We start from the raw sequence: 57671 nt of genomic DNA, 5'->3' as shown, positions 1-57671 counted from the left end.
CTCGTGGATTTCCTTCACTCTCACAAATACCTGTACAAGCAGAAGATAAAAATGTGGCCGCAAAGTTATGGGAAGTATCGCTACAATTAGCAGATGTTAAATTTTAGCATCAATAGTTTTTTCTTGATGATTAACAATTAGGAATAATGCTATAAAACTTCGATAAAAAAGCAATATTGCCTATATTTATAGTTTACAAATCACATAAAACTAAATAAAATGATAAAAAATATAATTTCATTAGTCCTTTTGATAGCTTCGGCTGGGTTAAATTTCAAACATGGTTTAGATTCTTTCAAAACGCCTACAATTGAACAACAAAAGATGATTGCACAACTGGGGCTGAACGAGTCCAGTATGAAATATATGGGCATTTTGGGCATTTTGATAGCAGTGCTTCAGCTCATTCCTAAAACTTTCTTTTTGGGTAATTTATTAAACGCCTTTGTTATTATTACAATCATGGCATTTGCCATAAGGGTAGAAAATTATAAGATGGTATTGATTGAAATTCCTTTTTTGATAATGCCTTTGGTAATGATTTGGCTTAAATATCCGTTCAAAAATTAAATCCATTTATTAAATGCAAAGTTTACCTCCTATACGAATAAAAACCATCACAGATGGCCATAAAATTGCTGGTCTTGAAAAACCAAATCACCCACTCATTAGCCTTGTGGACGTATCTCAATTTAAAAATCATACCGAAGTGAATTCGGTTATTTTTGATTTCTATGTAATTTCTATAAAACGTGGCTGCGATAATTTAATATATGGTCAGCAAAAATATGATTTTGATGAAGGATTAATGGCATTTATGTCACCTGGTCAAATATTACGAGGGGAAGCAGGTGGCACCCCTCCTAACCTTCGAGGATGGATGCTATTTATTCACCCAGATTTTTTGTGGAATTCCTCATTGGCTTCAAAGATAAAGAAGTATGATTTTTTCAATTATGCTGCAAATGAGGCACTTTTTCTTTCAGAAAAGGAGGAAGTAATTATAAATGGCATAATAGAAAATATACGCCAAGAATATAATTCAAACATTGATACTTTTAGTCAAGAAATAATAATTTCTTACATCGAAACTCTCCTAAATTACGCTCAAAGGTTTTACAACAGGCAGTTTATTACTCGAAAAAAAACAAATCACCAAATATTGGAGCAATTAGAAAATATACTCAATCGTTATTTTGAGGATGAAGAAATGATTTCAAAAGGTCTTCCGACTGTCCAATATGTTTCAGATCAACTCAATCTCTCAGCAAGCTATTTGAGAGGGCTTCTCACCTCACTTACAGGACTCAGTACGCAACAACACATTCATGAGAAATTAATATCAAAAGCTAAGGAAAGATTATCAACTACCGAATTATCGGTAAGTGAAATCGCTTATGAATTAGGTTTCGAGCATCCACAATCCTTTAGCAAATTATTTAAAACAAAAACTTTACTTAGCCCATTAGAATTTAGAGAGAGTTTTAATTGAAATTGGTTTTTGTTAGACAAATGAGTGAGTTGTTTTTAGTAGAATAACAAAAGACTTTCAATAACAAAAGGTTCTTCTTCTTCAGTTGTATAGGTTCTTTCAACTAACTCAACAGTAGTACTATGAAGGTTATGAATATATCTCAATTTGAAAATTACTAACAACCAAAGCTATGCTCAAACACATAGCTTTGGTTAATATCTATTTTACTTTCCTAATTTGGCTAACACTTTCTCTAATAGTTCTTTGGTAGCTCGAATACCATCGTCATTGGAAAGATAAGAATTGTCACCGCCCATATCTCGTAATAAACCACCCTCGTACTCTACGCCCACATATCCGCCTGTCCAACCAGAATTTTTGATGATTGTAAACATCTTCATGAAATCGGTATCTAAATCCATCCCATTGGAATCAAACTTATGGGTTTTAGCACTGATACCTTTAGCAAACGGCATCATTTTCTTAACGCCGTCATATTTATCATATTCTTTTAGACATTTAGTCGCAATGATACTCTTGATGTCCATTGCAGCAGGTTTGGTCCTTTCGGCACAGAAATTCCCAAAATCTGGGAGAAAACCTTTGTTTTTGGCTGGAATTTGTTTCATAATACCCACCAACCAATCAGCATCAGTAGAATAACTAAAATGATTTTCAACAATCACATTGATTCCCATTTTTCCCGCAAATTCGACTAATTTAGTATATCCATCAACGGCTGCTTTGGCTACAACTTCTTTTGTTCCTTCTTCAGGTTTACCTGTCATCATTGCCATAGCATCACCCAGATTCACTCTGATAGCACTGCATCCTAAAAATTTGGCAGCTTCCACCCATGCATAATGGCTTTCAACTGCTTTTTGCCTTTTTTTGTCGTCAAGAGCGGTAATGTTTTCGCCATCAACCATAATTAAATGATTTTTAACGCCTAAATCATTGCATCGTGTTTTGAGTTCTTGCAGGTATTTTTGGTCGGTATGTTTGTTGTTGAAAAATCCAGAAACATATTCTAAAACATTTATATTATGCACTTTTTTTGCTCTTTCAGGAAAATCCATATTGGTCATTTTACCAGTATATAGTTCGGAAGCAAAGGAAAATTCGGCTAATGAGATTTCAAAGGTGAAAGGTTTTGCGGTATTTGCCAATAATTCAGTAGGCAAAATACTTGATAAGCCAAGCCCTGCGGTGGCTAATCCCAATTGGTTAATAAACTGACGACGAGAGTTTTTCATGTTTTTATGTTTAAATATTTTGAGAATTATTCTGAAATAAAAGTTACTGTAAGCGGGACAAATAATGCCCCTTTGGCTTTTTCGTTCTTGAAAACAAAATATAGACTATGAATACCATTTACAGGTGTAATCGGGATTTTATACGGAACTGGTTTTGATTTTCCATTAAATAAATTCGGGTCGTCTTTAGGCTGTACAAACTCACTTATGCCATAAATAGGGCCATCGGGTGAATCAAGATGAACTTCAACTACTCCTCCTTGGGAATTTAGTTGTTGCACAGGTGCCACTATGGTCATCTCAAGGCGAGTAATACCTTTTAGGTCGATATTATTGAAACTCAAATTACTATTAGCTGCTATCACAATTGGTAAATCCATGGTGCCTGTTTTATACCGCATTATACCTTTGGTCATCGCATCCGCAGAACCAAGTGCCAACACTGGATTTTTCAAAGTGATGGTTTTTTCATGAGATAATGCTTGCATGCCATTGGCTCCTTTATCAGTATAAGATGCTGTAAGTTTATAGACGCCTTTGCTTAAATCAAGTCCTGAAGGTATTTTAAATGCTAACTGTCCGGTTGTAGGCAATAATTTGGGGGCTTTTTTCTCTTCACCCAGACTTAAAATATATTCGACCATTTGCTTAGCTTCCGGAAGTCCAACACTTGGATGAGCCGACATGGCCACTTCACCCCAAACTCCAGCACCACCTTTTATAATTTTCTGCGAAAGCACATCTATTGCTGTTGAACTTGTTTTGTACTTTTTAGAAACCTCAACAAATGATGGTCCAACCGACTTTTTATCTTCAAAATGGCAGGCTTTGCAGTCACTGGCCGCTATCAAGTTTTTACCTGCTGTAAACGTAGATGCAGAAAATTGATGCCCTTTAGGTTCTTGACTATTATCTTCTGAGTCTTGGTAATTGGCCATAAATTTTACATTTGAAGGCACAATTCGTTTGTCCGCCAAACTACCGTCTTCTTTGTCAGTAACATTGACTTTATAGCTAATTTTTTTGTTTGGGAAAAAGAAGGTTTTATTGCCCTCAGTAATATCTAAAGTTACTTGAGGTGGTTCATTTCCAGCAACCAATATAATTTCGCTCGAATTCTTCAAACCTTTGGCATCGGTTGCGGTGAGAACTGCTTTGTATCTACCTACATTTTTGAATACAAACTGCGGGTTTTTCTCTTTTAAAAGAGCCAAAACAGCTCCTTTACTGTTTATCAATTTCCATTCATAGGTAAGAGAATCACGGTCAAAATCAACCGTTCCTTCTGCTGAAAACTGAACTTTTAATGGCAATGCTCCTGCTAATTTATCGGCAGATGCCATAACTTTTGGTTTTCGGTTACCACCGTTGTATTCGATACGTACCAATTTCGATTCGGGATTAGCCATAAACCAACCTTGACCATATTCGAGCAAATATAAATCGCCGTTTGGGCCAAAAGCCATTTCTATGGGGTGTTCAAGTTTTAGGTTTGGAAGAAACCTCTCCATTTTTGAATATTCCCCCTTTTCGTTCATCGTAACGGCAATTATCCAATCACGCATCCACTCATAAATAAACAATTTGTTTTCATAATATTCAGGAAATACTCTTGTGGCATTGGGGAAGTCGGCTTTATGAAAAACTGGACCAGCCATGGCACTTCTACCACCCGAACCTAACAATGGGAATTGCTTAGACTCGCTTGCAGGATACCAAATGAAAGCCTTTTGAGCAGGTGGAATTTCTTGTAATCCAGTGTTATTCGGAGAATTATTGATTGGCTTTTCAGGATTAAATTTGTTTCCTGATTTTCTGGATTCAAAATCAAAATCCCAAAATGCTTTGTTGTCGCCAACAAAATACGGCCAACCAAAATTGCCTGACTTTCGGGCTTGTCCAAACTCATCTTCTGCGGCTGGCCCCAAACCAGTAGAATCTGTCCCAGCATCGGGGCCTACGTCGCCCCAATACACGAAACCCGTTTTTTTATCTACTGATATCCTGAAAGGATTTCTGTGTCCCATAGTATATATTTCTGGGCGAGTTTTTGGCGTATTTTTAGGAAAAAGGTTTCCTTCAGGGATGGTATAGGTTCCATCAGCTTCTGGATGGATTCTCAGAATTTTACCTCGTAAATCATTGGTATTACTCGACGATTTTTGGGCATCAAAGGCCGACCTACCTGCACGCTCATCAATTGGAGAATATCCATCTGAGGCACGAGGACTCGTATTGTCGCCAGTAGATAAGTACAGGTTTCCAGCAGCATCCCAATCAATCGAACCACCCGTATGACAGCAGTCAGTTCGCTGTGTGGGTATTTCAAGGATAACTTTTTTAGACGAAATGTCTAAAGTATTGTTGATAAAAGTATAACGTGCCAGTATATTTTTTGCTTCGGCACCAGCTGGCGAATAATACAAATATATCCAGTGATTTTTTGAGAAATTAGGGTCGATATTTAATCCTAAAAGTCCATCTTCAGCCTCAGATTCTACTCCTTCAGTACTTCTATAGGTGGTGCTCACTGGTATAGTTGCGATGATAGATGTCTTTTTTGTGGTATTATTAAACAATTTTACTGCCCCGTGTCGCTCAATGAATAAGACATCCTCGTTGGGTAAGACCGCCAACTCCATAGGTTCGTTTAGGTTTTGTGCTAATACCACTTTTTCAAAGCGGTTTTCTTCAGGTGTTTGCGAAAAACCGAGCAGTGGTACAAAAAGGATAAGAAGAAATAGAAAATTTCTCATAAAAATTATTATTAAACTTTCTTAATGTGTAAAAACTACGCAATAATAATATAATTTTCTTAATGTGTAATATTTACGCACAAAAAAATTAATTTTGTACCCACAACGAATTATTGGATGAGCAACATTTTAAAAAATATATTAGAGAGGTCACTTAAAGAAGTATCAATAGACTTTGTGATTTTCGGTTTTAATGGAGGCGAGTTGAAAGTATTGCTTTTAAAATGGAAAAATACCGACAAGTGGAGCTTACCAGGAGGACGGATTTTTCCTGATGAGAATCTGAACGATGCGGCCGTCCGAATATTGGTAGAACGAACGGGTTTAAAAAATCATTTTTTGCAACAATTTCATACTTTTGGAGATGTAATTCGTAATAAGAATTACAGTAAATCTGAAACCTATAAGTACCTTGAGACAGCATTTGGTGGTTCATTTAAGACAGGCGAATCATTGGGTAGGGTAATTTCGGTGGGTTATTATGCGTTGCTCGATTTTGAAAAAGTAACTGCAGTACCAGATTTAGTTACAGACGAATGTAAGTGGTATCAAATCTCTGAATTACCGCTAATGCTTTTTGACCACAATGAAATGGTAGAAAAAGCCCTTAAAACATTAAGAAAAGACATTAGATTTATGCCCATTTCTAATCTTTTACCAGAAAAGTTTACTATTTCAGAGATACAAAAATTGTACGAGACCATTCTCAATAAACAATTTGACAGACGAAACTTTCATAAATCGTTAGTCAGCCAAGATTTTCTAATTAAACTTGATGAGAAAAGGATTGGCAATGCCAATAAAGCCCCGCATCTTTTTAAATTCGATACACAAAAATACTTAGTGGCTTTGGAGAACGGGATAGACCTTTAAAAGTAGCCTTGAAGAATGTATGTAAAAAACGAGTGCTTTATAGTGAGATTCCTATAAATTAAGTGCGGCTGGGGCCACCCCAAATTTCTTTTTGAAAGCAAAAGAAAAATGAGAATAATCTTCAAAGCCCAAATCTAAATAAACAACCGATGGCTTCTTTTTTTGTTTTGAAATTAGAAAATATGCCTCTTCTAATCGTCTTTGAATCAACCAATGACTGGGGCTATCATTAAAAATTGTTTTAAAGTCTCTTTTAAAAGCAGATAGACTTCTGCCAGTTAGAAAGGCCAATCGTGCTATACTTACATTAAATTGGTAATTTTTCTGCATGAATTTTTCTAAATCTATTTTTGTTGGAATACCAAAATCAAATAATAGTTTTGTCAATTCTGGTTGACTTTTTAAGAGTATTATCAAAAGTTCCTCGTATTTTACATCTGCAAAGGCTGGGTCAAGCGTATTTTGAGCTAAGTAATAGGGTTTTAATGATTTTATAAACTGCTTAATAAGCGTATTCTTTTTAAGCTTAATAAAAGTATCGAGAGATGGGAATTCTGATGAATTTATTTTATTTTCTTCCGAATAATTTTTTAAAAAGGTCGAGTCAAAACAAAACATTATTGGTTCAAAGTTATCGTCAGCTATTTTGTATCGAGCCAAGCGATTCTTACGAGCTATGAAGTATTCGCCCGATTTGAAAGCATAACTTTTGTGACCATCAAAACAATTAATACTCCCACCAGCCACATAAACAAATATATGGTCAGGTATAAATTGCTCGTTAAGAATATTTATAAGAAGGTCTTTTGTTAAATCTATCATTTTATTGCACTTGGTGCCATTCTTTGGTTAGGCAAAATATTTAAAAACCATAGTAAATTTAAGTTTTTAAAATCTCATTTTCAAAGTAGAATAACAATCCGCACCTCAGCTCACATAGAATTTTTTTTTGAGTAATTCTATCGGCTTCAAAAATTTTATTGTACCAACCTTCTTTCATTTTCATGACTTTATTAAATTGAATTTTATAATGCTTTCTAAAGAAGCCAGAATTGCATCTTCTTGAGTACTCATGGGCTTCCACCCAAGCATATTTTTGGCCTTCTTATTACTTACTTTTCTATTCATTCTTAATAGCAAATACCCTTCTTTGGCTTTTTCATTAAATAATGAAGCTAATTTCAATACTAAGTTAGGTATTTTTCTGGTTGATACGTTCGATGCAAACATTGGCTTGGAGTTTCTAATTAACTCAGCTATTTCCTGCATCGATATTTGTCCATCAGCAGTAGCAATAAATCTTTGACCATTAGCAGAGGCGTTTTCCATGGCTTTGATGTGTAGGTCTGCTACGTCTCGTACATCCACAATATTTAGTGGAATATTGGGAATGGCCTTCATTGAGCCGTCGAGCATGTGTAATAAGATATTGAAACTTCCTGTGACATGTTCATTCAACGATGGGCCTAAAATAGCTACGGGATTAATGGTAGCAAATTCTAAACCATTGCCATCTCTTTTTATAAACTCCCAAGCTGCTTTTTCTGCCAAAGTTTTCGATTTTTCATACACAGAAAGTCCATTGATATTTGTATCTGTCCAGTCTGCTTCGGTGGTATCTCTACTTTTATCAGTTTGGCTAAAACCCACCGCCCCAAAGTTTGAAGTCATTACTACTCTTTTAACATTAGCATCTTTAGCAAACCTTAAAATACGTTGTATGCCTTCAACGGCCGGCCTTATGGCCTCGGTTTCATCTTTGGGTTTATCCAAAAATACTGGAGAAGCAACACTTAGTACATACTTGCAGTCTTGCATAGCCTCCTTCCAATTTTGGTCGCTGAGGAGTTCAGATTCTACAAATGATAAATTTTCAAACGAATTGATTCCGTTAGCTTTTAAGGTTTCAAGTACTTTTTCTTTACTTTTTAAGGAGCGTAAACTTGCTCTGACTTTAAAGTTTCTTTTCAATAATTGCAGAATAATATGCATTGCCAAGAAGCCATTTCCACCAGTTACTAATACCATTTCTTTATTTTCCATATTTGCTTTTTTAAATTAATGGTGCAAAGGTATATCGAAATAAACATTGACTTGATTGTTGAAAAGTCCAAAAATGGTTTGTTGAGAAGGTCAAAAAATGTTCAAATAGTAAAATTTTAGTGTCTAAAGGGGAAGCTTTTAATTTGTGAAGATATTTGATTGCAATAAAAGATATATAATTTTACAAAAATCACCGAGTTAGTTACTATGAAAACTTGAAGGCAGTGTAAGTATTAGAAAGGAAATCTAAGCTAGTATTTTAGGTCAAAAAAAGCCGGTTTTTTTTTGCTTTTTCATCATTGATGACCTTGTAGAGTAATATTGTTGAAAGCTTAAATTAACTTTATTAAAAACAAATATTACGAATACCTTGAAAGATTAAAATGATATTTTGAGATTACTAAGGTTCAAATAGTTACAGCTGCTATGTAATTTTAAAACTACCAATAATATAATTGTACAATAAGTGAATTATAGATAACATCCCACAAAGTTCATTTGAATAATCATAAAATAAATTAGTTTTTTTGATAATTTTGAAGAGTAGTTACTACAGTTATCAATAAACAGAAGTCTTAGTGAACTGTTTTTATTATTTTTTTTCAATAAAAATTTAATAATTTTCCAAAATTTCGATAAATAGAGATGGTAAGTCATACTATTGATAGCAAAGCAATTGATACATTACGAGATATTCCTGATTTAATCCCAGTTTTTCGTCAATATTACGAAGATTGGAACATACGTGTTTTTAATCGTGAAGAGAACGAGTGCCGAAACTACTTATCACCGAATAGGAGGGAGTTTTATAAGGTGCTATTAATCTCAAAAGGAGAAGGCGTTTTTACGATGGGATTGAATACATATAATATAGATAAGCCTACAATATTATTTATACACCCTAACGATATTATCTCATGGAAGAGAATACCATCAGAAAGTGCGGGTTACTTCTGTCTATTTAAAAAAGAATATATTAACCACCATCCACAGCTAAAAACTGCAATTGACAAATATCAGTTATTCAATGATAAAAGTAAAAGTATCATTAGTTTAAATGAAAATGAGCTGATAGTGATTGAAAACTACTTTAAAAAGATGCAAGATGAAGAAAAATTGAATTCGGAGTACTCGGAAGATTCAATGCAAATATTTCTTCAAATGATAATTTTGGAAGGAATAAAGGCAGGTAAATACCCAAAACCAGATAATGTCAGTGATGAGTATAGATATGTTCATCAGTTTTTTAACTTGCTTGAAAAAGAATCATCACAAATCAATTATACTAACCCAATACGAATTAAAACTGCCAAGGAGTTTGCTACGAGCTTAGCAGTACATCCAAATCATCTTAATGCTATTATTAAAAAACATACTGGTCAAAATGTCAGTACACATATTCGTAATAGACTATTGGATGAAACAAAAGCACTATTGGTGCAAACTGATTGGAATTTGCATGAGATAGGTTATAGTATTGGCTTCACCGAACAATCAAATTTCAATCTTTTCTTCAAAAAAAATACAGGTTTTACCCCTACCGAGTTTAGAAAACAATATCATCTTTGAAATTAATAAAACTTGCATTGTTTTCCATATAACTTAATTCTGCCTCTTCTGCCACCTTTGTATTGTTAATTTACTACAATTAAATACAAAGAAAAATGGCAAACGTAACAATCAAAATTCCTGCAAAAAACACAGAAAGTGTTTTTAAAAACATGAGAGGTGCTCACGTAGCTCTCAGAGTTCCTGACTACGAGCAAACTAAAAACTGGTACATCGAAAAGTTAGATTTTCGATTACTTCACGAATGGCCATTTGGTGATTTACAATTGGCTTATTTAGCTCCAGCCAATGACGATAATTTTTGGATAGAACTATTGGCTGGCGGTAACCCAGAGCCAAAAGCAAACTATGCCGACCTAAACGAAAGCCTTCACCCAAGCGGCTATCATCACATTTGTATGGATGTAAAAAGTGTAGATGAAACGCTGGCCGAACTAAGCAAAAGAGGAGTAACCATACTCGGTGAGCCTTTTGATTTACCTGTAATTGGCAAACGTCTTGGTTTTTTCTCTGACTTATGGGGAAATGTAATAGAGCTCGCAGAGATTATTCCCAATTAAATATTAAAGAAAATATCAGTTAAAGAAAATAGTAATCATGGAAAATTTAAAAAATAAAGTTTGGTTTGTAACAGGTGCTTCAAAAGGATTAGGACTTACGCTTGTAAAGCGACTTTTGAATGATGGCTATCAAGTGGCTGCTACATCCAGAAGTAAACAATCATTAATAGAAGCTATTAGTAATACAACTGAAAACTTTCTTCCATTGGAAGTTGAGTTAACAAATGAAAAAAGTATCAAAGATGTAGTTGTCGAAACGTTGAAGCATTTCAACACCATTGACATTTTAGTAAATAATGCTGGATATGGGCAAATTGGTACTGTCGAAGAACTGCGTGATGAAGAGGTTAGGAACAATTATGACGTAAATGTTTTTGGACTACTGAATGTAACTCGCCAAGTATTACCTCATTTAAGAGCAAAACAATCAGGACATATTTTTAACATATCTTCTATTGGTGGTTTTGTTGGAGGCTTTGCTGCTTGGGGGATTTACTGTTCTACAAAATTTGCAGTAGCGGGTTTAACAGAAGCACTTGCAGTAGAGGTAAAACCATTTGGAGTAAATGTCACGTTGGTGTATCCAGGCTATTTCAGAACTAACTTCTTGTCGAAAGATTCCGTTTTAGCACCCAGAAATCCAATAGATGAATACTTGGAAGCAAGACAATCTCAGATTGCACATCAAAACGAAATAGATGGCAATCAGCCTGGAGACCCTAATAAAGCAATAGATGTTTTAATACAAATGAGTAAAGAACAAAACCCACCTTTACACCTATTCTTAGGACAAGATGCTTATGATATTTCTAAAAATAAATTGGAAGAAGTATCCAAGGAATTGGAACATTGGAAAAGCTATACTTTGTCTACGGGATTCTAATTTTTTTCTGTGAATTGAAAAATGACCGATACGAATGTGAATATAAATTTTTGTATCGGTCATTTTATTGAAAACCCGTTTAGAATTGAACTTTTATATTAAAATTTACCGAAATGAAACTACAAAATAATTTACCTTGGTGGGGGCCACCTAAATTCTTTTCTCCTGAAATTTCTGATAGAAAAATTAGCTGGTTGGAGTTATTTTATGATTTGGTATATGTTTTGGCGATTTCAAAAATCACCCATCATTTATCAGAAGATTTTAGTTTGGAAGGCTTAAAAAACTATTTTTATCTATTTAGTATTATATTTTGGGGCTGGTTAAATGGTAGTTTATACCATGATTTGCACGGTTCAAATGGACTCAGAACGTATCTAATGACGCTTTGGCAAATGATAATTGTTGCCGCTTTAGTGGTAACTTTAAGTTCCTCTCAAAGCCAAACGGGTGTTACGATTGTCATTTTGATAATGCAAGTTTTTATAACCTATTTATGGTGGAGTGTTGGTATTTATGATAAATCACACAGACGCTTAAATCTACCATATACTATATGTTTTTTAATTTCATTTTTTGTCCTTCTCTTCTCATTGTCAGTTCCGAGTAACTTCAATTTTTATTGGCATTTAATAGCTATTTTCTTCAATTATCTGCCTCCTTTTTTATTAACCAAAGAATTGAAGAGAAGTAACAATGATTTTTCTTTTTCTAAAAGTATGACCGAACGCCTTGGACTTTTTACAATAATTATATTTGGTGAGGTTGTGATTGGGGTTGTTAATGGTATCTCGGAAGTTAATCACTTGAATTTTTTAACTTGGATAAACTTCGGGTTTGGCATCTTGATTGTGTTTACTTTGTGGTGGTTGTTTTTTTCTATGGTGGCAGATAAAGAAATAAGGCACGGATTTCTTTGGAGCAACCTCATGGCCCTTGTTTATATCCCTACTTTAATGGCATTGGGTATTATCGGGGTTTCGTTCTCCAAACTATTTCATAATGCTGACTTCTATCAATTTCATTTGTTTAGGTTATCATTAGGTATCGCAATAGGAATATTTTTGCTTGGGGTGCTATTCATAACATACTTTGTGAAATATAATGAAGAAGTACATAACAAACAGCCAATAACTTATGGAATAGCAGGTGTTTCTCTTTTTTTTATATTTTACTCATTCTTCCATCTAAATAGCCTTTTCATCTATCTTACTGTAATACTAGTTGTTTTACTAAGCTTGATTGCTTTTATTTCATTCTGTTTTTTTGAGATAAAAAATAATTCATGATTGTAATTTTGGCTACAAACAAACTCAATTTGGCAACTTTTCTCATTTTTATATTACCGTATTTTGCATCACAAAAATTAAACATACTGTAATGAGAAAAACGATATTAATTACTGGTGCATCAGCTGGATTGGGTAAGGCCACAGCAAAACTATTTCAATCCAAAGGTTGGAATGCAATAGCAACTATGAGAAACCCCGAAAAGGAAACTGAACTGATACAATTAGAAAATGTAAGTTTAGTTTCGTTGGACGTTACCAATGTTTCACAGATTAATGAAACCCTTAAGAGCATCACTGCCCACCAAAACATTGATGTGGTTTTCAATAACGCAGGTTATGGTTTAGGAGGAGCATTGGAGTATGCCACTGACGAACAAATTTTACAACAAATTGAAACCAATCTAACGGGTGTTATCAGAGTTACCAAAGCTTTTATCCCATATTTCAAACAAAAAGGAGAAGGGCTTTTTATTACAACTACTTCCATTTTTGGATTTTCATCTTGTCCTTTGTCAAGTGTGTACAATGCTACAAAATGGGCACTGGAAGGATTTAGTGAAAGTATTTCATACGACCTTGCTTTGTTTAATATTGGAATTAAAACCGTTGCACCAGGGGGTATCAAAAGCAATTTTGTAAATGCAATGCAATTTGCAGATACTAATGGGTATGAAGTTGTAAACGAAAGTATGAGAAAACTCATCAGCAATGGACAACTCTTTCAATTCAATGAAGTAGAAGAAATAGCAGAAGTGATTTACGAGGCAGCCACAGATGGTAAAGACCAATTGCGATATTTGGCAGGTAAAGATTCGGTAGAGACTTTTCAGCAACGAAGCAAAATAGGAGCAGAAAATTTCAGAATTGAACTAAAACAGAAGCTTAATCTTCCTATTGTTATTTAGAAATTTGAAAGTAATACTTAACAAACAACAATGAAACAAATTGATAGTGTTGTAAAATTTGATTCACTTTCTGAATTAAATAAAGTATTAGGCTTGCCAAAACCTTTGCATCCCTTAGTAAGTCTGGTTAATTACGCCGATATGAAGACACCATTTGACGAGCAACCGAAGGCTCTTCTAATGAATTTTTATAAAATATCGTATAAAGTAAATTTCCAAGGAAAAATAGGCTATGGCCAAAACTATTATGATTTCAATGAGGGTAAAATGGCTTTTATTGCACCTAATCAGCTGTTGGCAAGAGGGGAAAACGACGAAGACCTATCAGGTTATACATTGCTATTTCATCCAGACCTAATCTTAAATTATCCATTAGTTTTAAAAATTAAGAACTTTTCTTTTTTCTCGTACGCCGCAAATGAAGCTCTGTACTTGTCTGATAAAGAAAAACAGATTATTTTTCAGATTTTTGATAATATATATGAGGAATTGAATGGCTCAATAGATGATAGTACCCAAGATGTACTGGTATCTCAAATTGAATTGTTGCTAAATTATAGCAATCGTTTTTATAAACGCCAATTTATTACAAGAAGGATTGTGAACAACGATTTATTATCAAAAATGGAGAGGATTCTAAATGATTATTTTGAGCAAAAGGAAACTATTAACAGCGGGCTACCAACAGTAGAGTTTATATCAGAAAAATTAAATGTATCTCCTCGGTATTTAAGTGATATGTTGCGTTCATTAACTGGTCAGAATACACAACAACACATTCATAACAAATTGATTGAAGTGGCAAAAGAATATTTGGTAATTTCAGAGTTGTCTGTTTCTGAAATTGCTTTTCAATTAGGATTCGAGCATTCTCAATCTTTCAGTAAGTTATTTAAGAAACGGACAAATATGACCCCTTTGGCATATAAACAATCATTTAATTAAACAACATGCTTTATAGTAGTTTAATTTTTATTTTGCCATTTGAAAGTGCTAAATTAGAAATAGGAATTATTAAAAATATAATTTTTTAATAATTCCTTATAATGTATGAGTTTGCAATTGTCCAGAAAGTCGTAGCTTTCTGAACCAGACAGTTCTGAAAACTCGTCTATATATATATTGTATAAATATAGTCCAAAAAGTAGGTCCAGTTGAATAAGGAGTTCATGTGGTTTCATAGCAGTTGTATTGTGAAACCTAAATTTCGGAAATTTGCTTGATTTTATTCCTATATATTACCTACCACATTATAGAAAGTACGAGTCCAAACAAACGTCCATCTGATTAGACCAATCATTCCAAATAACTTTATGGTTTCTTAGTTGCTTTTTTACTTTTTCGTACATTTCTTTTACTTAGGGGACTACAAGTTGATAATGCTCAAATAAATCTTTGGGTCTGCCACCTGTTCTGCCTCAAGGTTTTGAGTCACTCAACTCTGTGATAGTTTTTCTGATGATATTTCTTGATAATATAAGTATTGAAAATAACTGGCAAAAAATATTGTATAATAGTGTTTAAAAAATAGTTTTTACTGCGTTTACAAAGAGTGTAAACAATGTTTACAAAAAGTGTTTACAGCGTTTACAAAAACTGTAAACAATGTTTACAAAGAGTGTAAACATTGTTTACACCTGATTATCAATAGTTTACATAATTTTGATCTACAAAGTGTTTACAGCGTTTACAAAAACTGAAACATCGGAAGAGATAATTTTTTGTTAGGAATTATAATATCTTTCGGAGACAAACTCTTCAAATTTATTTCATGATAGTAGTTTTGTTTCAGTAATTAGACAGCATTTCTCCTCCCAACAAAATTGAAAACCTACAAAAATAGTGTGACTTCTATGCTAAATTGATTGTTTAGTCCATTGTTGGGTAAAGCCCAACAATTAGAATTGGTTTGTCATGCGGTCTGAAACCTGATTTTTTTGAATATATTCTTATAAAATGGTTATTATCAACTATTTATATTTTTAGAGATAAGTTTTTAAAATTGATTTTATATGTTTCATAGTGGATTTAATTTTTTTAAATCAGGAAAATTAGCCTTTTTTATTTGAAATGAATCATTTTTTCAAAAATGGTAGGCATAATTACACAGTTGCGATCTTAAAAAAGTGCAATTTTTGATCAGTGGTAGCAATTGAAAAAAAGGCATATTGGTTTTATAACGAATGTTATATTAATGACTTTTTCTAAGATTCAAAACATGATGACTGTAACACCATTTCTTACTGCTTTTATCATTTTTTTTACATGAAAAACACATTATTTTTAACTTAATACAGCTAAATACAAAGCTAATACAACTTAATACAACCGTAAATACAGCTAATATAACTCTAATACATACTAATACAACCTAATATACTTGTAAAACAGCCAAATACAAAGCTAATACAACTTAATACAACCCTAATACAGCTTAATACAACAAAATATTGGGAGATGATACACCCTTTTTATGTCTAAACAATAAGCTATTGCCTAAAACCAAATGTGAGGGATTTTGTGTACGGCTAAATTTAATCATTGCCTCACATCCATTCCAAAAAGTATCTAAAAAAAATCACATATTTTAAACTTTAACTCCCCTCTTTCTATGAGAAAGATACTGATTGTTTTGTGTTTTACTTTTGGCTTTTAAAAATTTCCGCACAAGTCAAGAAACCTAAACCCGACACACTTAAAACCACACAAGCAGTTTTATCGGTTTTATCTGAATCCGACGAACGAGCCAAGAAATTCATACCTCAGTATGCCCCACTTTCACCCAATGCTTTGAGTTCTCAAAAGTTTGGAGATTATCAAATGAATTTAGACACAGATATGCCAAATATTCCCATCACTCTTTTTATCAGTATCTACTACACAGAATTATCATACAGTCAGTTTTAAAATGACCGAAATTGCTTCTTGGATTGGGTGGAGTATGTTTCTGGATTTTGGTTCTTTGATTAATCGTATCGTTCAAGGGTTAAAAGATGATAATAGAATATTTCTACGATACGTTTTTTTGAAATTGTATTGCATGGATTATAATTGACCCAAATTTTCTACTTTCATAAGTATCTTTTTTTTCTCATATATTTTTTTATTTAATCACCGTTGCGGTGGAACGAAAAACTTTCATATATTTGAAAGTTAGCGGCAAGTTTAACAGACCTCTCATCTCTGAGTAATGACCAAAAGAAATAGCAGAATATTAACCCCGATAATTCCATTTATAGCCATTCCTGCTACAATAACTGGAGTTTATACAATGATTTATTTTAATGCTCCAAAACAACTTTGGATAATTAATTTGACTTCTGTTTTGATTTTTTCATTGCTTGCCTTCCTTTTTTTCAAGGATAGACTTCGGATAAAAAATATCAACTCAAAACTAATTTTATTTTTAGCAATTATCTTACTATTTGGTACTTTTTTCAATAAAGGGATTGATGATGTTCATCGCTGGTTAAATTTCGGTTCAATAAAGTTAAATGTAGGTTTAATAATTTCACCCGTAGTTTTATTATTAATTTCAAGAGAAACGAATGTATATTATTGCTGTGCTGCCTTTACTCTGGTAACAATATTGTTTTTGCTTCAACCAGACGCCTCATTAGTAACAGCATTTTCAATCTCTGCCACCATATTGATGATTGACAAATTGAAAAACAAGGTAATAATTATCATTTTCATCTTGCTAGTATTACTTTCAGTTGCTTTTTCTTGGTATTTTTTGGATAACCTAAAACCTGCAAATTATGTTGAAGATATTATGAGTTTGACTGAAAGAATCTCACCTTATTTATTTATTATTTCATTGTTTTCATTATTCATTTTGGTTTTGCCTTTTTTTTTAGGTCAATTCAAAAAAGATAAATTAATAATTTCATTGGGGTGTTATTTTATCTTGCTAATTACCTCTTCATTCATTGGAAATTTTCCTGTAATGATTATAGGATATGGTTTTTCGCCTATTATTGGGTATTTTATTGGGCTAATTTTGCTTATTGAAAAAAATAAGGTACCAGTGATTCAATTATAGACAGACTCATGGTAGCTTTCGTATTAGTGTTTTAGGATCAAAAAGGATACTCCAGTCTCACAAAACGACGTTTGTTTGATAATTTAAAAGTACGACAAGAATAATTCAGCATAATCTTTGAAAGATACTAAACAATACAAAAACTACGACCGCATTGGCGAACAGCAAAACCTTGGTTTTATGAAAGATTCTCCCTAAATGTTTAATTGTAACCAATTTAGTAGATGCTACAGATATTGGCATCATGAAAATTGTAGATACAAGATAACAGACTTTTGGGTATCACCCGACAAAATGACTATAATGCAGCAGTTGGATATTGTACCAGTGGGCTAATTTTAAAATTTTCTATTTATCAATAGGCGGGTTCAATACAATGTTCCTGCCTTTCTTCATTTTTAATAATGTAAAAGCAATGAACTTTTAAACAAAACAAACTTGACCCTTAAAACAAAATCCATTTCCTAATTCTGCTCTAATTTTGTCTCATTAAATAATTTAAAAAACAAATTAAAAATGGAACAGAATTTTAAACCAGCAGCACAATTGCTCTCTGATTACCTCACAAGTGTAAGCGAAGGCAACCCTTCTAAAACGGCTTCATTCTTTGCAAAAGATGGCTATATAGATGCTCCTTATGTAGTAACACTTGGTATGCCATCAAAGATTACGGGTAAAGAATCAATAGAATCCACAATGAGTGGCCTTCTTCAGAATGCCCCAAATTTTCACTTCACTACTATCAAAGTTATATTAGAAACACCCACAGAAGTAGTAGCAGAATATGAAAGCGAAGCTACATTGGCCAATGGTCGTGAATATAAGCAGTTGTATATAGGTCATTTGATTGCAAAAGATGGTGAAATACTTTGCCATCGTGAATTTTTGAACACAATCCCATTTGTTCAAGCTTTTTTTCCAAATGGTCTTTCTGATTTAATAACTACTAAATAATCCAGCCATGAAAGTAACAAAACAAATGCACAATAAAGAGCTACAAGGTAGCTATGACATAATGAAATTTTCTTCAAGATTACTCATGAATGATTTTGGCATTAGAATGCTTAATGCCAATACTAAAAGGTCAAAAGGTAAAAATATTGAAGGGCTTCAATGCGAAGAAAAATATATCCCAAGTCGAAATGGTGGCCCCGATATTAGGATAAGAATTTTTAAGCCATTGAATACAAATGGTACATTGCCAGGTATGTTATACATTCATGGCGGTGGTTATATGTTAGGTAGCCCTGAAGAGTTTATGCCAGTAATCAAAAAATTGATTGACACAAAGCCATGCGTGGTTGTGGCCCCAGATTATCGTAAAGCTGTAGATGCACCTTATCCAGCAGCATTCAATGATTGCTATGATACTTTACTTTGGCTGAATGAAAATGTAAACCAACTTCATATTTTACCTAAAAAACTAATAGTGACAGGTCATAGCTCAGGAGGTGGACTCACAGCAGCCATAACTTTAAAAGCAACTGATACCAACGATGTAAAAATTGCATTTCAAATGCCAATTTACCCCATGCTTGATGATAGACAAAATACAGTATCGGCAATCGACAACAATTCAGCAGGGTGGAATGCAAAATCTAATAAGTTAGGTTGGTCAAAATATGTTGGGCATCTAAGAGAAATCCCACATTATGCTGCTCCAGCCAGAGCAAAAAATTATTCAAAATTGCCGCCAACTATCTCATTTGTTGGTGACCTAGAACCATTCCGAGACGAGACTATTGAATATGTAAAAAACATTGAGAAAAATGGTATTCCTGTTTTATTCAAACTTTATCCAGGTTGCTACCATGCTTTTGAGATTTTGTTTCCAAAACTTGAAATCAGCAAAGATGCTTGGCAGTTTCTTTTATCATCTTATGCATCCTTCATGGATAAATATGTATATGAAAAGTAGGAAACGTAAACTGAACTTTTGAACAAAATAAACTTGACCTTTTAAACAAAGTTGCAATTTCATATACATTGTACTTTTGTATCACAATAAAAATATAATAAAATGACAAATTATCAAGGGGCATTACAACAGCCCACAAATTCAGATTTCAATGCACAATCCACATCTACAGACGTAATACATGGCATTGACCTTACAGGTAAAATCGCAATAGTTACAGGTGGTAATTCGGGTATAGGTTTAGAAACAGCGAAAACTTTAGCTAATGCAGGGGCTACTGTAATTGTACCAGCGAGGGACATCGCAAAAGCTAAAAAAAATTTACATGGATTACCTAATGTAGAGATAGAAGAAATGGACTTAATGAACCATTCATCAATCGATAATTTTGCAATCAAATTTTTAGCTTCAGGCAGACCTTTACACTTACTTATCAACAATGCAGGCATAATGTGGGTGCCACTTCGCCGAGACAATCGTGGTATCGAATCGCAATTGGCAGTAAACTATTTGGCACAATTTCATTTAACATCACTTTTGTGGGCAGCACTCAAAAAAGCCAACGGAGCAAGAATCATCAACCTTACTTCACAAGGCCATCATTTTGCTCCGTTTGATTTTGCCGACCCAAATTTTACTTATAAAGCATATGAAACTTTGCTTGGTTATGGCCAATCAAAAACTGCTATAATATTGTTTTCAATGTTATTGGCTGAAAAGGCAAAACCTCATAAAGTAAATGTGTACTCAGTACACCCAGGTTCAGTTAACGGTACAGAATTAGGCAGAGAAGCTTCATTAGAACTTTTCCAGCAAATGGGCTTTTTAGATGCACAAGGTAATCTATTACCTGAAGTAGCCGCATCATTAAAATCTATACCCCGAGGTGCTGCTACAACGGTTTGGTGTGCAACGAGTACTTTTCTCAATGAAATAAGCGGTGTGTATTGCGAAGATTGCAATATTGCGAACCTTGCCACAGAAGAGACAAAGTTTCAAAGCGGTGTAATGCCTTATGCGTTAAACATTCAAGATGCTGAGCAGTTGTGGGTTTTGAGTGAAAAAATGACAAATATACCATTTGAGGTAAAATAACACTTGAACTTTTAAACAAAATAAAACTTCGGTATTACAATTAACTTTGGATATAAAAATAACTAAAATATGGAACAGTTTCAAAAATTTATCACTACCGAAATAAAACTTTCAAACCTTAATGAAAAGTATTTCAAAACGGAGGTTACACTTCAAGAGCATGTATTGGTGTTTTTTATTTCGGGTGAGACTAAATTGATACAGGCTGACCATAGTTTTATTTTTGGTGCAGGCGATGTGGTGCTTTTACCTCGTAATCAATTGACCACAGTAATGAATTACCCAAAAGATGGATTGCCTCACAAAGCAGTGGCAGTTCATTTATCTACCGATCGGCTTATTGATTTTTATAAAAATATAAAAGTAGCTTCAATAACCAAACAAGATAAAGTCTTGCATTACAAAAATCATCTATTACTCGATAGTTATATAGCTTCTCTGTTGCCCTATTTCGAAATTAAAGACACTATACCCGAAAGTATAGCTTCACTAAAAATTAACGAAGCTATCAGTATTCTTAGGACGATAGACACAAGTATTGATGCTGTTTTATCCAATTTTGACGAACCTTACAAAGTGCCTTTGATAGAGTTTATGGAAAAGAACTTTATGTTCAATATGCCATTAGAAAAGGTCAGCTATTTAACAGGCCGTAGTTTGTCAACATTCAAAAGGGATTTTAAAAAAACATTTAATACAACACCACAAAAATGGTTAACTCAAAAGCGTTTGGAATTGGCTCATTATTATTTGGCAGAAAAAAGTAAAAAGCCTGTGGATGTTTACTTCGAAGTTGGTTTTGAAAACCTTTCCCATTTCTCTTTTGCTTTCAAAAAACAATACGGCTATGCTCCTACAGCTATAGCTTTAAACTTTAAAAGACCATGAGTTTGACATTACTAACTATGTGGGCTGCCAAAAATATATTAGGCAAAAAAAAGAAAATACCAATGGTTACTTCTTTTACTGCGAATCCCACATTAACCACCATTAAAAAGGTTTGGAAAGGCACACCTATAGACCAATTCGGTAAATTTATTTACCCCGAAAACCCTACTATCATAAGTTATAGCGAAGTTTTGAAATTTATGGTACAGCCAAACCCTCAAAGAGCATTTAAAAAACAAGACAGTTGGAGAATCTCTGTTATAAAAAATGGTAATTGGCTTAATGACAGTAGCGATAAGATTGTTTGGTTAGGTCATGCCAGTTTTTTTATTCAGCTAAATGGTATTCGCATTTTGATAGACCCTATGTTTTACAATTTGGCAGTTGCAAAGCGATATTCTGAATTACCCATCGACCCAACCAAATTTCATAATATAAACTACATACTTGTATCCCATGCCCATTATGACCATTGCGACAAAAAGAGCATCAAACTTTTAACAAAAAACAATCCAAACGCTCAAATCCTCTGTGGCTTAAATCTTGAAAAACTATTACGAAAGTGGCTACCAAACAAAACTCAGTCGGCAGGTTGGTATCAGCAATATAGCACTGAAAAAGACTTGAAAATTACTTTTGTTCCATCAAGGCATTGGGCAAATAGAAGTCCTTTTGATGTAAACAATACGCTTTGGGGCGGCTTTGTCATAGAGTGTTCAGGCAAGACCATTTACTTCAGTGGCGACTCAGGCTATGGCTCACATTATACGGAAATTGCAGAAGTTTTTCCATCTATAGATATAGCACTAATAGGTGCAGGTGCTTATGCACCTACATGGTTTATGGGTCAGCACCATCAAGACCCACATCAAGCATTGCAAGCATTTCACGATACCAAGGCCAAAACATTTATTCCTTTTCATTACGGAACATTCGATTCAGCCGATGAACCAATGGGTGAGCCAGAGGAAATTTTATCACAGCTAAATGCAGATGGTAAAATCAATAATCAGTTGAGATTTTTGAAGTTGGGGGAAACTCATTTAGTATAAAAAATATAAGAAGAAAATGTATATCAATAAAAACATTAAGGTCAAATTTCTACTTCAAACAAGTGGTATGCATTTGGTTTGGATAGTATCATGGATAAGTAGCGTTTACTTTCTCTATTATTATTTCAATTTTAAATATATTGCTATTCCATGGACAACCGTAGGTGTAATAGGCACAGCAGTGTCGTTTTATATTGGCTTTAAAAACAATCAAGCCTACGATAGGCTCTGGGAAGCTCGTAAGATATGGGGAGGTTTTACCAATACAAGTAGAATGTTAGCAACAAGTTTAAGGGCATTTTCCATGCCGTGGAATTCAGAAAACACTATTGCTCAAGGTGAAATACAAAATAATATCAAAACCATTTTAAACCGTCACATAGCTTATTTATACACCTTACGTCACCAATTATTAATCCCCACACCTTGGGAACATATTAGTCAAAAGTCAAGAGTGGGTACAGTAAATAGAACCCGAATGAATAAATATGGTATCGGTTCTTTAGAAGATAATTTAACTGAAAATATAATCATAAATCACTTAAACGAAACCGAGCAAAATAACTTACATACTTACAAAAATGTTGCGACATATCTTATTGATTGTCAATCACAGCATCTTTCTAAATTAAGATTAGAAAATATCATTGATGATTTTCGCCACATAGAACTTCAAAAACTTTTAAACGACCTACTCGACTCACAAGGCAGAGTTGAACGAATAAAGAACTTCCCCTTGCCACGTCAATATGGCAATGCCAGCTTTATTTTTGTTAGTATTTTTATTTTTTTATTACCCTTTGGCTTGGTTGCTGAGTTTTCAAATATCAGTAATTACCTATTTATACCTGTGGTGTCACTGATTGCTTGGGTCTTTCTCATTATGGAATTAGTTGGCGATTACTCCGAAAACCCATTTGAAGGCTTAGGCAATGATATACCCATGCTTTCGATTTGTCGCAATATAGAAATAGACCTAAAACAATTGATAAACGACACTAATATCCCAAAACCAATACAAGCTGTTGATGGGGTATTGATGTAAGTAAATAGATACTCCAGTATCACAAAACGACAATTTTAAATCAAACAAAAGGATGGTTAATTGGTTATTTATTTCGGTTAAAATTATTTCTTAAATAGCCTTATAAATCTCAGTACCGCAAATATCAGAGATTGTTTTAAGCCAATCACTGGAATTAGTCCATAGCTTTTCATTATTTTCATAAACTCATCCATATCCGGAATACCATCTACATTTGTTACGATTGCTATATCATGGAAATATTCATAGCCAAAAACTCCTGGAATAATTTCACAGTAAAACTCTATGGTATTTGGTGTTTTATTAGCAATCTGATGAACTACGCCTTTAGGAATAAGTAAAGATTCTCCTTCTGTCAATTCAAAAGTTTTACCACCAAGAAACACCGTGATCGTACCTTTCAGACATTTAACGGTTTCATCAAAACTCTCATGGTAATGAGCAATAGGAGTTCTTGAGCCAGCCTTTACAACACATATAAATGTATTTTTATCAGGTGTTTCAGAAGTAAATGTTACATCAAATCCTGCTTTGAAATTTATTACACGAGATTCCATTTTAGTATTGTTTAATTTATCAACCATGTTCATAGTTTAAAAACATTTGAAATTAAAACAAACCTACGGAAGCAAATTTGTAATTTTCTTGATTTGAGATAAGAAATCAATGTTGAGTAATTTTTTTTCGAATACGACTGAGTGTTTCAGGAGTCATTGCAAGGTAGGAAGCAATCTGGTACAAAGGCAATCGTTGAAGCAAAAGTGGTTCTTCCACTAAAAAACGAAGATATTTTTCTTCAGGGGTTTCTACTGTAGCTTCCGCAAGGCGTTTCTTAAGCTGGTAATTTGTATCCTGCTGTGCTCTTATAAACCCCATAGTAAGGGCGGGGAAATGAGTTATCGCATGTCTCCAGTTTTTTTGATTTATTCTGTAAAGTTTACTATTCTCAAGTGCTTGTAAGTTTAAGTCGGTTGGTTTATTATCCAAAAAACTAACCAATTCGCTAGCCCATTCACCTTCTGTTTTGAAATAGATTGTACGTTCCTCTCCATTATTATTAATATAATACTGTCTTAAACAACCTTTCTCTACAAAATAAACATGTTTTGCGATTTCTCCTGCGGCAAAAAGATGTTCATTCTTTTTTACATCAATAAAGTTAAATAAGGAAATGATTTCTTTACACTCATTCTCTGAAAGTTTATACCAGTCTTTTAATTGGGTAAAAAGTAAAGAAAAGCTCATTTTAAAACAGTTTTCTATTGAATGATTTTATAAATATCCTCAATTTTTTCGTCAAAAACACACTTTTTTATTAAGCCGTTTAATACAGACTTTTAGAGGAAAAGTATAGATAGGGCGTCAATTGGACAATCTACACTTTCATAAAAACTCGAACTCTTAAATAATATTCTCAAAAAACGATGTTTTTGTCCAAATTTGCATCACAATACGACTATTTTAAAGCCAACTCTTATTCCGAAAACAGCTTACTGGGTGTTCAAAAAAACTTTTTTACTTTCTTATGTAGGGATCTTATTTTTGGCGAACATAATCAGAAAAAACCAGCAGTTAGTATTGATTTTACAAGAGATATTAATGAATTAGCCTTTGAAACCATTGGGAAATTTCGTCTGATTGATGAAGATGCCTATGGAGATGAATTTAGATATTATGTCCCAATAAATGAAGATGATAATGCTTTTGATGTACTAACAGAACTGGATAAAAGATTTAAAAATACCTGTGATGTTCCTAAAAAAGAAAAAGACTTTAAAAAAATAATGTCTGCTAAATTCGCTGTTGAAGAGCATTTGAAATTAATGAGTAATCAAATTGTCCAGATTAGATTAAAGAAATCGGACGTGGCTCCATTATCAAGAGAAATATATAATGATTTATGTTTGATAGGTTTGGAAGATGTATGACACTGATGGAGGTATTAAATTGGGAACATCAAATAATTTAATCCTTTCATTTTTTGAGTCCTTTGTGATTTTGAAAAATTCACCCTACCTTTACCATGAAAATTGAAAATATAATTTACAGATTTCATGGAAATAATAAGAAATATAGAACCGTTGTTGGCCGAATATCTGACAATTTTTCCTGTGGTGGGCATCATTGGGCCTCGCCAAGTTGGTAAAACTACTTTGGCTAAGGCATTGGCAAAAAATCAGCCGATTCATTACCTTGATTTGGAGTCGGCGGCTGACCGTCAGAAATTGTCTGACCCAGTGCTGTATCTGCAAAATCATCAAAATAAACTCATTATTTTAGATGAAATTCAGCAAATGCCGCAATTAATGGCTGAGTTACGGGGTATTATTGATGCTGATAGACGGGTCGGTCGCTTTATAATCTTGGGTTCGGCTTCGCCTACGCTAATTAAGAAAAGTGCAGATTCGTTGGCTGGTCGAATCGGTTATATTGAGTTACCATCTTTTACGCTCGATGAAGTTGGCCATGAAAATGAAACCAAACTTTGGCACAGAGGTGGGTTTCCGCTTGCTTATTTGGCTGGATCGGAAAGAGGAAGCATGATTTGGCGGAAAAACTTTATCAAAACCTATATCGAAAAAGATTTGGCTTTGTTGGGTCTAAGTGCCGAACCGCAAACGATTGAGCGTTTTTGGCGAATGTTGGCGAGCGTTCATGGCAATTTGTGGAATTCGGAAAGTATTGGTCGCTCAATGGGTTTGACACACCCAACCATCAATCGGTATTTGGATTTAATGGAAGGAGCTTTTTTAGTTCGTCGGCTACAACCTTACTTTGTTAATATTCCCAAACGCTTGGTAAAATCACCCAAAATATATTTGCGTGATAGTGGTATTCTGCACGCTTTCAAGGATATTATTCAAGAAAAAGACCTACTCGACGACCCTCAAGTGGGTGCATCGTGGGAGGGGTTTGTGATTGAGCAAATCATCGAAGAAATGCAAAATATATTGATTGATGGTCAACCCTATTTTTATAGAACCCAACAAGGTGCAGAGTGCGATTTAATTTTGGAGCATAACAACCAAGTTAAGGCAGCAATCGAAATAAAATTCAGTTCGGCCCCACAAATCAGTAAAGGATTTAGAATAACAATGGCAGATACGAATGCCCAAGAAGGCTTTATAATTGCCAAAACCAATGAAACGTATAAAGTAGAAGCAAATATTACGGTAACATCACTCAGCAAGTTTTTGACGGATTTTTTACCAAAATTATAGATGAATATCAACGCCACTCTTATCAATTATTTGCATTTATGCCACAGCAAGCTATGGCTGCAGGCCCATGCCATAGGCATGGAGCATACATCTATATCGAAATAGTGCCGCAACTCCAATCGCACCTTTATGGAATTGATATAGAGTCATAAAGAGAAACGACACTCCAGTCTCACAAAACCACCGATTTTTTTAAATTTTTATACGTTCTCGGAAATATTATACTTTACCTATTTTAGTAAATAATGAGTTTTACCAATATTTTGTGAGTCTAAGCAAAAGTCAGTTTGATTTCACCATTTAAAGCTTAAAACCAATAAAATTAAATTGACTTATTTTAAATAAAGTATTGTTGTTACAATTTGTAGTATTTAACTATCTTAGATAAATCACCATGGTATGCAACCAGATGATGTAGTTCTTCGATTAAAAATTATTTTCCCAAATAGAGAGGACGTAGAAAAAAGAATTCACCAATATAGCATTAGCTGAAACATTGAAAATCAGTCATGCTAAAATCACACACTTTTGATTCATACATGATTCAGACATTGATTCAAAAAAAAGTCTATATGTTTCAACTGGATTTTCTTGAAACCAGCTTGATTCAGCTCTTGATTCAAGTAGATGCAGCATATTACCCCAAGTTTTACGGTTGAAGAAAAAGAAGAAGTATTGAAGCCTCTATACGAACACATTAAAAACGTAGAAGCCGAGATTGCAGAGTTCAAAGCGAAGCTAACTTTAGCATAAAATCGGTTCATAAAGGTTTTAAACTCCGAAAAAATCTTTTATATATTTGTTGTTAAAATATTATCACAAATGGAAAAGCTACGAAAACATATTGAAAATATAACGCCTATAGATGAAATTGAGTTTGAAAGTATAAAAACGCATTTCATTACAAGAAGAGTTAGAAAAGGTCAATATCTCATCAGCGAAGGTGATGAAGTTAAGCACGAATACTTTGTGTTATCGGGTATCTATAAGGTGTTTTATGTAGATGAGCAAGGAAAAGAATATATCTTACAATTTGCCCAAGAAAATTGGTGGATGTCAGATTATCCATCTTTCTTTAAAAGAAAACCCGCTACAATGTATATTGAATGTTTGGTTGAAGGTGAAGTTCTATGTCTTACTTTACAAAGCAGAGAAAAGCTTTCAGCCGACTATCATAAAATGGAGCATTTCTTTCGGGTAAAACTCACCAACGGCTATGTGGCTCTGCAACTAAGAATCAAACTCCTGCTTTCAGGAACTCCACAGCAACGCTACGAAGAATTTGCAAAATTATACCCCAATCTCATGCAGCAGATTCCCAAAAAGTTAATTGCTGAATTTTTGGGCGTTAGTCGAGAAACACTCAGTCGTCTGTATCAATGATCAATTTCAATAAACTTAAATGCAGGCTTCAATAGAAATATTTTTAAATTCTGTAAAAGAAATTTGCCCTGATATTTCGGAGGAATACTTGCTATATTTTGCTTCAAAAGTTTCAGTACAGGAATTAAACAAAAAAGAATATTTTGCACACGCAGAAAAGGTTCAAAAAAGCATTGGATTTATAACCAAAGGCTTGGTTAGAGCTTATTTTATCGACCCCGATGGTGATGAAAAAACTGTCGGTTTTTACGCGGAAGGAGATTATGCCACGCATTATCCAGCATTTATTGCACAAAAACCGAGTAGGTACTTTATCCAATGTTTAGAGCCTACCTCTATGATTTGTCTTTCGTTTGAAAATCAGCAACTTTTATATAAATATTCTCCGATTTTTGAAAGGTATGGGCGAATCGTAGCCGAAGAAGTGCTAAAAGCTCAACAAAACAGAATCGAGAGTTTTATTTTTGAAACGCCCGAGGAGCGATACCTTAATTTCATGCAATCAAATTCTGCTCTCTTCAACAGAATTTCACTCTCACATCTTTGTAGTTTTCTCGGCATCGAGAGGCAGTCACTTACCCGCATTCGACAAAGAATATCACATCAATAGTTTTTTGGCTCTTAAGTGTCAGGTACGCCTTTCATTTAGAGTAGAACTTTGCAGTATCAAAATAAACAAATACTGCAATGGCAAAGAACATATTACTCATTTTAGGACACCCTTCAGAAAAATCATTCTGCAACGCCCTTCTTAGTGCCTATCAAAAAGGTGCCGAAAACTCAGGAGCTAATTGCAAGACCATTTATATATCAAGGCTAAAATTCGACGTAAATCTAGCCGATGGATATAAAAATGGAGAAGCTATGCAACTCGAAGAAGATTTGCTTGATGCTCAACAACTTATCACGTGGGCTGACCATCTTGTGTTAGCATATCCAAATTGGTGGGGTTTTATGCCTGCCATCACCAAAGGCTTTTTAGATAGAATATTTCTACCTGGTTTTGCCTTCAAAAACCATTCGGGAAAAATTTTCCCTGAAAAACTTCTTGCGGGAAAAAGTATCAGGATTATGGTTACAATGGATACTCCCAAGTGGTGGTTTTATATCATCTATCGTGCATCACAATATCAAATTCTCAAAGACATTATTTTCGGATACATTGGATTCGACCCTATTCGGTTTTCAACTTTCGGATTTATCAGAAAATCAACTGATGAAATACGGAGGAAATGGCTCAATGAAGTAGAGCAATTAGGCAAGCAATTTAAATAAATAATAGAACGGACGTGCCGAACACCGTGATACAAAGTAGGCAAAACAATTAAATTTAATATACAATGAAAAAGTTAGTTTTAATGCTGCTTAGTGCGACAAGTTCAGTATTCGCATTTGCTTCTTGTACTAAGGAAGATACAACCCCAAGTGCCAAATCTCAAACCTATGTACTTGTTCATGGTGCATGGCAAGCCCCTTATGTATGGGATGCCGTTCGTGCAGATTTAACAAAAGCTGGTAATAAAGTAATTGTTGTGGAACTTCCTGGGCATGGAACAGATAAAACTCCGTTATATACCCTCACCTTGGATTTATACCGTGATAAAGTAGTGGCTGCAATCTCTCAATTAAACGAAAAAGTAATACTCGTCGGGCATAGTATGGGTGGTATGGTCGTTTCAGCGGTTGCTGAAAAAATGCCCGCAAAAATCAATAAAGTAGTCTTTATTGGAGCGTTCCTTCCAACAAATGGGCAAGCGTTAGTTGATTTGGCCTTCTCAGACCCAGATTCACAACTCGGCCCAAATCTTGTCGAATCGGCAGACAAACTTATGCTTGATATAAAAAAAGAGAACCTAATTAGTTTGTTTATCAATGATGGTAGCCAAAATGAAAAAGAGAGTGTATTTACAAATTATAGAGGCGAACCTTCGATTCCGTTGACAAATAAGGTCACATTGACACCTCAAAACTTTGGCAGTGTAGAAAAGGTTTACATCAAGACACTTCAAGATGTAGTAGTTTCGCCTGGCTTACAAGACCGCATGATTGCTGGAGCAGGTATTAAGACAGTATATACAGTCAACACAAGCCACTCTCCATTTTTATCTCAACCTACCGAAATAACTAATTTACTCGTTAAAATCGGTCAATAATTCTTTAAAACAGAGAAGGTACGGTCATCAAAATATGTAATTGAACGTACCTTCAACTTTTCAGAAGTGATTCAAATCACATTTTATTAGTGACTTCGCTCCTTCGACATTGACCGAGCGGAATCTAATTTTGTATCATCAATTTAACAACTATCAATCATGGATTTAATACTCAATAACAAAAAAGTTTTGGTATCAGGCTCGACAACTGGTATCGGATATGCCATAGCAAAAGGTTTTGCAAAAGAAGGAGCATTGGTTTATGTAAACGGCCGAAACGAAAAAAATGTAAATGAAGCTATAAGTCGCATTAAAAGAGAAATCTCAGAAGCTACGGTTTTCGGAATTGTAGCAGACCTTACAACTGAAGCAGGTTTTAATAGTGTGGTAAAAGAAGTACCAGAAGTAGATATTTTGGTCAATAACCTCGGTATTTACGAACCTGTTGATTTTTTTGAATCGAAAGATGAAGATTGGCTCAAGATGTTCAATATCAATGTTTTGAGCGGAATCCGCCTGACACGTTTATATATGCCAAAAATGTTGACAAATAATTGGGGAAGAGTGCTATTTATTTCAAGCGAATCAGCGATACAAATTCCAACCGAAATGATTCATTATGGTATGTCGAAAACGGCTCAGCTATCTATTGCTAATGGTTTGGCTCAACTAACAAAAGGCACTGGCGTAACTGTAAATTCTATTTTACCCGGTCCAACATTCTCAGAAGGAGTAGAACGCTTCATTGGCAACCTTGCCGTACAAAAAAATCTAACACCGAAAGAAGTTGAGCATCAGTTTTTTGCCGAAACCCGTCCGTTGAGTTTGTTACAACGATTCATTTCACCTGATGAAGTTGCCAGTGCAGTGCTGTATGTTTCGAGCCAATGGGCAGCCGCAACCAATGGTGCAGCTATCAGAGTTGATGGTGGAATATTGAAAGGAATTCACTGACAGAAGTGATTTAAATCACACTAACAAAGTGATTTCCCTCCTTCGAGTCAGAGCCTATTAGGTAGTAATTTTACATCAGAAATCAGAACAATACCGACATGGAGCAGCTCACGGTGAAGTTCGAAATAAATAATCAAAATTACAATTTTAAACATTTATAGATATGAATCCGAAAGTATTAATCATCGCATCAAACGCTAATTCAATTGGCCCAAACAATAGAAGAACTGGTACATTTTTACCCGAAGTGGCTCACCCTTATGCCGAATTTAACGGTGCAGGCTACCAAATTGATTTTGCAACACAATCGGGCGACACCCCATACTTAGACGCTCTTTTCTTAGCCGATGACCCAGATAACTTGGCATTTTTGACTGGTGAGGGCTGGGCAAAAATGCAAAAAGCGGCCAAATTATCCGATGTAGATGTAAACCAGTACGATGCCATCTTTATTCCAGGAGGCTTGGCACCAATGGTAGATATGGTAGAAGCTCCCGAATTGAAAAAAGTAATCGCTGATACTTATGAAAGAGGAGCCGTTGTAGGTGCTGTTTGTCATGGACCTGTGTCTTTATTGAATGTGAAATTGAGTGACGGTAGCTATTTAGTAAATGGCAAAAATATTGCTTCGTTTACCACCGCCGAAGAAGATAATTATGCACGAACTGATGTGTCTTTTGACCTTCAATCGGCACTTATTGCTCAAGGTGCAATTTTTCACGCTGCTGAACCATGGTCGGCCAATAGTATTGCCGATGGACGAGTAGTAACTGGTCAAAATCCAGCTTCTGCCAAAGGTGTTGCCGAAAAAATGATTGCCATTTTAGAAGCATAATTTGTAAGTCCTTGCTCTTCTTTCAATAAAATTAAATGGAGCAAGGACTATTTTATTCAATTTTTTGATAAAAACTAAATCATAAAGACATGAACTCGAACGTAATTTTTGTATTTGCTAAATGGCAAGTTGCCGAAAATCAATTACCGAATGTATTTAATCTACTGAGCGAAGTATCCGAAAAAAGTAGGGCCGAAAGTGGTAATTTGTTTTATAAAATTCACCAAAGCCAAACCGATGAAAATACCTTGATATTATCTGAGGCGTATCAAGATGAAAACGCTTTGAACGAACACAGAAACTCTGAGCATTTTCAAAACATTGTTGTCAAGCAAATTGTGCCCCTTTTAGCAAATCGAGAGGTTTATTTGACTAATGAAGTTCTGAATTAATAAAAACAGCCTTTTTTGAAATTTTTATATATTCTCGAAAATACAGATATTTTTCCATTTTGCTGAAATATTGAATTTTGTCAATATTTTGAAAGTAAAAGTCCTTTTGATTTTACCCCAGTGCCTTAAATCTTCTGTTATATTTACAATTTGTAAATATAACAGAAGAAATCACAATGTTATGCAGACGCATGTTGTAGTTCTGCCAAAAAAATATTTCTCTAAAGAGAGAGGGTGTATAAAAAGGTACATACCTATAAAGTACTGGCTCAGACTTTGATTCAACCTTGATTTAGAATTTTTCTTTCCCAAATCTTCAAAAGTAAGATTTTGATTGTATTATTGGCATCCACAATCCAAAAATAACTAAACTACTTTTACTTATCCTTCAACTGGTAGGCACTAATCGGTACTCTTCTATGCCTGAGATATTTATACAGCGTCATTTTAGAAACACCGATTTCAATGGCAATTTGATTGACTCCCATTTTGCCATCTTTGTAATAGCTTTCGGCCAAAATCGCTTTTTGTTCTGCTTCTTTGGTCATTCCTTGGCGACGACCTCCTTTCCTGCCTCTGGCACGAGCGGCTTCCAAACCGGCCTTGGTGCGTTCTCTTATGAGGTCTCTCTCAAATTCTGCAAAACAGGCAGAGATGTTAAAAAATAATCGTCCTTGAGGAGAAGTAGTATCAATCGCATCGTTGATACTTTGAATCCCTACCTTCTTTTCATTCAGTTGGGCCACTACTTCCAGTAAATGTTTTAAGGAACGACCCAAGCGGTCAAGTTTGTAAACCACAACAATATCATCTTTACGAATTTGATTCAAAAGTTTGGCCAGTTCCACCCGATCGGTTTTAGCCCCCGAAGCAGTTTCTTTAAAAATGATTTCGCAACCCGCTTTGGTGAGTAAATCGGTTTGCATTTCCAAACTTTGATCTTTGGTACTTACTCGGGCATAGCCAATTTTCATGTGAAGCTGATTTGTATATATTTAATCATCTAAAATCAAAGATAATTATACTTAGATTAATATACAACATATATATACTATTTTTCTTCTTAAAACATATTAAAGTAGATGTTTCTTAATTTTTAAATTAAGACAAAATTGGTCTAATCAAACGGGCGTTTCTTTGGACTCTCAAAACAAAGGTTAGTGGCTAAATGGAGCCAGAAAAATATAGGAATTAAATAAAGTGAGTTTCCGATATTTATTTTTCAAAATACAACTGTGATGAAACCAAATGAACGAATCAATCGACTGAACCTACTTTATTGACTATATTTTCTACATAATATATATGGGTGGTTTAATTGAACCTAATTTTTCAAATCTGTTAAGATTTATTATTGAATAATCCATTTAATATTTATAAAAAATCAAGAAAATGTAGGTTTCATAAAAATCGTAGCATAGTTTTGTATCCATGAATTTGATGTCAAATAGTAAACGAGGCTTGGCAGTTTTCCTGCTATTGCTTACCAGTGTACGCATACTGGTAGTGCCTGGCAAGTTGCTCTAAGTTCTGGTTGTGGTTTATTTTGAGTCATTACTTGTAACTCTTTATTTCATAAAATTTCCCAGATACTTAAATGCTCTACAATTTCGGCAATGCTCCACCGCTCAGCCGATTCTTTGAAGTTCCACTGAGGAGTGCTTAGGTTTTCTGTTGCTTTTATCAAATCAACTTTCGTACGGGTTAAGTTTTCAAGGACAACCTTTAGGTCATTGCTTTCGGTAGTTTGAGAAAAACCTGATAAGGAAGCTGTTTATATTGAGATGATAAAAATGATTTTTTCATGATTGAATTTTGCTTTTTTATTGTCAATAAAGTTTTTCTCTTTTAGAAAAACAAACAGTCATATCGAAAACACTTACAAATTATTTTACCCGTACCCATTTTTCTACAAACTGACTCCATTCGGTTTTTGGGTGTTCTTTACCTTCGGGGTCAATGATTCTGATTTGTCCAGCCATGTGTAGTGTATCTCCTTTAATTTCCCATTCTTGTTCGCCTATCCATCCAAACCATTCAGGCTTTGAACCATATTTGTAGGTTTCTGTATAAATATTTCCCTTTAAGCTAAATGGACCAGCATAAGCACTATTAAATGTTCCGTCGTTTTTCAGAATAATTACTGAGAAATACCCTTGATTATAGGTCTTAAATTGATGATTCTGAAAATTTAGTTTTTTGCCATTTTTTTCAACCAAAATCCAGTTGCCGTCTATTGGTGATTTTTTCTGAGCAAAACCTATTAGACCAATGGTCATAAATGCGAGAGCAATAATGAAGAATTTCATATTCTTAATTTATTTATAGATTTTTTTACTGATGAAAAGAATTATTTCAACTCAAACCAAGTCCAGACAGCAGTAATAATATCAATTCCAGCAAAGAGAATTAAAGCTGGTAGGGTTTGACCCAAAAGGACTAAAATGACAAAACCAATACCAACAGTGATTCTGCCCCAGATGGTATATTTTACAACTTCAGCATTGCCAAATTTTATAATACCGTAATAGACAATAGCAAGAGTAATAAGTACTATACCAAGTACTTTTATCCAAATTTCAGAAGTAGGAGGAAACCCAAACATGCTCAAAAGCATATTAGGAACAAAAATGAGTTGTACGGCTGTAATAAAAACATAAATAGCCTGTACAATAAGAGAAAGGGAGCGTTTTGTAGGCATTGTTCTTAGAATTTAAAAGGTTGATATTATTTATTTTATTGGTGTAAGAGCCTTATTTTTAATTAAAAATAAGGCTCTCTTTATTTAATTACAGCCACTTGTTTCGGCCTTGAAGACAGTTCCTGTTTCAGTCTTAAATCCTGGTTGTAATAACACACTCTTTCCTGCACTGAAAGTAATATTTGCACCTGTTTGAATTGTAGTGGTGTTTCCAGTTGGTGGAGCAGTAATTGTATTGATTGCTTTTTGCACTTGAGTACCTGTTTGGTTACCAGATATGTTAAGAGTACTTGGACATGGTGAATTTGTTACAGTAACTGATACAGGAGTTCTATTAGTTGGTAAACAACCACACTGTACATAATAGATAGTAGTTGTTGTTAAAACACCAGTGTTTAAGGTATTAAGATTTGAAATAGGGATTCCACCTGTACGTTCAGCATACCAAATAAAGTTACTGCAACCCGTTGCTGACAAGATTGTAGATTGCCCTGATTGAATTGTAGTGCCAGATGCCGTTGGTGGAGCAGGTATTGAAATATTTGATGTTGCAGTAGCCGAACATCCAAGACTATTTGTAACTGTTACAGTATAAGTACCATAAATAGCCGTTGTAAAGTTTTTTACTCCTGCATTTTGACTATTACTTGTGAATCCATTAGGCCCTTGCCAGAAATAACTACTTCCGCCCGAAGAAGAAAGTCCAATACTGAATCCTGAATTACAAATACCTGCTGAGCTTGCAGTGGCAGTTGGTGGAGGATTTATTGTCACATTGATAGTAGCCGTAGCCGTACATCCATTAGTATTAGTAACAGTTACCATATAATTGCCTGTTGCTAAGGCAGTTACATTAGGAATGGTAGGATTCTGAGCAGTAGAACTAAATCCATTGACACCAGTCCACGAATAACTTGTTCCTCCCGAAGCTGTGAAATTGAGTGTACTACCCACACATTTTGGAGAATTACTACCAATAGTTGGAATGGGCAAAGGATTGATGGTGACGTTTGTAGTAGCTGTAGCCGTACATCCATTAGTATTAGTAACAGTTACCATATAATTGCCTGTTGCTAAGGCAGTTACATTAGGAATGGTAGGATTCTGAGCAGTAGAACTAAATCCATTGACACCAGTCCACGAATAACTTGTTCCTCCCGAAGCTGTGAAATTGAGTGTACTACCCACACATTTTGGAGAATTACTACCAATAGTTGGAATGGGCAAAGGATTGATGGTGACGTTTGTAGTAGCTGTAGCCGTACATCCATTAGTATTAGTAACAGTTACCATATAATTGCCTGTTGTTAAGGCAGTTACATTAGGAATGGTAGGGTTTTGAATGGTAGAATTAAATCCATTGACACCTGTCCATGAGTAACTTGTTCCTCCCGAAGTAGTGAGATTGAGTGTACTACCCACACATTTTGGAGAATTACTACCAATAGTTGGAATGGGCAAAGGATTGATAGTGACGTTTGTAGTAGCTGTAGCCGTACATCCATTAGTATTAGTAACAGTTACCATATAATTACCTGTTGTTAAGGCAGTTACATTAGGAATGGTAGGATTCTGAGCAGTAGAACTAAATCCATTGACACCAGTCCACGAATAACTTGTACCTCCCGAAGCTGTGAGATTGAGTGTACTACCCACACATTTTGGAGAATTACTACCAATAGTTGGAGTAGGCAAAGGATTAATGGTAACAGCAGTTGTGGCTGTAGCCGTACATCCATTAGCATTTGTAACAGTCACCATATAATTGCCTGTTGCTAAGGCAGTTACATTTGGAATGGTAGGATTCTGAGCAGTAGAACTAAATCCATTGACTCCTGCCCACGAGTAACTTGTTCCTCCCGAAGCTGTGAAATTGAGTGTACTACCCACACATTTTGGAGAATTACTACCAATGGTTGGAATGGGCAAAGGATTGATAGTGACGTTTGTAGTAGCTGTAGCCGTACATCCATTAGTATTAGTAACAGTTACCATATAATTGCCTGTTGTTAAGGCAGTTACATTGAAAATCTTAGGATTCTGAATGGTAGAATTAAATCCATTGACACCTGTCCATGAGTAACTTGTTCCTCCCGAAGCTGTGAAATTGAGTGTACTACCCACACATTTTGGAGAATTACTACCAATAGTTGGAATGGGCAAAGGATTGATAGTGACGTTTGTAGTAGCTGTAGCCGTACATCCATTAGCATTTGTAACAGTCACCATATAATTACCTGTTGTTAAGGCAGTTACATTAGGAATGGTAGGATTCTGAGCAGTAGAACTAAATCCATTGACACCAGTCCACGAATAACTTGTACCTCCCGAAGCAGTGAGATTGAGTGTACTACCCACACATTTTGGAGAATTACTACCAATAGTTGGAGTAGGCAAAGGATTAATGGTAACAGCAGTTGTGGCTGTAGCCATACATCCATTAGCATTTGTAGCAGTCACCATATAATTGCCTGTTGCTAAGGCAGTTACATTAGGAATGGTAGGGTTTTGAATGGTAGAACTAAATCCATTGACACCAGTCCACGAATAACTTGTACCTCCCGAAGCAGTGAGATTGAGTGTACTACCCACACATTTTGGAGAATTACTACCAATAGTTGGAGTAGGCAAAGGATTAATGGTAACAGCAGTTGTGGCTGTAGCCGTACATCCATTAGCATTTGTAACAGTCACCATATAATTGCCTGTTGCTAAGGCAGTTACATTTGGAATGGTAGGGTTTTGAATGGTAGAATTAAATCCATTGACACCAGTCCACGAATAACTTGTTCCTCCCGAAGCAGTGAGATTGAGTGTACTACCCACACATTTTGGAGAATTACTACCAATAGTTGGAATGGGCAAAGGATTGATGGTGACGTTTGTAGTAGCTGTAGCCGTACATCCATTAGCATTTGTAACAGTCACCATATAATTACCTGTTGTTAAGGCAGTTACATTAGGAATGGTAGGATTCTGAGCAGTAGAGCTAAATCCATTGACACCAGTCCACGAATAACTTGTTCCTCCCGAAGCTGTGAAATTGAGTGTACTACCCACACATTTTGGAGAATTACTACCAATAGTTGGAGTAGGCAAAGGATTAATGGTAACAGCAGTTGTGGCTGTAGCCGTACATCCATTAGCATTTGTAACAGTCACCATATAATTACCTGTTGTTAAGGCAGTTACATTAGGAATGGTAGGATTCTGAGCAGTAGAACTAAATCCATTGACACCAGTCCACGAATAACTTGTACCCCCCGAAGCAGTGAGATTGAGTGTACTACCCACACATTTTGGAGAATTACTACCAATAGTTGGAATGGGCAAAGGATTGATAGTGATGTTTGTAGTAGCTGTAGCCGTACATCCGTTAGCATTTGTAACAGTCACCATATAATTGCCTGTTGCTAAGGCAGTTACATTAGGAATGGTAGGGTTTTGAATGGTAGAGCTAAATCCATTGACACCAGTCCACGAATAACTTGTTCCTCCCGAAGCAGTGAGATTGAGTGTACTACCCACACATTTTGGAGAATTACTACCAATAGTTGGAGTAGGCAAAGGATTAATGGTAACAGCAGTTGTGGCTGTAGCCGTACATCCATTAGCATTTGTAACAGTCACCATATAATTGCCTGTTGCTAAGGCAGTTACATTAGGAATGGTAGGATTCTGAGCAGTAGAACTAAATCCATTGACACCAGTCCACGAATAACTTGTTCCTCCCGAAGCAGTGAGATTGAGTGTACTACCCACACATTTTGGAGAATTACTACCAATAGTTGGAGTAGGCAAAGGATTAATGGTAACAGCAGTTGTGGCTGTAGCCGTACATCCATTAGCATTTGTAACAGTCACCATATAATTGCCTGTTGCTAAGGCAGTTACATTTGGAATGGTAGGATTCTGAGCAGTAGAACTAAATCCATTGACTCCTGCCCACGAGTAACTTGTACCCCCCGAAGCAGTGAGATTGAGTGTACTACCCACACATTTTGGAGAATTACTACCAATAGTTGGAATGGGCAAAGGATTGATGGTAACAGCAGTTGTGGCTGTAGCCGTACATCCATTAGCATTTGTAACAGTCACCATATAATTACCTGTTGTTAAGGCAGTTACATTAGGAATGGTAGGGTTTTGAATGGTAGAGCTAAATCCATTGACACCAGTCCACGAATAACTTGTTCCTCCCGAAGCTGTGAAATTGAGTGTACTACCCACACATTTTGGAGAATTACTACCAATAGTTGGAGTAGGCAAAGGATTAATGGTAACAGCAGTTGTGGCTGTAGCCGTACATCCATTAGCATTTGTAACAGTCACCATATAATTACCTGTTGCTAAGGCAGTTACATTTGGAATGGTAGGATTCTGAGCAGTAGAACTAAATCCATTGACACCAGTCCATGAGTAACTTGTTCCTCCCGAAGCAGTGAGATTGAGTGTACTACCCACACATTTTGGAGAATTACTACCAATAGTTGGAATGGGCAAAGGATTGATGGTGACGTTTGTAGTAGCTGTAGCCGTACATCCATTAGCATTTGTAACAGTCACCATATAATTACCTGTTGTTAAGGCAGTTACATTAGGAATGGTAGGGTTTTGAATGGTAGAGCTAAATCCATTGACACCAGTCCACGAATAACTTGTTCCTCCCGAAGCAGTGAGATTGAGTGTACTACCCACACATTTTGGAGAATTACTACCAATAGTTGGAGTAGGCAAAGGATTAATGGTAACAGCAGTTGTGGCTGTAGCCGTACATCCATTAGCATTTGTAACAGTCACCATATAATTACCTGTTGTTAAGGCAGTTACATTTGGAATGGTAGGATTCTGAGCAGTAGAACTAAATCCATTGACACCAGTCCACGAATAACTTGTACCTCCCGAAGCAGTGAGATTGAGTGTACTACCCACACATTTTGGAGAATTACTACCAATAGTTGGAGTAGGCAAAGGATTAATGGTAACAGCAGTTGTGGCTGTAGCCGTACATCCATTAGCATTTGTAACAGTCACCATATAATTGCCTGTTGCTAAGGTATTTACATTAGGAATGGTAGGATTCTGAGCAGTAGAACTAAATCCATTGACACCAGTCCACGAATAACTTGTACCTCCCGAAGCTGTGAAATTGAGTGTACTACCCACACATTTTGGAGAATTACTACCAATAGTTGGAGTAGGCAAAGGATTAATGGTAACAGCAGTTGTGGCTGTAGCTGTACATCCATTAGCATTTGTAACAGTCACCATATAATTGCCTGTTGCTAAGGCAGTTACATTTGGAATGGTAGGATTCTGAGCAGTAGAGCTAAATCCATTGACACCAGTCCACGAATAACTTGTTCCTCCCGAAGCTGTGAAATTGAGTGTACTACCCACACATTTTGGAGAATTACTACCAATAGTTGGAGTAGGCAAAGGATTAATGGTAACAGCAGTTGTGGCTGTAGCCGTACATCCATTAGCATTTGTAACAGTCACCATATAATTACCTGTTGTTAAGGCAGTTACATTAGGAATGGTAGGGTTTTGAATGGTAGAATTAAATCCATTGACACCAGTCCACGAATAACTTGTTCCTCCCGAAGCAGTGAGATTGAGTGTACTACCCACACATTTTGGAGAATTACTACCAATAGTTGGAGTAGGCAAAGGATTAATGGTAACAGCAGTTGTGGCTGTAGCCGTACATCCATTAGCATTTGTAGCAGTCACCATATAATTGCCTGTTGCTAAGGCAGTTACATTAGGAATGGTAGGATTCTGAGCAGTAGAACTAAATCCATTGACTCCTGCCCACGAGTAACTTGTACCCCCCGAAGCAGTGAGATTGAGTGTACTACCCACACATTTTGGAGAATTACTACCAATAGTTGGAGTAGGCAAAGGATTAATGGTAACAGCAGTTGTGGCTGTAGCCGTACATCCATTAGCATTTGTAACAGTCACCATATAATTGCCTGTTGCTAAGGCAGTTACATTTGGAATGGTAGGATTCTGAGCAGTAGAACTAAATCCATTGACTCCTGCCCACGAGTAACTTGTACCCCCCGAAGCAGTGAGATTGAGTGTACTACCCACACATTTTGGAGAATTACTACCAATAGTTGGAATGGGCAAAGGATTGATAGTGATGTTTGTAGTAGCTGTAGCCGTACATCCGTTTAGATTAGTAACAGTCACCATATAATTGCCTGTTGCTAAGGCAGTTACATTGGAAATTGTAGGGTTTTGTAAAGAACTTGTAAAACTATTTGGTCCAGTCCATAAATAGCTATCTGCTTTATTGCTAAAAAGAGTCAATGAGTTTCCGCTGCATAAAGGAGAATTACTCGATATGTCAATGCCACATTTATCTGCCAATAATTCTTTAATTTGACTATTTGAGAAAGCCGACCCAAATATTTTTACTTCATCTAAATCACCATTGAGTGATAAAACAAGATTGCCCAAATCTATATCAGCTCCTAAAAGTAAAGGATGATTATCATACAAAATTTCACCGGTGAATGGATGTGTATCAATGAGTTCTCCATTTATGTAAAATTTATGTGTGTCATTATCTCTATCAATGACCTGAACTAAATTAATCCATCTGTTGATTGGTGAAGGGCTGAATAAAATTTGATCGAGATTGGAAACATTGTCTAAACCAAGAACTGAAATAAGATAGTCATTATTGGTTAAAAATTGCCATGAATTTGTGATATTTGTGCCAAGGGGTTTACTTAAAATCGCTTGAAAGTTGCTACCAGATAATTTTACCCAAGCCGAAATCGTAATGTTGGCAGGATGTAATAAAGCATTATCATTGACACTGATATAATTTGAGATGTTTCCATCAAAATGTAAAGATCCAGTGGGATTGCCGTTCACATCAGTCGCCGAATTAAGCGTACCATGAATCGTACCATGTAAATTGTTTCCACTAAAATCTGTGGCATTGCCATCAAGCTTATAATAAGCTATAAGACCACTACAAGATGCTGTTGACTTTACATTGATTGTAGAAGTAGCGGTTGCAGAGCAATTAGCAGAAACTATCGAAAGAGAATAAATACCTGATGCTGCTGTACTGATATTTGATATGGTTGGATTTTGTAAATTACTTGTAAAGCCATTTGGTCCAGTCCAAGAATAAGTAAAATTTGGGGGAGCAGAAAGTGCTAAATCACTACCCTCGCAAAGAGTAGTAGCATTTGCTCCTATTGATACCGTACAAGGAACAACGTTATACAGATTTAAAACTTGTTGGTCGGTAAAGGCCGAACCATAGATACGAACATCATCCAAATCTCCATTTAATGCACCAAACATACCACCATTATCTATATCCATACCAAAAAAAACAGGTTTATCATCATAAATAATTTCACCTGTATATGCCTGACTGGCAACTAAATTGCCATTTAAGTATAATTTATGTATGTCATTGTCTGTATCAACAACTTGTACTAAGTGAACCCAACTGTCTCTTGGAAATGGGGAATATTGAAGAACAGAATATTCCCCACAGGCTGAAGCATTGTAAAATGACCAAGAACTAAGATTACTTCCATCAAAACCCAATTGCCATGGATTTTGGATACAATTTCCGTAGTTTTTACCCACAAAGGCTTGAAAACTACTACCCGACATTTTTACCCAAGTCGCAAGAGTTACACTTTTCGGTCTTAATAAAAAATGGTCAGCAACACTAATTCGATTATTAACATCTCCATTGAAGTGCATTGCACTGTTAGGATTGCCAAATCTATCAGGGGTTGCCAATACTGTACCACTTATCACACCGTGTAAATTATTCCCGCTGACATCATCAGCAGTGCCATCGAGTGGATAATGGGCAATTAATTCCTCACAGGGACCATTTTGCAAAACAATATCTAAAGTACGTGCAGGACTTGTGCCTGCACCATTATTAGCAGTTACACTTAATGTTCCAGCGGTTGCATTCATATCAAAATTGATAGAAACGCTATTAGTAGTACTACTAAACGTTGCCCCTGTTCCTGAATAGGACCAATTATACGTTACACCAGCTACATTAGGTACAGTATAAATTACATTACTTTTTCCTTTACAAACAGATGTACTACTTTCAGTAAAACCCTCTGGTTGTGAAGGAATCTGAACATTAATGATTACAGTTACAGGTGTACGTTGAGAAAAACAATTAGAACCATCTTCGCAAGAAGCAAAATAAGTTGTATTAGCTGTCAAAACAGGAGTACTATAACTATTACCCGTTTGCAAGAGTGTACCACCAAATGCTTGGTCATACCATTTTACAGCACCATTTGTACATGCCGCAGTAAGAGATGCTAAATTACCTGCTGTTACAATAGTAGTAGTTATCGTAGGTGGCGATAAAATACCAATTATTAAATTCGATTGAATTGAACTTACAGGGTAACTTGATTTAACTCTTAGGATATAACCGTTTGAGCTTGGGGCTGTTGATGGTATAACTAAACTGGCTGTAGTAGCTGTATTACCTGCAATTGTGGTACTTGCAATTGGGGACTCAAAATTGCCATTTTGATCCGATATCTCAACAGTAAAATTGTTATCAGCATTAATTTTTTGGTGCTGAAAAGTTGCAGTTAATGTACTATTTTGACAAATTTGAGATTGAGATAAATTAAGAGATTGAAGTACAGATCCTCCACCTCCTCCAAAAATTCCTTCGATTAATTCGATTTCATAACAAGGAATTGGAAAGTTTTCTTCATCGATTGTGAAACAAGAAGGGCAAATTGTTAAACAATAAGAATAATAAGTATCACAGGGTATTCCAATACATTCAATAAGTTGTTTTGAGCCTGTTGGTTCTATATTCAGAGGAATTTCTAAGCTGATAGCTGAAGAATTACCAATGGCTGAAGCAACTAATTTAACAGATTGGATTGAACGACAAGTATCATAACAGCTTGTTTTTTCCTTCTGGTAAAGCTTTACTTCAAATGGACCAGCATTATTAGATGGATTCGTAAAATATACATTTATTGTAGAACCCAGAGTTGCTATTGTTGGCGTTGGAGATACTACTTCTTGCCCAAAAGCAATTCGAGATAAGAAGAAAATAATTAGTATTTTTTTCATTTTTTTATTATTTCATGACAGTTATAGATATTGAACATTCGACCAAACTGAGTATTGATAGATTTTCATTGATAAAGATTTTAGAAATTATTTTTTTTGGTTTTGAGTAATATAAAATAAACACACCAACCCCACCAAAAGCCTAAAACTCATATCGATCCAGAAAAAGGTATTGCTCGGAAGGTTTACTATATAGACATCATAGCAACCCTTCAAAAAACTGCCAACTGTAGTAATTGAGGTGGTAAGGAGAATGGCTTGAGAAACTTTTGATTGTTCATTGCGTAACAAAAAAGAAAGAAAGCCCATTGTAATATTGCTAATCCCCACATATTGGATAATAGAAATATGGTAATGATCAATTGGCTGAACACCATAATTTATTAATGAACCGCCTGCATTAAATAGCATCATACAGCCAGTAAGAATGCCATAAATGGCAAGAAATAGTAAGAAGTTGGAAGTTTTCATTTTTTAAATTAGGGTTATTTTTTGAAGAAAAATATTGACTTTATCTATCGTATAAGGGCTATTAATACTGAGACAAATGTGATAATATTTATAAGTAAAGCTTTCAAAATCCGATTTAACGGTAGTAGTTTCGATTTATCGGTCATTTAAAAGCGATTTTTTCAAGCCATTTACTTTTCGCCTTGAAACCATCACTTTTTTATTGTTAGTCATTTGAACTTGCTTATGTGGCTCTAAAAAATGTTTCACACATTCAAGATTAATCATAAATGATTTATGAGTTCGGTAGAAGTTAAAAGGCTCAAAGCGTGCTTGAAGGCTTTTGAGTGGCGTGGCAACAATAAATTTTTCTCCATCTTTGAAATGGATAACTGTATAATTAATATCTGCTTGAAGAAGCATGATTTCATTAGGTTTTACCCAACGAAATCCACCAATAGGAATTGTATTTTCCATAGCTAAGGGTTGTTTTAGGTTTATAATTTTTTATTGACAATTAAACTTGTATCCAACCATTCTTCAAGGCTTCTTTTACCAATCCAACTACCGACTGTACTCCGAGCTTACGAAACATATTTCGGCGATGACTTTCTACTGTTGGAATACTTATATTTAGAAAGTGTGCTATCTGTTCAGTTGTGAGTTCATTGGCTATTAGCTCCAATATTTCTTGTTCTCGCTTTGTCAGTGCCATTGCCGTTTAAGGGGTTTATTTTCCTTACAAAATTGTGGTTTCTCGAAATAATAAATTGTCAAGGTTTACCATGAATTTTAGTAGTGGTAAACCATGATTTTTTACTCATGGTTTACCATGATATTTAAGAGGGAGGTTTGGAAATGTGAAGGCTTTTACAGAAATTTCAAAGAATTCTTAGAAAATCATTCTTTTGGACAATGAAAAATATGTATTGGTATTTATTAGTTCTGTTAGCTTTACTTGACTACAAAGCTTGTTGCTCAAACTATTAGACCAAGCAACAAAAATCAATTGTAATGCTGAATTTCGATTCCAATTCAAAACATTTAACTGTGATGAAATATATACTTAACTTCATTTTGTTTTTTGTTGCTTTTGCGACTTTTTCGCAAAAATCGGTTTTTCGTATAGATAGTTTGCCAAAAGAAGGCATTTTATTGAACAAAAGCTGGAAGTTTCATGCAGGCGATAACCCTGATTTTGCAAAATCTAAGTTTGATGATAGTAAATGGGAAAGTATTGACCCGACGAAGGATGTAAAGGACTTACCTCAGATAAAAAAAGCTAAAATAGGGTATTTAAGATTAAATTTTACTGTTGATTCTTCATTGGTTAATAAAGCCTTTGCGTTTGAAATTGACCAAACAGTAGCTTCTGAAATATATCTCAATAATGCTTTGATTCATAGCTTGGGTGTTGTGAGCCAAGAAAAAGAACAAATTTTATTACCCAATGGTCAACTTTATAGTCTTGTTTTTCAAAAGATTGGAATGCAAACACTCTGTATTCGATTTTCTTTTGCCAATCCCCCAATTTTTCTAAAACATAAGCCAAAGGAATATAATCTTTTTAAAGTGCGAATAGTTGATTTAGATAATTCTTTTGAAGGTTTTGTGAAAAAAAAAAATGATTATGCCTTACTCGATTATTTGAAAGTAGGGTTATTCCTTTTTTTATTTTTAATACATTTTTTCTTTTTTATTTCCTACCCGCAACAAAAATCAAACCTTTATATTAGTCTATATGCACTTTGTAATGTATTCATCTTTCATTTTGAAAATCTCGTTACTAACTTACCCATTTTTGCTACGTCATTATACGTTGAAACAAGTTTGATAATTATTTTATCGACATTTATTGCCATTTTAACATTCCTTATAATTTATGATTTCTTAAACCTACCCAAAAAAAGTATGTTTTGGATAGGAATTTTGGTCTTTTTATCAGCTTACCCAGTATGTTTTTATAACCCTAATTTCGGTATATTCTATTATAATTTATCTCTTGCAGGACTCCTTGCCATTGAATCTATAAGGTTATCTATCAAAACAATCGGGAATGGTATCACTGCCGCATGGTACATATTTGCTGGATATATATGTTATATTTTATTTTTTGCTATCTGGTATATGATAGAGTTTCGTATTTTACAGTACTCAGAATTCGGAATTACTCTATTTGCTAATTTATGTTTAACAAGCGTTCCTATTTGTTTATCACTAATGCTTGCAAGTGAATATACCCGAACGGGTAAGAGTTTGGTTCAAAAGTTGAATGAAGTAGAAAAACTATCCACTGAGAAACAACAAATTCTAAAAATTCAAAATGAAACCCTTGAAAAACAAAATTCTGAACTTCAAACTGCTCTTCTGCAAGGTCAAACCATCGAACGCAAGCGTGTAGCTGCCGATTTACATGATAATTTAGGCAGTACCTTGTCGGCACTTTGGTTGAGTGTCGATACGATTGATAAATCGAAGATGAATAAAGAAGAAAAAGATATTCATCAAAACCTCAGAGAAAACCTCGAAAAAGCCTATAATGATGTGCGTTTGCTGTCACATAACTTACTTCCCGATGAACTTGAAAAACAAGGACTTACAGCCGCATTACAGTATTTTGTTAGAAAAATTAATCAGAATACGAGTATAAAATTTGATTTACAGATTGATAAAACGCTTGACAAATTAAATAAAAAAATAGAGTTTGAACTTTACAGTATTTGCCTGGAATTAGTCAATAATATCATCAAACATTCAAAAGCTACTGAGGCAAAAATTAAAATCTCAAAAACCGAAAATCAATTAAAACTTATAATTGAAGATAACGGAATCGGTTTTTATGAAAATAATTCTAATGGCAAAGGAATGAAAAATGTACAAGCCAGAATTGAGTCTTTGAATGGGGATTGGGGCTTACAAAATATTGAAAACATAGGTGTAGTCAATGAAATAGTCATAGTGGTTTAGTAAAAAAATAGAGATATACCTATTATAAATAATAAAATTTATTTGTTATGTTAATAAGAAAAATAGTTGTAAAGTTATGTTTTTTGGTGTTGCTCCCTTTGTGCAATTATGGACAGTCAGATTTTGCTAAACACAAAAATCGGTATTTGGCATTAGCCAAACAAATCCAGTCAATTAGAAGAGATACACTAATGATTATAGAGTTGGATTCTCTTATGCTCTGTATAAATTATGCTGATAGAAAGGAGGTGAAAGAGTTTGATGAAACCTATATTCGGAATCTACTTAAAACCCAATCTCAATTAAGTAATTGGGAAAAAGGGACCGCTATCTATAATTTATGGAACGGGGTGCATAAATTTACTTACACAGGTGAACATATTAAATCTTTTCAGTTTTTAGCTGAAGCAGAATCTCAATTTGAAAAATTGAAGGATTATGACCACCAAGCTTTAACACTTACAAGAATGGGGTTAAGCATTATTTATAATTTCAAAGGTGTCTTTAATGAATTAAAATATATTGAAAAGGCGATATTAGTTGCTAAAAAAGCAAATAACAAAAGACATTTATTTAATGCACTGAATGCAAAAGGTGAATATTATTACACAAAAAATGAGTTTAAAAATGCTTTGAAAGTGTATAGAGAATATGATATTCTTAACGACCCCAAAAAAATCAATAACCAGGGTAACAAATTAAATACAGGTTTTACCCTCCTTCAACTCGATAGCTTGGATGAGGCATTAAGTTTAATAAATTCTACACTCGAAAAAATCCCTGTTAATTCTTTACATGAAAAATATTTACATTGGGAAACATACAAAGAATTAATTTCATATTATATAAGAAAGAAGAATTTTAAGGAGGCAAAAAAGTACTTACCCAAATTAATAAAATTCAGCTATGATAAAGCTCATTTAGAGCTTTATCCCAATTATGTCTATAAAGTAGAAAAAGGTTTGAAAAACTATCAGGCCGCATTAGAAGCTCTTGAAAAACACCAACTTTATTTACTTGAAGATAAAAGGGAGATTGAACAAAATAATATTGAAGGAATGAAATCTCAGGCTGCTCTTCATGAGCAAGCTGAAAAACTTCAAAAAGCTGAACTCGAAAAACTACGTTCTGAAAATGCAAATCAAAATCAAGCTCGATGGTTTTGGACAATTCTAAGTGTAATAGGCATATTATCAACTATTTATGTGCTTCAAACAAATAAACAATTGAGACAGTATAACGAATCGTTACTTAATAAAAATGCTCAAATATCTGTTGCTCTATTACAAGGTCAAACCATTGAACGCCAGCGGGTGGCCATTGATTTACATGATAATTTGGGAAGTACACTTTCGGCTCTTTGGCTGAATGTTGATATGATAGACAAATCGAAGATGAATGATGAAGAAAAGGAAATTCATCAGAATCTAAGAGAAAACCTCGAAAAGGCGTATAATGATGTACGTTTGTTGTCGCATAATCTTTTGCCTGAAGAATTTGAAAAACAAGGGCTTGTGCCAACACTACACGGCTTGGTCAGAAAAATAAGCAAAAACTCAAAAATTCGTTTCGATTTACAAGTTGCCGATGACTTTGGCAGAGTACATAATAAAATTGAGTTCGAGTTATACAGTATTTGCCTCGAATTAGTCAATAATATCATCAAACACTCAAAAGCCACTGAAGCAAAAATATCACTTTCTCGAACTGAAAAGCAAATCAAATTGATAGTTTCAGACAACGGAATAGGCACTTTTAAGAATGAAAGCGATGGTAAAGGTATGAAAAATGTAAAGGCAAGAGTGGATTCTCTGAATGGGATTTGGATTATAGATTCAAAAGAAAATCAAGGGACAAATTCACAAATAAATATACCGATTTAGTCTATGAGAAAACTATTAATATTGAGTTTATTGGCTAATTTTCATTTAGGCGTTTATGCTCAAAATGAAGTTTTTCGTATAGACAGCATACCACAGCAAGGTATTTTGCTAGATAAAGGTTGGAAATTTCATGTAGGAGACAACCCCGACTTTGCCAAACCTGACTTTGATGATAGCGAATGGAGTAGTATTGACCCGACACAAGATGTGATGGATTTAATACAGTGCAGAAAATCGCCTATCATTTGGTTGAGATTGAGATTGCTGCCTAATAATGAATTTGATGACAAATTTCTTGCACTTATTGTAAAACAAACAGGAGCCAGTGAAATTTATCTGAATGGTAAATTGATTCATTCTTTTGGACACATTTCTGAAAGAAGAGAGGAGGTAAAAGGTTATGATCCTATGGGAGAACAAATCTCGCTTCCATTAAAAACTAATTACTTTAATTGTCTGGCAGTGAGATTTGCTTATCCGAACATATTTTTGGTATCTGATTTGAATTTTCCGAATCCAGCCTTTAAATCAATCATTAATATTGTAGAAAATGCTCCAATTTCAATCGATAAAATTAATAGTTTGTCACAAAGGGCTCATAATTCGGGATATATAAAAACAGGAATTTTTTTATTTCTTTCACTCTTTCATCTTTTGTTATTCTTCCAATATAAGCATAAAAAAGCCAATTTATATTTTGGAATATACACATTTGTTACAGGTTATATATTATTTTCCTCAAATATTAAATATTTTATTAATGATTTGTATGATCATAACCTTTTAACAATTATCCATCTTTTACTTAGTCCAATTGCTGAATTATGTTTGTTAATTGCCTTATATTACCTCTTAGAGTTGAAAAAAGATAAATTTTATAATTATATAATTTTTTGCTTCATTGTAGTTATACCAACAATGATTTATCCATATAAGACAGGTCAATTATTTGGATTTATTTTAACTAAATTTTTTTTGTGTATCTACATACCTTTTATTTCATTTAAGGCTTATCGAAATGGTAAGAAAGAAGCTATTAGTATTACTATTGCAGCAGTGATGTTTTTATTTGGTATGACCATTTACATATTTATTCGAGATACTAAATACTGGATATTTCAGGAAATATCCTTCGATTTAGCATTATTGTCGATACCCTTTGCAATATCTTATATATTAGCCACCGAATACAAGAGGAATTATTTGATACAAACAAATAATCTTAAAGAATTTCAACGCCTTGCACAAGAAAAGCAAGAAAACCTCCAAAAACAAAACGCTGAACTCCAAGCTGCACTTTTGAAAGGTCAAACCATCGAACGCCAGCGAGTGGCCCTCGACTTACATGATAATCTGGGCAGTACACTTTCAGCACTTTGGCTGAATGTTGATATGATAGACAAATCAAAAATGAATGATGAAGAGAAAGAAATTCATCAAAATCTAAGAGAAAATCTCGAAAAAGCCTATAATGATGTGCGTTTATTGTCGCATAATCTCCTTCCAGAAGAATTTGAAAAGCAAGGGCTTGTGCCAACACTTCAAGGTTTTGTTCGAAAAATCAGCAAGAACGCCAAGATTCGTTTCGACTTGCATATTGCAGAGGACTTTGGCAGAGTCGATAATAAAATTGAGTTTGAACTATATAGTATTTGCCTCGAATTAGTCAATAATATCATCAAACACTCAAAAGCCACTGAAGCAAAAATATCACTTTCTCGTACCGAAAAACAAATAGAATTGATAGTTTCTGATAATGGAATCGGTACTTTCAACAACGAAAGCGATGGCAAAGGCATGAAAAATGTTAAGGCAAGAGTTGAGTCATTAAATGGGATTTGGAATTTGCAAAATATTGAAAATAAGGGTGTTAGGAGCGAAGTGTTGATTCCTATTTAATCTACTAAACCATGTTTGATGGCAAATTTTACCATACCAATGGCACTTTTAACGTTGAGTTTTTTCATTAAATTAGCACGATGTGTTTCAACTGTTGAAATACTAATAAAAAGCTTTTCAGCGATTTCGGCAGTTGATTGTTCTTGGGTAATCAATTTTAAAATCTCAATTTCCCTTGCTGTCAAATGTTCAATCGTTTCGGGTCGAGCATCGTTATAATCTTCAACAGCAGTGGCTGCCAATTCTTCAATAACAGCTTCGCTATAATATTTTTTGCCATCCATCAGTTTTAGAATAGCCGTGTGGAGTTCTTCTTTACCTGTTTTTTTCAAAATATAGCCATGTACACCCGCACGCAATGCTTCTCGGATGTGCCGTGCATCTTCTGCCATTGTCAATAATAAAATCTTAAGATTTATTGAGGGTAGCATATGATATATTATATAATTTATCTTATGTTAAGTAATAAAACCATTTATAATTTATATAGATACCCTCTCAAACGATTCTGGTATTGATTCCAATAAATTTCTTTAATTTCTTCACTCAAAAAGGAATTATCTATCATCATTTTTACAGTCGATGATTTTTTTGAAAAATCAAGCATTATTCTCTCAACTCTATTTTTGGGAATACCAATTTTAATACCAAATTCAAAAAAATCAGTATAACTATAATAGCCTAAAACATTATAAGAATCTGAATAGTAATCACCTGAAAATAAATCCAATGCCAATGCGGGTTCATTTGGTGTGTGCAAAAAAGTACACAGTAAATCATATGCAGGCGAAAGCCTAAAATCGTTAAATTTGGTTTGAATCAAAGAAAAGTTTTTAAGGTGAGCATCACCATTTGAAAATAGATAATTAAATAAAATAACCTTATAAAAGCGTTCAATTTCGATTTGCCAAGCACCGCAATATCGCTTTATTAAAGCCGCAATTTCTTCATAACTTCCTTCATATTTATAGTTTTCGCCATTACTTTGCCGTGTGACTTGCTTTATTTGACTAAAATCTTCTTGCAACCATTTTGTGCCATCTTCTTTTATATCAAAGCGTTTGACCAAATATGCTGGTTGAGAGTTTTTGAAATAGATCAGTGTATTTTGAGCAGTCTCAATCTTAAAAATCTGTGAAGCAATCTGCATTGTTAAATGCTCATTTTCGGGTGCGATTTCCAAATGTTGAAATCTTCCAACAGGAATCGGTTTCAAAATATACCTCCCCCCTACTTCGGTCAGTTTCAAAGTATTCTGTTCTAATTTTAAAGAATATTTTACTTGAACACCCGAAATCGAAATTTGCTTGATATTATATTCAAAATCATTATTATAAATAAAATCGGGCGTTTCAAAGTCAAGATATGGAGAGACTTTCTTATTATCAAATAACAGCTTTAGAGCTTTTGCTGAAAACTCGAAAGTCTTTACAGGCTTATATGTTGATAAACATTTATTCATATTTCTTGTACTGTTATTGCTCCAATCGTATCATTTTTGGCGGTTTTTAGCAGTCGTGTAAATTCGTCTTTTTCATCAATTTGATAGGCTTTACATTGAATTTCTTTATTGATTCCCTCTGATAAAAGTCCACTAAAAAAAGGAAAAAGAGAGTTAGATTGAAACAAGTTTGATTGCTTAGGAAACGAAAAGCTTATAGCAGGGTGAGTAGATTTTAGGTAATTTTCTTCATAAGAAAAAGTATAATTATTTGGGGTTTTCTCTAAAATTCCCGCCAAAATATGATTGAAATAAATCTCAGCTTTCATTATTCAGTTTTTTTATACCTATACTCATTTCCATACCCAGCACATCCAATATTTTTTGTAGAGTTTTTAGTGTAGGATTTGCATTATTGTTCTCTATTTTTTGGATTGATTTTGTAGAAATATTACACAGTTCGGCCAAGTCTTCTTGTCGAATTTGTAGATATTTTCTTCGCTCTTCTATAATTTTTCCAAAACTCATAACAGAATTATAATTCTTATTTTGAAGTAAATTTAAAAATAAAAACAATAAAAACAAGCAAATACGAATTATAATTCTTTTTTCTAAATTACATTTTTATTTGAAATAAATTCGAAAGATGTTTAAAATCAGCATAAGTGCAAAATTTGCACTTATGCTGATAAAAGCTTTTTAAGGCTCGAAATTTTACTCATCAATTGCTCGCAATCTTTCTTAGTTGAGATTGTTTTTGCAAAATCAATTACGTCTTTTTTGAGGGCTTTTACTAACTTCTGGTTGCTCTTAACTGGTGATATTTCCTCTCCCTTACTGATTGCATTTTTTATATCTTCAATTGAATTCAGCTCTTCGGTACTTACTTCGATTTTGCCTAACCGCTGAACTTCCTCTTTACTCAAATCAATTTTACCAGCTAATAATTCGCTTTTAATTTCAATTGGGAGTTTCTCAACACCTTTGGCATAATCTCCATCATTTTTTATCGTTCGCGGACTTACCGAATGTTCAATTGCTAATTTTTCGGCAATATCAATACTCTCTTCCCCTCCCCTATTGTATTTCCCTTTACCTGTTTTTTCACGGTTATATCTCAATCCTCTAAAATATGAAATTTGCTCTGGATTTAAGTTTCTTCTACCTAACTGAAAATCAATCATGTAGTCTTTTACGGCATCCAAATCTTCAAAATCCAAAAGACCAATCTTAAAATCAATACCAAATTGCATACAGATTTTATATCTGTTGTGGCCATCAATTAATATAAAAATTGGCTCCTCCCCCTCTCCTGTTCCCGCTTTCAGCTCAGTTGTTTCCCAGACGGTCAGCGGGTCTTTACAACCATGTTTTAGGATATTACTTTCAAGCTGCTTATATTCTTCTGATGTGAGTGGTGGTATAAATTTTTTGAGTGAATCTAATACAACAATTTGCTTTTTTATTTTCTCGGTTTCCGAAAAAGTAGATGGTTGCAAATCAACCAAAGTCTTTTTCATTCCTGCCATAAAATTCTTTGCCATGTTTTTTTTATTTTAAGCCAAAGTCATAACTTCTTTAGCAACGTTCATGTATTGTTCGGCCGAAAGTGACTTAGGGGAATAATTATATAAATCTTGTTTAGCTACCTGCGACTGCTTGATTACGGTCGAACTTTCAATTTGGGTTTTAAAAATATTAAAATGCCCATAAGTTTCCTTGATATGTTCAATCATACCTCTGTGAACACTTTGGTTTTTATGAATCATAGTGAACAAAATTCCTTTGATTGTGAGCGAAAAATTACTATGTTCTCTAATCTCCATGATGCGGTTAAAAAGATTTTCTACCCCATAATACGCCGAAGCTTCGGGTTGCATAGGCACAATGCACTCGTGAGAGGCTACCAAGGCCGCTGTAGTGAGTATATTAAGCGAAGGTGGGCAGTCGATTAAGATATAGTCAAAATCGCTTAAAATAGGACTTATTTTGTTGTGAAGGCGTTTCTCAGCTCCAATTGAATTGACTAACTCTAATTCACGATAAGCCATTCGTATATCCGACGGAGCAATGTTTAGGTTTTCTTCAATCTGAATTATGGGCAAAGGCTCTTTACTTAATAAAGAATCTATGACTTGCATTTCAGGTGAATGAATACCAAAGCACTGTGAAAGATTACCCTGTGAGTCCATATCAATCATCAATACTCGATTGCCCAATAAATTAAGAGCTTTTCCAATATTAATAGTCGAAGTGGTCTTACCCACTCCACCTTTATGATTCACAATCGAAATAACTCTGGCCTTTGAAAACAGTTCATCCGAATAACCGTATTGTCTCAAAACTGGCTCTAACTTGCTCAAATGCGTTTCATTGAGTTTTACCAAACCATCAACTACTTTGTAGAGTATCCTTGATGGAATTCCTGCCTCTTTTTCAATCTGTGTTCGATTGAGTGCAGGTTTCATATTTAAGAACTTAATAACTAATTCTGACGTAATCATACTGTTTGCTTGAAATATTTCTTCAAAAATATAAATATTTATCTTTTAAAACAAATTAAGGATAAATATTTATCTAATATAACTAAAAAAACAAAATCATGCAGAATGCGAAATACAAGGTTCGTTCTCGTAATAAAAAATCAAAAATCGACGAGAACGACGTTTAAATTTCTCTTTCTGCAAAGAATGAATAAACCTTTTTTATACTTAGTAAACTATATAAAATAGAAAGAAAAAAAATTGTATTCAAAATTTAAAAACGAGAAATTTGGTGTACATAAACTATGTATAATTATGACAACGATCTATTCAAATCAGAGCTACCAAAATCAATTATTTACTATTCCACCCGTTGCTAATATTAATCCATCAAACGATATTTGGGCTGATGTAATTGAGCAACTCAATGATTTAATCATGGCACAGTATGATATGTCATTGTTTGAACGAAGAATTTTTATTGCTGTTATTGAAAACATCAGCGATAACTTACTTGAGATTGATGGAATAAAAGTGCTACCCGAAATTTTATTGGATGCTCGCCAAATTATCGCTGCCAGTGGCCTGAAAGGAGAATCTGCTTTTGTTGAATTACAAAAAGCTACAATCAATTTAATCAAACATGTCTGTAAAATTACAGAAACAGATGGGCTTTTACAGGTTTCGTTGTTAAGCAGTGCCAAGTATTTAAAAGGCAAGGGACAAATAAAACTTCGCATTGATGCCAATTTGCACCAATATTTATTAAAGCTAAAAAATCAGTTTAGCATTTGTAGCTTGGAAAAATTGATTTTATTTAAAAGTTATTATTCGCAATGCTTTTATGAATTATTTAAGAAGTTACCAAGACAGAATTCAACGATTACAATTTCAGTTGACCAACTCAGAAACATCCTAAGAATAGGGGATAAGGAATACGAACGCTATTTCGATTTTAAACGCTACATCATTCAACAAGCACAAAAAGAACTTGCCATTCATGACACAAGTTTTGAGTTTAAAGAGAAAAAACAAGGAAAAAAAGTTATTGCATTACAGTTTTTTTTTAAGAAATAAATTTAAAAAAAAAGGCATAAGTGCAAATTTTGCACTTATGCCCATATCACACATTTTCTTCTACGAAAGTTTACACTTTTTCTCCATAAAAATCTAAAAAAAACACTACCCAAATTATCTTTGGTTTTATAGACTCATCAAAACTATAAATTATTTTTACTAATCATTTTAGTATTAACAAACTATCTGTTTTGTTTTTTTACTTTTATTGTATTTTATGTATTTTCAATGCTCGTAATTAATTGATAGTGAATGTTTTATGAACTTAACTATCACCAATATGTCGTTAACTATCACTAATATGTCGTTAACTATCACTAAAATATCGTTTTAACTATCACCAATATGTCGTCAACTATCACCATTATGTCGCTTCTGTAGCAAGGTTATTCCTTATCTCTCTAACTATCACTAATATGTCGGTAACTATCACCAATATGTCGTTTTGATTTAAATCATATTTTTATTCCATTTATTGTTCAAAAAAGCCCCAATTTTCATCAATAAATGACTTGTTCGTTCTATTAACTATCACCAATATGTCGGTAACTATCACCAATATATCGGTAAATACCTTAATCATATTTTTCTTGTATCACTTATGTTTTTTTAGGTGATATTTATTAGCTTTGTATATTAAATATAAAATGAAAAAAATGCGGAAAACAAAACTCTCAGAGAACGTAACAAATCAAATTAAACTAATTCGTAAATCGAATAAGTTGGTGGAAGCACGCTATAAATTTGATATTTGGGAGATGAGAGTCTTTGTAAAAATGCTTACACTTATTAGACCAGATGACCTTGATTTTGCTCAATATCGCATAAGTTCTACCGAAATTATACATGATTTTGGATTATATGATAATGGTTCTATTTATAAATCTATCAAAGAAGGAGCTGAAAAGCTTTTAACTAAACAAGTTGAAATAGAACGAATTGACGATGAAGGAAGGAAGAAAAGAATCAAAGCCAACTTGATTAGTTCGACTGAAAGTTTCGTAGATGAAACCGAAGGCACAGATATTATCTTAAAATTTGACCCTGAACTCCGAC

At 34.3% G+C, this 57671-nt stretch carries 52 protein-coding genes and 1 pseudogene (1 of these 53 running past the window's edge); 33 read left to right on the top strand and 20 right to left on the bottom strand.

Translation table 11 applies throughout. The features are described 5' to 3' along the window. The 3 genes from ACQUQZ_RS24730 to ACQUQZ_RS24720 form a co-directional block, all read left to right on the top strand. On the top strand, positions 1–107 hold the 3' end of the coding sequence (locus ACQUQZ_RS24730; RefSeq protein WP_435357889.1) for an SDR family oxidoreductase. It extends 814 nt beyond the left edge of the window; the window shows 107 of its 921 coding nt (coding positions 815–921); its start codon lies beyond the left edge, outside the window; it ends in the stop codon at positions 105–107. A gap of 112 nt (positions 108–219) precedes the next feature. Next, positions 220–570: a hypothetical protein gene (locus ACQUQZ_RS24725; protein ID WP_435357887.1), complete on the top strand. Its 351-nt coding sequence runs from the start codon at positions 220–222 to the stop codon at positions 568–570. Between the two features lie 13 nt (positions 571–583). Further along, positions 584–1492, top strand: a complete 909-nt coding sequence (locus ACQUQZ_RS24720) for a helix-turn-helix domain-containing protein (RefSeq protein WP_435357886.1) — start codon at positions 584–586, stop codon at positions 1490–1492. Between the two features lie 206 nt (positions 1493–1698). On the opposite strand, the gene ACQUQZ_RS24715 is transcribed toward ACQUQZ_RS24720, so the two are convergent. Together ACQUQZ_RS24715 and ACQUQZ_RS24710 are read right to left on the bottom strand one after the other, a co-directional pair. Further along, positions 1699–2730 (bottom strand): sugar phosphate isomerase/epimerase family protein, encoded by a 1032-nt coding sequence (locus ACQUQZ_RS24715; protein WP_435357884.1) that lies wholly within the window; start codon positions 2728–2730, stop codon positions 1699–1701. A gap of 26 nt (positions 2731–2756) precedes the next feature. Next, positions 2757–5486, bottom strand: coding sequence for a PQQ-dependent sugar dehydrogenase (locus ACQUQZ_RS24710; RefSeq protein WP_435357882.1), 2730 nt, complete (start codon positions 5484–5486; stop codon positions 2757–2759). Between the two features lie 117 nt (positions 5487–5603). Here ACQUQZ_RS24710 and ACQUQZ_RS24705 point away from each other — a divergent pair, with 117 nt between their 5' ends. Further along, positions 5604–6359 carry an NUDIX hydrolase gene (locus tag ACQUQZ_RS24705; RefSeq protein WP_435357880.1) on the top strand — a complete coding sequence of 252 codons (756 nt, stop codon included), beginning with the start codon at positions 5604–5606 and terminating at the stop codon, positions 6357–6359. A gap of 51 nt (positions 6360–6410) precedes the next feature. Here the strand turns inward: ACQUQZ_RS24705 and ACQUQZ_RS24700 are convergent, their stop codons facing one another. Both ACQUQZ_RS24700 and ACQUQZ_RS24695 read right to left on the bottom strand, forming a co-directional pair. Then, a complete protein-coding gene (locus ACQUQZ_RS24700; RefSeq protein ID WP_435357878.1) occupies positions 6411–7181 on the bottom strand; it encodes a helix-turn-helix domain-containing protein in 771 nt (256 codons plus the stop codon). A 180-nt stretch (positions 7182–7361) separates the two neighbouring features. Continuing rightward, positions 7362–8402 carry an SDR family oxidoreductase gene (locus ACQUQZ_RS24695; RefSeq protein WP_435357877.1) on the bottom strand — a complete coding sequence of 347 codons (1041 nt, stop codon included), beginning with the start codon at positions 8400–8402 and terminating at the stop codon, positions 7362–7364. 645 nt (positions 8403–9047) lie between these two features. Between ACQUQZ_RS24695 and ACQUQZ_RS24690 the strand changes: the two genes are divergently transcribed. The 14 genes from ACQUQZ_RS24690 to ACQUQZ_RS24625 all read left to right on the top strand — a co-directional run bounded on the left by ACQUQZ_RS24690 (position 9048) and on the right by ACQUQZ_RS24625 (position 23653). Beyond that, positions 9048–9971 (top strand): AraC family transcriptional regulator, encoded by a 924-nt coding sequence (locus tag ACQUQZ_RS24690; RefSeq protein WP_435357875.1) that lies wholly within the window; start codon positions 9048–9050, stop codon positions 9969–9971. Between the two features lie 95 nt (positions 9972–10066). Continuing rightward, positions 10067–10531: a VOC family protein gene (locus tag ACQUQZ_RS24685; RefSeq protein ID WP_435357873.1), complete on the top strand. Its 465-nt coding sequence runs from the start codon at positions 10067–10069 to the stop codon at positions 10529–10531. A gap of 37 nt (positions 10532–10568) precedes the next feature. Then, positions 10569–11414 carry an SDR family oxidoreductase gene (locus tag ACQUQZ_RS24680; protein WP_435357871.1) on the top strand — a complete coding sequence of 282 codons (846 nt, stop codon included), beginning with the start codon at positions 10569–10571 and terminating at the stop codon, positions 11412–11414. Positions 11415–11527: 113 nt separating this feature from the next. After that, positions 11528–12703, top strand: a complete 1176-nt coding sequence (locus ACQUQZ_RS24675; RefSeq protein WP_435357869.1) for a low temperature requirement protein A — start codon at positions 11528–11530, stop codon at positions 12701–12703. Between the two features lie 91 nt (positions 12704–12794). Further along, on the top strand, positions 12795–13610 hold the full coding sequence (locus tag ACQUQZ_RS24670; RefSeq protein WP_435357867.1) for an SDR family oxidoreductase: 816 nt from the start codon (positions 12795–12797) through the stop codon (positions 13608–13610). Between the two features lie 30 nt (positions 13611–13640). Continuing rightward, positions 13641–14555: a helix-turn-helix domain-containing protein gene (locus ACQUQZ_RS24665; protein WP_435357865.1), complete on the top strand. Its 915-nt coding sequence runs from the start codon at positions 13641–13643 to the stop codon at positions 14553–14555. 1689 nt (positions 14556–16244) lie between these two features. Next, positions 16245–16517 (top strand): hypothetical protein, encoded by a 273-nt coding sequence (locus ACQUQZ_RS24660; protein WP_435357863.1) that lies wholly within the window; start codon positions 16245–16247, stop codon positions 16515–16517. A 283-nt stretch (positions 16518–16800) separates the two neighbouring features. Continuing rightward, positions 16801–17655, top strand: coding sequence for a hypothetical protein (locus ACQUQZ_RS24655; protein ID WP_435357862.1), 855 nt, complete (start codon positions 16801–16803; stop codon positions 17653–17655). 516 nt (positions 17656–18171) lie between these two features. Beyond that, entirely contained in the window at positions 18172–18609 is a 438-nt protein-coding gene (locus tag ACQUQZ_RS24650) for a nuclear transport factor 2 family protein (protein WP_435357860.1), read from the top strand. 7 nt (positions 18610–18616) lie between these two features. Further along, positions 18617–19573, top strand: coding sequence for an alpha/beta hydrolase (locus tag ACQUQZ_RS24645; protein ID WP_435357858.1), 957 nt, complete (start codon positions 18617–18619; stop codon positions 19571–19573). 102 nt (positions 19574–19675) lie between these two features. Further along, the gene (locus tag ACQUQZ_RS24640) at positions 19676–20668 is read left to right on the top strand and encodes an SDR family NAD(P)-dependent oxidoreductase (protein ID WP_435357856.1); all 993 of its coding nucleotides are present in this window, start codon (positions 19676–19678) and stop codon (positions 20666–20668) included. 69 nt (positions 20669–20737) lie between these two features. Continuing rightward, on the top strand, positions 20738–21556 hold the full coding sequence (locus ACQUQZ_RS24635) for a helix-turn-helix domain-containing protein (protein ID WP_435357855.1): 819 nt from the start codon (positions 20738–20740) through the stop codon (positions 21554–21556). Beyond that, positions 21553–22608, top strand: coding sequence for an MBL fold metallo-hydrolase (locus ACQUQZ_RS24630; RefSeq protein ID WP_435357854.1), 1056 nt, complete (start codon positions 21553–21555; stop codon positions 22606–22608). Before ACQUQZ_RS24635 ends, ACQUQZ_RS24630 begins: the two co-directional genes overlap by 4 nt. Positions 22609–22624: 16 nt before the next feature. Continuing rightward, positions 22625–23653, top strand: a complete 1029-nt coding sequence (locus ACQUQZ_RS24625; protein WP_435357852.1) for a bestrophin family protein — start codon at positions 22625–22627, stop codon at positions 23651–23653. Positions 23654–23736: 83 nt separating this feature from the next. Here ACQUQZ_RS24625 and ACQUQZ_RS24620 read toward each other — a convergent pair whose 3' ends face one another. Beyond that, positions 23737–24210: a cupin domain-containing protein gene (locus ACQUQZ_RS24620; RefSeq protein WP_435357851.1), complete on the bottom strand. Its 474-nt coding sequence runs from the start codon at positions 24208–24210 to the stop codon at positions 23737–23739. A 106-nt stretch (positions 24211–24316) separates the two neighbouring features. Further along, entirely contained in the window at positions 24317–24898 is a 582-nt protein-coding gene (locus ACQUQZ_RS24615; RefSeq protein WP_435357850.1) for a Crp/Fnr family transcriptional regulator, read from the bottom strand. A gap of 185 nt (positions 24899–25083) precedes the next feature. On the opposite strand from ACQUQZ_RS24615, the gene ACQUQZ_RS24610 reads away from it, so the two are divergent. From ACQUQZ_RS24610 to ACQUQZ_RS24565, 10 genes are all read left to right on the top strand, one after another. Next, positions 25084–25581 carry a hypothetical protein gene (locus tag ACQUQZ_RS24610; RefSeq protein ID WP_435357849.1) on the top strand — a complete coding sequence of 166 codons (498 nt, stop codon included), beginning with the start codon at positions 25084–25086 and terminating at the stop codon, positions 25579–25581. Between the two features lie 126 nt (positions 25582–25707). Beyond that, positions 25708–26874, top strand: coding sequence for an ATP-binding protein (locus ACQUQZ_RS24605; protein WP_435357847.1), 1167 nt, complete (start codon positions 25708–25710; stop codon positions 26872–26874). Between the two features lie 627 nt (positions 26875–27501). Beyond that, positions 27502–27627, top strand: coding sequence for a hypothetical protein (locus ACQUQZ_RS24600; RefSeq protein WP_435357845.1), 126 nt, complete (start codon positions 27502–27504; stop codon positions 27625–27627). Positions 27628–27696: 69 nt separating this feature from the next. Continuing rightward, entirely contained in the window at positions 27697–28257 is a 561-nt protein-coding gene (locus ACQUQZ_RS24595) for a Crp/Fnr family transcriptional regulator (RefSeq protein WP_435357844.1), read from the top strand. 19 nt (positions 28258–28276) lie between these two features. After that, positions 28277–28867 (top strand): Crp/Fnr family transcriptional regulator, encoded by a 591-nt coding sequence (locus ACQUQZ_RS24590; protein ID WP_435357843.1) that lies wholly within the window; start codon positions 28277–28279, stop codon positions 28865–28867. Between the two features lie 77 nt (positions 28868–28944). After that, positions 28945–29532 (top strand): NAD(P)H-dependent oxidoreductase, encoded by a 588-nt coding sequence (locus ACQUQZ_RS24585; protein ID WP_435357842.1) that lies wholly within the window; start codon positions 28945–28947, stop codon positions 29530–29532. 65 nt (positions 29533–29597) lie between these two features. Continuing rightward, positions 29598–30410: an alpha/beta fold hydrolase gene (locus ACQUQZ_RS24580; RefSeq protein WP_435357840.1), complete on the top strand. Its 813-nt coding sequence runs from the start codon at positions 29598–29600 to the stop codon at positions 30408–30410. Between the two features lie 159 nt (positions 30411–30569). Beyond that, positions 30570–31364 carry an SDR family NAD(P)-dependent oxidoreductase gene (locus tag ACQUQZ_RS24575; protein WP_435357838.1) on the top strand — a complete coding sequence of 265 codons (795 nt, stop codon included), beginning with the start codon at positions 30570–30572 and terminating at the stop codon, positions 31362–31364. A 163-nt stretch (positions 31365–31527) separates the two neighbouring features. Further along, positions 31528–32199: a type 1 glutamine amidotransferase domain-containing protein gene (locus tag ACQUQZ_RS24570; protein ID WP_435357837.1), complete on the top strand. Its 672-nt coding sequence runs from the start codon at positions 31528–31530 to the stop codon at positions 32197–32199. An 89-nt stretch (positions 32200–32288) separates the two neighbouring features. Beyond that, positions 32289–32591, top strand: a complete 303-nt coding sequence (locus ACQUQZ_RS24565; RefSeq protein ID WP_435357835.1) for a putative quinol monooxygenase — start codon at positions 32289–32291, stop codon at positions 32589–32591. Positions 32592–32968: 377 nt separating this feature from the next. Here the strand turns inward: ACQUQZ_RS24565 and ACQUQZ_RS24560 are convergent, their stop codons facing one another. The 8 genes and pseudogenes from ACQUQZ_RS24560 to ACQUQZ_RS24525 form a co-directional block, all read right to left on the bottom strand. Next, complete coding sequence (locus tag ACQUQZ_RS24560) at positions 32969–33565, bottom strand: recombinase family protein (protein WP_435357833.1); 597 nt, start codon at positions 33563–33565, stop codon at positions 32969–32971. A 599-nt stretch (positions 33566–34164) separates the two neighbouring features. Beyond that, positions 34165–34287, bottom strand: a pseudogene (locus ACQUQZ_RS24555) (DinB family protein); the annotation flags it as partial. Positions 34288–34477: 190 nt separating this feature from the next. Continuing rightward, on the bottom strand, positions 34478–34900 hold the full coding sequence (locus tag ACQUQZ_RS24550) for a hypothetical protein (protein ID WP_435357831.1): 423 nt from the start codon (positions 34898–34900) through the stop codon (positions 34478–34480). A 41-nt stretch (positions 34901–34941) separates the two neighbouring features. After that, positions 34942–35292: a hypothetical protein gene (locus tag ACQUQZ_RS24545; RefSeq protein WP_435357829.1), complete on the bottom strand. Its 351-nt coding sequence runs from the start codon at positions 35290–35292 to the stop codon at positions 34942–34944. 84 nt (positions 35293–35376) lie between these two features. Then, a complete protein-coding gene (locus ACQUQZ_RS24540) occupies positions 35377–44415 on the bottom strand; it encodes a LamG-like jellyroll fold domain-containing protein (RefSeq protein ID WP_435357828.1) in 9039 nt (3012 codons plus the stop codon). Positions 44416–44502: 87 nt separating this feature from the next. Further along, a complete protein-coding gene (locus ACQUQZ_RS24535) occupies positions 44503–44886 on the bottom strand; it encodes a hypothetical protein (protein ID WP_435357826.1) in 384 nt (127 codons plus the stop codon). Positions 44887–45021: 135 nt separating this feature from the next. Beyond that, positions 45022–45342, bottom strand: a complete 321-nt coding sequence (locus tag ACQUQZ_RS24530; protein ID WP_435357824.1) for a LytR/AlgR family response regulator transcription factor — start codon at positions 45340–45342, stop codon at positions 45022–45024. Positions 45343–45382: 40 nt separating this feature from the next. Next, positions 45383–45580 (bottom strand): response regulator transcription factor, encoded by a 198-nt coding sequence (locus ACQUQZ_RS24525; protein WP_435357822.1) that lies wholly within the window; start codon positions 45578–45580, stop codon positions 45383–45385. Between the two features lie 338 nt (positions 45581–45918). Between ACQUQZ_RS24525 and ACQUQZ_RS24520 the strand changes: the two genes are divergently transcribed. The 3 genes from ACQUQZ_RS24520 to ACQUQZ_RS24510 are packed head-to-tail and all read left to right on the top strand — an operon-like array spanning position 45919 to position 51614. Next, the gene (locus ACQUQZ_RS24520) at positions 45919–47832 is read left to right on the top strand and encodes a histidine kinase (RefSeq protein ID WP_435357821.1); all 1914 of its coding nucleotides are present in this window, start codon (positions 45919–45921) and stop codon (positions 47830–47832) included. A 47-nt stretch (positions 47833–47879) separates the two neighbouring features. After that, positions 47880–49715, top strand: a complete 1836-nt coding sequence (locus ACQUQZ_RS24515) for a tetratricopeptide repeat-containing sensor histidine kinase (RefSeq protein ID WP_435357820.1) — start codon at positions 47880–47882, stop codon at positions 49713–49715. Between the two features lie 3 nt (positions 49716–49718). After that, entirely contained in the window at positions 49719–51614 is a 1896-nt protein-coding gene (locus ACQUQZ_RS24510; RefSeq protein ID WP_435357819.1) for a 7TM diverse intracellular signaling domain-containing protein, read from the top strand. On the opposite strand, the gene ACQUQZ_RS24505 is transcribed toward ACQUQZ_RS24510, so the two are convergent. The 6 genes from ACQUQZ_RS24505 to ACQUQZ_RS24480 all read right to left on the bottom strand — a co-directional run bounded on the left by ACQUQZ_RS24505 (position 51611) and on the right by ACQUQZ_RS24480 (position 55559). After that, positions 51611–52045 (bottom strand): LuxR C-terminal-related transcriptional regulator, encoded by a 435-nt coding sequence (locus tag ACQUQZ_RS24505; protein ID WP_435357818.1) that lies wholly within the window; start codon positions 52043–52045, stop codon positions 51611–51613. The two genes, ACQUQZ_RS24510 and ACQUQZ_RS24505, sit on opposite strands and share 4 nt — an antisense overlap. A 44-nt stretch (positions 52046–52089) precedes the next feature. After that, positions 52090–53076, bottom strand: a complete 987-nt coding sequence (locus ACQUQZ_RS24500) for a HipA domain-containing protein (protein ID WP_435357817.1) — start codon at positions 53074–53076, stop codon at positions 52090–52092. Beyond that, complete coding sequence (locus ACQUQZ_RS24495; RefSeq protein WP_435357816.1) at positions 53073–53384, bottom strand: HipA N-terminal domain-containing protein; 312 nt, start codon at positions 53382–53384, stop codon at positions 53073–53075. Before ACQUQZ_RS24495 ends, ACQUQZ_RS24500 begins: the two co-directional genes overlap by 4 nt. Beyond that, entirely contained in the window at positions 53374–53583 is a 210-nt protein-coding gene (locus ACQUQZ_RS24490) for a helix-turn-helix domain-containing protein (RefSeq protein WP_435357815.1), read from the bottom strand. Before ACQUQZ_RS24490 ends, ACQUQZ_RS24495 begins: the two co-directional genes overlap by 11 nt. 152 nt (positions 53584–53735) lie before the next feature. Then, positions 53736–54599: a hypothetical protein gene (locus ACQUQZ_RS24485; RefSeq protein ID WP_435357814.1), complete on the bottom strand. Its 864-nt coding sequence runs from the start codon at positions 54597–54599 to the stop codon at positions 53736–53738. A 12-nt stretch (positions 54600–54611) separates the two neighbouring features. Next, complete coding sequence (locus ACQUQZ_RS24480) at positions 54612–55559, bottom strand: ParA family protein (protein WP_435357813.1); 948 nt, start codon at positions 55557–55559, stop codon at positions 54612–54614. A gap of 294 nt (positions 55560–55853) precedes the next feature. Here ACQUQZ_RS24480 and ACQUQZ_RS24475 point away from each other — a divergent pair, with 294 nt between their 5' ends. Beyond that, complete coding sequence (locus ACQUQZ_RS24475) at positions 55854–56615, top strand: replication initiation protein (protein WP_435357812.1); 762 nt, start codon at positions 55854–55856, stop codon at positions 56613–56615. Positions 56616–57271: 656 nt separating this feature from the next. Next, positions 57272–57671: replication initiation protein (locus ACQUQZ_RS24470; RefSeq protein WP_435357811.1), on the top strand; the 400-nt coding region annotated here is incomplete at its 3' end.

Origin of the sequence: Emticicia sp. SJ17W-69, assembly GCF_051209875.1 — a bacterium.
Classification (GTDB): Bacteria; Bacteroidota; Bacteroidia; order Cytophagales; family Spirosomataceae; genus Emticicia.
This window is presented reverse-complemented; position numbering and strand designations above follow the sequence as displayed.

Bases quoted from the DNA above. Each gene is read 5' to 3' on its own strand.
- ACQUQZ_RS24540 (WP_435357828.1), bottom strand. From the start codon at position 44,415: ATGAAAAAAATACTAATTATTTTCTTCTTATCTCGAATTGCTTTTGGG.
- ACQUQZ_RS24505 (WP_435357818.1), bottom strand. From the start codon at position 52,045: ATGCTACCCTCAATAAATCTTAAGATTTTATTATTGACAATGGCAGAA.
- ACQUQZ_RS24565 (WP_435357835.1), top strand. From the start codon at position 32,289: ATGAACTCGAACGTAATTTTTGTATTTGCTAAATGGCAAGTTGCCGAA.
- ACQUQZ_RS24665 (WP_435357865.1), top strand. From the start codon at position 13,641: ATGAAACAAATTGATAGTGTTGTAAAATTTGATTCACTTTCTGAATTA.
- ACQUQZ_RS24590 (WP_435357843.1), top strand. From the start codon at position 28,277: ATGCAGGCTTCAATAGAAATATTTTTAAATTCTGTAAAAGAAATTTGC.
- ACQUQZ_RS24560 (WP_435357833.1), bottom strand. From the start codon at position 33,565: ATGAAAATTGGCTATGCCCGAGTAAGTACCAAAGATCAAAGTTTGGAA.
- ACQUQZ_RS24535 (WP_435357826.1), bottom strand. From the start codon at position 44,886: ATGAAAACTTCCAACTTCTTACTATTTCTTGCCATTTATGGCATTCTT.
- ACQUQZ_RS24625 (WP_435357852.1), top strand. From the start codon at position 22,625: ATGTATATCAATAAAAACATTAAGGTCAAATTTCTACTTCAAACAAGT.
- ACQUQZ_RS24710 (WP_435357882.1), bottom strand. From the start codon at position 5,486: ATGAGAAATTTTCTATTTCTTCTTATCCTTTTTGTACCACTGCTCGGT.
- ACQUQZ_RS24695 (WP_435357877.1), bottom strand. From the start codon at position 8,402: ATGGAAAATAAAGAAATGGTATTAGTAACTGGTGGAAATGGCTTCTTG.
- ACQUQZ_RS24530 (WP_435357824.1), bottom strand. From the start codon at position 45,342: ATGGAAAATACAATTCCTATTGGTGGATTTCGTTGGGTAAAACCTAAT.
- ACQUQZ_RS24485 (WP_435357814.1), bottom strand. From the start codon at position 54,599: ATGGCAAAGAATTTTATGGCAGGAATGAAAAAGACTTTGGTTGATTTG.
- ACQUQZ_RS24480 (WP_435357813.1), bottom strand. From the start codon at position 55,559: ATGATTACGTCAGAATTAGTTATTAAGTTCTTAAATATGAAACCTGCA.
- ACQUQZ_RS24670 (WP_435357867.1), top strand. From the start codon at position 12,795: ATGAGAAAAACGATATTAATTACTGGTGCATCAGCTGGATTGGGTAAG.
- ACQUQZ_RS24580 (WP_435357840.1), top strand. From the start codon at position 29,598: ATGAAAAAGTTAGTTTTAATGCTGCTTAGTGCGACAAGTTCAGTATTC.
- ACQUQZ_RS24725 (WP_435357887.1), top strand. From the start codon at position 220: ATGATAAAAAATATAATTTCATTAGTCCTTTTGATAGCTTCGGCTGGG.
- ACQUQZ_RS24705 (WP_435357880.1), top strand. From the start codon at position 5,604: ATGAGCAACATTTTAAAAAATATATTAGAGAGGTCACTTAAAGAAGTA.
- ACQUQZ_RS24525 (WP_435357822.1), bottom strand. From the start codon at position 45,580: ATGGCACTGACAAAGCGAGAACAAGAAATATTGGAGCTAATAGCCAAT.
- ACQUQZ_RS24585 (WP_435357842.1), top strand. From the start codon at position 28,945: ATGGCAAAGAACATATTACTCATTTTAGGACACCCTTCAGAAAAATCA.
- ACQUQZ_RS24690 (WP_435357875.1), top strand. From the start codon at position 9,048: ATGGTAAGTCATACTATTGATAGCAAAGCAATTGATACATTACGAGAT.
- ACQUQZ_RS24615 (WP_435357850.1), bottom strand. From the start codon at position 24,898: ATGAGCTTTTCTTTACTTTTTACCCAATTAAAAGACTGGTATAAACTT.
- ACQUQZ_RS24675 (WP_435357869.1), top strand. From the start codon at position 11,528: ATGAAACTACAAAATAATTTACCTTGGTGGGGGCCACCTAAATTCTTT.
- ACQUQZ_RS24510 (WP_435357819.1), top strand. From the start codon at position 49,719: ATGAGAAAACTATTAATATTGAGTTTATTGGCTAATTTTCATTTAGGC.
- ACQUQZ_RS24600 (WP_435357845.1), top strand. From the start codon at position 27,502: ATGCAGCATATTACCCCAAGTTTTACGGTTGAAGAAAAAGAAGAAGTA.
- ACQUQZ_RS24635 (WP_435357855.1), top strand. From the start codon at position 20,738: ATGGAACAGTTTCAAAAATTTATCACTACCGAAATAAAACTTTCAAAC.
- ACQUQZ_RS24545 (WP_435357829.1), bottom strand. From the start codon at position 35,292: ATGCCTACAAAACGCTCCCTTTCTCTTATTGTACAGGCTATTTATGTT.
- ACQUQZ_RS24640 (WP_435357856.1), top strand. From the start codon at position 19,676: ATGACAAATTATCAAGGGGCATTACAACAGCCCACAAATTCAGATTTC.
- ACQUQZ_RS24715 (WP_435357884.1), bottom strand. From the start codon at position 2,730: ATGAAAAACTCTCGTCGTCAGTTTATTAACCAATTGGGATTAGCCACC.
- ACQUQZ_RS24620 (WP_435357851.1), bottom strand. From the start codon at position 24,210: ATGGAATCTCGTGTAATAAATTTCAAAGCAGGATTTGATGTAACATTT.
- ACQUQZ_RS24720 (WP_435357886.1), top strand. From the start codon at position 584: ATGCAAAGTTTACCTCCTATACGAATAAAAACCATCACAGATGGCCAT.
- ACQUQZ_RS24495 (WP_435357816.1), bottom strand. From the start codon at position 53,384: ATGAAAGCTGAGATTTATTTCAATCATATTTTGGCGGGAATTTTAGAG.
- ACQUQZ_RS24685 (WP_435357873.1), top strand. From the start codon at position 10,067: ATGGCAAACGTAACAATCAAAATTCCTGCAAAAAACACAGAAAGTGTT.
- ACQUQZ_RS24520 (WP_435357821.1), top strand. From the start codon at position 45,919: ATGAAATATATACTTAACTTCATTTTGTTTTTTGTTGCTTTTGCGACT.
- ACQUQZ_RS24570 (WP_435357837.1), top strand. From the start codon at position 31,528: ATGAATCCGAAAGTATTAATCATCGCATCAAACGCTAATTCAATTGGC.
- ACQUQZ_RS24655 (WP_435357862.1), top strand. From the start codon at position 16,801: ATGACCAAAAGAAATAGCAGAATATTAACCCCGATAATTCCATTTATA.
- ACQUQZ_RS24500 (WP_435357817.1), bottom strand. From the start codon at position 53,076: ATGAATAAATGTTTATCAACATATAAGCCTGTAAAGACTTTCGAGTTT.
- ACQUQZ_RS24515 (WP_435357820.1), top strand. From the start codon at position 47,880: ATGTTAATAAGAAAAATAGTTGTAAAGTTATGTTTTTTGGTGTTGCTC.
- ACQUQZ_RS24605 (WP_435357847.1), top strand. From the start codon at position 25,708: ATGGAAATAATAAGAAATATAGAACCGTTGTTGGCCGAATATCTGACA.
- ACQUQZ_RS24490 (WP_435357815.1), bottom strand. From the start codon at position 53,583: ATGAGTTTTGGAAAAATTATAGAAGAGCGAAGAAAATATCTACAAATT.
- ACQUQZ_RS24550 (WP_435357831.1), bottom strand. From the start codon at position 34,900: ATGAAATTCTTCATTATTGCTCTCGCATTTATGACCATTGGTCTAATA.
- ACQUQZ_RS24630 (WP_435357854.1), top strand. From the start codon at position 21,553: ATGAGTTTGACATTACTAACTATGTGGGCTGCCAAAAATATATTAGGC.
- ACQUQZ_RS24700 (WP_435357878.1), bottom strand. From the start codon at position 7,181: ATGATAGATTTAACAAAAGACCTTCTTATAAATATTCTTAACGAGCAA.
- ACQUQZ_RS24475 (WP_435357812.1), top strand. From the start codon at position 55,854: ATGACAACGATCTATTCAAATCAGAGCTACCAAAATCAATTATTTACT.
- ACQUQZ_RS24650 (WP_435357860.1), top strand. From the start codon at position 18,172: ATGGAACAGAATTTTAAACCAGCAGCACAATTGCTCTCTGATTACCTC.
- ACQUQZ_RS24645 (WP_435357858.1), top strand. From the start codon at position 18,617: ATGAAAGTAACAAAACAAATGCACAATAAAGAGCTACAAGGTAGCTAT.
- ACQUQZ_RS24595 (WP_435357844.1), top strand. From the start codon at position 27,697: ATGGAAAAGCTACGAAAACATATTGAAAATATAACGCCTATAGATGAA.
- ACQUQZ_RS24680 (WP_435357871.1), top strand. From the start codon at position 10,569: ATGGAAAATTTAAAAAATAAAGTTTGGTTTGTAACAGGTGCTTCAAAA.
- ACQUQZ_RS24575 (WP_435357838.1), top strand. From the start codon at position 30,570: ATGGATTTAATACTCAATAACAAAAAAGTTTTGGTATCAGGCTCGACA.